The sequence below is a fragment of the Marinobacter sp. F4216 genome, assembly GCF_019931195.1.
Lineage (GTDB): Bacteria > Pseudomonadota > Gammaproteobacteria > Pseudomonadales > Oleiphilaceae > Marinobacter > Marinobacter suaedae.
In genome coordinates, this window is sequence record NZ_JAIOUO010000003.1 from 403,699 (window position 1) to 461,369 (window position 57,671).

Below are 57,671 nucleotides of genomic sequence, written 5' to 3' on the forward strand. Positions count from 1 at the left end.
GAAGGGGTCAGCCAACAGTTGACCTTCGGCCTTGAGGGCCGCCAGCACATCCAGCCAGACCTGCTCGTAGATGGCGCGGAGTTTCAGAACCTCCGCCTGGGAAGTTTCGGAGAGACTGCGCCATTCGTATACCAGCACCGCCATGGCTTCCCCGGTCTGACCATTGATCGATTCCAGCTCGGCGCGGATCAGCGCCCTCAGACGTGCCACACCGGTTTGCGCCCTTTCCACCGCCGTCTTTAACAAGGCGGTGTTCAGGTGAATGGTTTCGACCATCACGGCCTTGAGGATTTCTTCCTTGGTCCGGAAGTGGTGAAACAGACTACCCGACTGAATGCCGACGGCAGCGGCCAGATCCCGAACCGTGGTGCGCTCATAGCCCTTGTCCCGAAACAGGCGAGCGGCTTCTTTGAGCAGACGCCCGCGAGCGCCCTTCGGGTCAGAAACCAGATTATCGGCGATCAGGGCATTCAGAATTTCGGCTTGGTTCACAGGGGCTTCCCGGCAGTCATGTCAGGCCAACGATTCTACCTGACATTTCCGTGTTTACAAACCAAGCGCTTGCTTGGTATGTTCGTTTGCACTACTTAATTCAGTCGATTCACCTCGTTACTGAGACTGGCCCAAACCCAAAGGCGCCCATCTATGACTGACAACAGCTCTACCGACCGAAAGCCCGTGCGCATCGGCTGCTCCGCTGCCTTCTGGGGCGATACTGAAACCGCCGCCCGCCAGCTGGTCCGGCAGGGCAATATCGATTTCCTGGTGGCGGACTATCTGGCCGAGATCACCATGTCGATCATGGCCGGCCAGAAAATGAAGGATCCGACCCAGGGCTATGCGCGGGATTTCGTGCAGACGGTCATGGGCCCACTTCTGGGCGACATCAAGGAAAAAGGCATTCGTGTGCTGGCCAATGCCGGCGGCGTGAATCCCCCTGCCTGCCGGGATGCCCTGCAGGCCCTGTGTGATGAAGCGGGCGTGGACCTGAAGATCGCCCTGGTCCTCGGTGACGACTTGCTGATGCAGAAGAAAAAACTGGCGGAAACCGGCATCACCGAAATGTCCACCGGCCAGCCCATGCCGCCGATGATGGTCAGTCTGAACGCCTACCTGGGCGCACCCGGGCTGGTGGCCGCGCTGGATCAGGGCGCGGACATTGTGATTACCGGCCGGGTGGCGGACAGCGCGCTGGTACTGGCGCCACTGATCCACGAATTCGGCTGGGCCTGGGACGATTACGACAAGCTCGCCCAGGGCAGTCTGGCCGGTCACCTGTTGGAGTGCGGCGCCCAGGCCACCGGCGGCAACTTCACCGATTGGCAGGACGTGGCCGAAGGCTATGACAACATGGGTTTCCCCATCGCCGAGGTCAGCGCCAGCGGCGAGTTCATCATCACCAAACCCGGCGGCACCGGCGGCCAGGTCAGCCGGGGTACCGTTGGCGAGCAGCTGGTGTACGAGATCGGGGATCCGCGGGCCTACCTGCTGCCGGATGTGACCTGTGACTTTACCCGGGTGGAGCTCATCGAATCCGGCCCGGATCAGGTAACGGTTCAAGGCTCCCGGGGTCTGCCTCCCACCGATTCCTACAAGGTGTCCGGCACCTGGCCGGATGGCTTCAAATGTACCGTCACCTTCCTGCTGGCCGGGTTTGACGCCAAAACCAAGGCGCAAAGTGTCGCCGAGGCCATACTCAGCAAAACCTCCCGCATGTTCAGCGAACGGGACCTGCCAGATTACTCCGAAACCAGCATTGAACTCCTGGGCACCGAAGCCACCTATGGCCCTCATGGCAAAGCCGGCGGCTGCCGGGAGGTGGTGGTGAAGATCAGTACTGCCCACCCTAAGAAAGAGGCACTGGTATTGTTCTCCCGGGAAATCGCCCAGGCAGCAACCGGGATGGCCCCGGGTATCACCGGGATTGTGGGTGGCCGTCCCACCGTGTGGCCGAAGATCCGGCTTTTCTCCTGCCTGGTGCCAAAGACCGGGGTCAAGGTACGGGTGGATATGGCCGGCGAAAGCGCGGAGGTCGCCGTGGCGAATGACGGCGGCCTGAACACCAGCGATCTGAGCCCGGAACCGGCTCCACCGAAGATGAGCGCAGAACCCGACACCATCGTGCCCCTGATCGACCTGGCCTGGGCTCGCAGCGGCGACAAAGGCGATCACAGCAACATTGGGGTGCTCGCCCGCCATCCGGACTTCGTTCCCTACCTGGCGGCCGCCCTGACCGAAGACGCTGTTAAGGATTGGATGGCCCACATCCTGAATCCGGAAACCGGCAAGGTCAGTCGCTGGGCCCTGCCCGGCATTCATGGTTTTAACTTCCTGCTGGAGCACAGCCTTGGCGGGGGTGGCGTGGCCAGCCTGCGCATCGACCCGCAAGGCAAGGCGTTTGCCCAGCAGTTACTGGAATTCCCTGTGCCCATCAACCGGGCCATTCTGGAACAAGGACGCGATTCATGAGTTACCAATCCATCTTTCATCCCGGTTTGTTCAAGGACCAGACCTTCATCGTCACCGGCGGTGGTTCGGGTATCGGCCGCTGCACCGCCCACGAACTGGCGTCACTGGGCGCCCGTGTTGCCCTGGTAGGTCGGAAGGCGGAAAAGGTCGAAGCCGTGAAGGCAGAGATTGAGGAAGACGGTGGCGTGGCCTCTGCTCATGTGTGCGACATCCGGGAGGAAGAGCAGGTCAAAGCCACCATGAAGGCCATCCTTGAGCAACACGGCAGCCTGAACGGTCTGGTCAATAACGCCGGCGGTCAGTTCCCCGCCCCGCTGGCCGGCATCAACCAGAAAGGCTGGGAAACCGTGGTACGCACCAATCTGACCGGGGGCTTCCTGATGGCCCGCGAGGCCTATACACAAGCCCTGTCCAAAAACGGCGGCGCGATCGTCAACATCGTCGCCGACATGTGGGGCGGCATGCCCGGCATGGGCCATTCCGGGGCCGCCCGGGCCGGCATGGTGAACTTCACCCAGACCGCCGCCGTGGAATGGGCCGCCTCCGGTGTGCGTGTGAACGCAGTGGCGCCGGGCTGGATTGCCTCCAGCGGCATGGACAACTACCCCGAGCACATGAAGCAATGGATTCGCAGCCTGGGCGACAATGTGCCCATCAAACGCATGGGTACCGAGTCGGAAGTCAGTGCCGCCATCTGTTTCCTGCTCTCCCCAGGGGCGGCCTTCATCAACGGGGACTGCCTTCGCATCGACGGCGGTGCCTCCCAGGGCGGCCGGGTCTGGCCATTGCCGAAAGCCAAGAACAACGAGCCGTTCAACGGCTTCCACCGAGCGACCACGCCCAAAGTACTGGGCGAGGATTGAGGAGATCGCCATGGAGCCACTGACCACCAGCGTTAACCCACAGTCCGACGAATTCCGGGCCAACGTCGACGCCATGGAAACCCACATCCGGACCTTCCGGGACGTGGAGCAGAAAGTCCTGGACCTGGCCGAAGCCGCCCGGGAGAAATTCAACGGCCGCAGCAAGCTGCTGCCCCGGGATCGCATCAATCGCCTGCTGGACCGGGGCACACCGTTCCTGGAACTATGCTCCCTGGCCGGCTACAAGATGCACGACGACAAAGACGGCAGCATGGCCGGCGGCGGCATCATTGCCGGCATTGGCACCGTCAGCGGCATTCGCTGCCTGATTGTTGCGAGCAACAGTGCCATCAAGGGCGGCACCATTTCCCCGGCCGGTCTCGACAAGACACTGCGCCTGCAGCAGATCGCCAAAGAAAACAAACTGCCCATCGTGTCGCTGTCCGAAAGTGGCGGTGCCAACCTGAACTACGCCACCGACATCTTCGTGCAGGGCGCCCGTGGCTTTGCCAACCAGGCTCGCCTGTCGGCTGCGGGCATTCCCCAGGTCACCGTGGTTCACGGCAACGCCACCGCCGGCGGTGCCTACCAGCCGGGCCTGTCGGATTACGTGATCACGGTGCGCGGCAAGGCCAAGATGTTCCTCGCCGGCCCACCCCTGCTGAAGGCAGCCACGGGCGAAATTGCCAGCGATGAAGAACTGGGTGGCGCAGAGATGCACGCCCAGGTGGCCGGTACCGCCGAATACCTGGCCGAGGACGACGCCGACGGCATTCGCATCGCCCGAAATGTTATGAGCGCCCTGCCCTGGAACGAACAACTGCCCATTCAACGGAATCTGACGTGGGACGAGCCGCTTTACCCGATCGAGGAACTACTGGGCGTCATTCCTTCCGACGCCAAGAAGCCCTACGACGTGCGGGAGATCCTGGCGCGGATTGCCGACGGTTCCCGATTCATGGATTTCAAGAACGAGTTCGACGACCAGACCGTGTGCGGCACCATCCGCATCGAGGGGCATGCGGTGGGCATCATCGGCAACAACGGCCCGATCACGCCCGCAGGCAGTGCCAAGGCTGCCCAGTTCATTCAGTTGTGCGACCAGGCTGGCACCCCCTTGCTGTTCCTGCACAACACCACCGGTTTCATGGTGGGCACCCACTCCGAGCAGAACGGCATCATCAAGCACGGTTCAAAGATGCTGCAGGCGGTGGCCAATGCCCAGGTACCGAAGGTCGCAATTGTGGTTGGCGGCTCCTATGGTGCAGGGAACTACGCCATGTGCGGGCGGGGGCTGGATCCAAGATTCATTTTCGCCTGGCCGAACAGCCGCACCGCGGTCATGGGCCCAGCCCAGGCGGGCAAGGTGATGCGCATTGTGGCCGAGGAAAAGCAGCGCAAGAACGGCATCGAGCCAGACCCGAAGACCCTGGAATTCCTGGAGCAGGCCACGGCCAAGAAACTGGAAGAAGGCTCCACGGCGCTGTACGGCACCGCCCGACTCTGGGACGACGGACTGATTGACCCGCGGGACACCCGCCGGATTTTGTCGCTGGTGTTATCGGTGTGCCGGGAAGCCGAGGCCCGCCCGTTGCGCCCAAACAGCTTTGGCGTTGCCCGGCTCTGACAAAACCGGATCGCATCCAGAGATTTCTGACAAGGAGAACAACACCGTGAAATTCACCGCCGAACACGAAGCCCTCCGAAAGACGGTTCGGGATTTCGTTGAAAAAGAAATCAACCCCTACTGCGACGAATGGGAGGAAGCGGGCGAATTCCCCATCCACGACCTGTTCCGGAAGCTCGGAGCCCTTGGCCTTCTGGGCATTCAGAAGCCGGAAGAATATGGCGGCATGGGGCTGGATTACAGTTACAACCTGGTCGCCGCCGAAGAGCTTGGCATGGCCCATTGCGGTGGCGTGCCCCTGGCCATCGGCGTGCAAACCGACATGTGCACACCGGCCATCGCCCGATTCGGTTCCGACGAACTCAAGCGTACTTTCCTGACCCCGGCCATCACCGGGGAGATGGTGGGCTGTATTGGAGTGAGCGAAGTGGGCGCCGGGTCGGATGTCGCGGGCATGAAAACCACCGCCCGGAAAGACGGCGATGACTACATCATCAACGGCTCCAAGATGTGGATCACCAACAGCCCGAAAGCGGACTTCATCTGCCTGCTGGCCAACACCAGCGACGACAAACCCCACAAAAACAAGTCGCTGATTGTGGTGCCCATGAGCAGCCCCGGCATCTCGTTCAGCCCGCACCTCAACAAGCTGGGGATGCGTTCCTCGGAAACGGCGCAAATCTTCTTTGACGATGTGCGCGTCCCCCAACGCAACCGCATCGGGGCCGAAGGTACTGGCTTTATGATGCAGATGCTGCAGTTCCAGGAAGAACGTATGTGGGGCGCCGCCAACGTGATCAAGGCGCTGGAGAACTGCATCGACCAGACCATCGCCTACTGTCGCGAACGCAAAACTTTCGGCCAGCCGCTGATCGACAACCAGGTGATCCATTTCCGCCTGGCGGAACTGCAAACTGAAATCGAGGCGTTGCGTGCCCTCACCTATCAGGCCTGCGAACTGCATATCGAAGGCAAGGACGTTACCAAGTTGGCGTCCATGGCCAAGCTGAAGGCGGGCCGACTCGGTCGCGAAGTCACCGACAGCTGCCTGCAATACTGGGGGGGCATGGGCTACATGTGGGACAACCCGCTGTCCCGGGCTTTCCGGGATGTTCGGCTGGTGTCTATTGGTGGTGGCGCAGACGAAATCATGCTGGGAATTATCTGCAAGATGATGGGGACGTTGCCCGGTAAGAAACGCGATTAACAGACTGACCAACCTGTGGGGCCATCGGAGTCTGGAGGAGTGGCACCCCGATAGTTCCTGCCAGAACACGCCCGCGAGTACGTCCCTGTAGGGCTCGGTCGGGCCATCCATGGCCCTCCACGGTTCTGGCAGGAACTATCGGGCTACCGGCCCAGACCACATTCTTGGAGTCATTTTTGATGGAATCTTTACCGCATTGCGAAACATTGCTGCTGGAAAAACAGGGGCCGACCCTGTTCGTCACCATTAACCGACCGGACGTTCGCAACGCTATGAGTCTTCAGATGGTGGCGGAACTGTCCACGGTGTTTACCCAGATTGAATCCGACCTGCACATCCGGGCCGTGGTGATTCGTGGCGCCGGCGGGCATTTCTGTGCCGGCGGCGATATCAAAGACATGGCGGGTGCCCGGGGCCAGAAAGCTGGCGAGGGCGAGGCCGACCCGTTCTACCGACTGAACCGGGCCTTTGGCCAGATGATCCAGCAGGTGAATGAATCCTCCAAGGTGGTTATCGCCGTCACCGAAGGCGCCGTGATGGGTGGTGGATTCGGGCTGGCCTGCGTGTCCGATGTGGCCATCTCCGGGCCGACCGCCAAGTTCGGAATGCCGGAAACCACCCTCGGCATTATTCCGGCGCAGATCGCGCCATTCGTCGTCGAACGAATCGGCCTCACCCAGGCACGCCGGCTGGCACTACTCGGATTGCGAATTGATGCCGACGAAGCCTGCAGGCTGGGCATCGTTCATCAGGCGGCAGGTTCTGACGGGGAACTTGAGGAAATGGTTGGCTACGCCATTGAACGAGTGCGCCAGTGTGCACCGGTTGCCACCGCCGAGACCAAGGCCCTGTTGCACCGGGTTGGTCACGAAAACATGAGCGGCCTGCTCGACAATGCCGCGGAGAAGTTCGCCGAAGCCATCCGGGGCAGCGAAGGAACGGAAGGCACCATGGCCTTTATGCAGAAGCGCCCACCAGCGTGGGCAACCGAAGAATAGTTCGAGGGAGTGAGGGGCTGGGAAGCTGTTTTCAGGAAATGTCTGAGGCCAAGGATGGCCGAAGCCGAGCGCACATGGATGTGCTCGTAGCGTTTTCCTGAAAACAGCTTCCCAGTCGCTCACGGATAGGCATCAAACCCAAGAGACCGGCACAATGCTAAAAAAACTCCTGATCGCCAACCGCGGTGAAATCGCCGTCCGGGTCATCCGCACCGCCAAGGCAATCGGCTACCGGACGGTAGCGGTCTATTCCTACGCCGATGCCAGGGCGCTCCATGTCGAGCTGGCCGACGAAGCCGTTTGCATTGGGCCTGCCCAGGTATCCGCATCGTACCTGAACGCCGACGCCATCCTTGATGCCGCAAAAAGGACTGGCGCCGACTGCGTGCACCCCGGCTACGGATTCCTGTCCGAGAATGCCGCCTTCGCCGAAGCGTGCAAAGCACAGGGGCTGACCTTCGTTGGCCCACCCTCCGGCGCCATCGAACTGATGGGTAGCAAGCGCCGCTCCAAGATTGCCATGCAGGAAGCCGGTGTACCCGTGGTGCCCGGCTACGAGGGCAACAACGCCAGCGATGATGAACTGGTGGCTGCCGCCGGTGATATCGGCTACCCCTTGATGATCAAGGCCTCCGCCGGTGGTGGTGGCCGGGGCATGCGCCTGGTCGAGGCCGAAGCTGACCTGCTAAGCAACATCCAACGGGCTCGATCAGAAGCCAAACAGGCCTTTGGCGACGACGAACTGATCCTCGAAAAAGCCGTGATCGAACCCCGCCACGTGGAAATTCAGGTGTTTGCGGATCGCCATGGCAACGCCGTTTATCTGGGCGAACGGGATTGTTCCGTGCAACGGCGACACCAGAAGGTCGTGGAGGAAGCGCCCTCCCCGTTCGTCACCCCCGAGCTTCGGGGAGCCATGGGTGAAGCGGCGGTTCAGGCCGCCAAAGCCTGCGGTTACGAGGGCGCTGGCACCGTCGAATTTCTGGTGGACAAGGACCGCAATTTCTACTTCCTCGAAATGAATACCCGGCTTCAGGTGGAGCACCCGGTGACCGAACTGATCACCGGCCAGGACCTGGTGGCCTGGCAACTGATGGTGGCCGAAGGCCGGCCTCTGCCGCTGGCTCAGGAGCAGATTGAACTGAATGGACACGCCATTGAAGTCCGCCTGTATGCCGAGGACCCGGCCAACGGCTTCACACCGCAAACCGGCCCGCTTCTGGCTTTCGAGCCCGCACTGACCGAGGGTCTTCGTTTTGACTCGGGCGTGCGCCGTGGCGACACCATCACCCCACATTACGACCCCATGCTGGCCAAAGTCATCGCCTGGGGACCGACCCGGGATGATGCCCGCCGCCGACTGGTGAGGGCGCTGGAGGACACCACCGTATTCGGCGTGACCACCAACCGGCATTTCCTGAGCCGGATTATCGCCAATGACACCTTCGGTGCCGGCGAGGCGACCACGGCCTTCCTGCAACAGGCATTCAGCGACGATCCTTCGCTGAAGCCAGCGACGCCCGGCATCCGGGACCTGGCCATCGCGGCCTGCCTGCTCGACCACGACAGCAATGGCCAAAGCCCCTGGAGCAACGCCCCGGCCACCATGACACCGATCCTTCTTGAACATGATGGCCAACCGTTCCAGCTGCTGGTCAGCCGGAGCGACTCGGGGCTGAACGTCACTTTAGGCGAAGACCAGCATTCGCTGACCATTGACAGCCTGAACAACGGGCAGGCCTGCTTCATCGACAATGGCATTCGTCAGACCTGCCAATATCACCGGCAAGGCGATTCCCTATATTTCCAACTCGACGGACAAGCCTGGCAGGTTCGGGACATCACCCATCAGGCCGCTGCGGGAGCCCAGGGTGCTGGCACCGGCAAAGTTCAGGCCAGCATGGACGGGGCCATCGTTGATATCCTCGTCAAGCCCGATCAGCAGGTTCAGCAGGGGGACACCTTGCTGATACTGGAAGCCATGAAAATGGAACATCCCGTCAAGGCTGATCGGGACGGCACCATCACCGACGTGCTCGTCAGCAAAGGTGCTCAGGTTAAACGCAGCCAGCTACTGGCAGAAATTGCCGACAGCACGTCGGCGAAACAGGAAGTCGAAGCATGACCACACTGGAAAAGAAAACCATCTTTATCACCGGCGGCAGCCGGGGCATCGGCCGTGCCATTGCGCTGGCCTGCGCCAGACAGGGCGCCAACGTTGTCATCGCGGCCAAGACCGACACGCCACACCCGAAACTGCCGGGCACCATTCATACCGTGGCTGACGAGATCCGAGCCGCCGGCGGGCAGGCCCTGCCACTGGTGCTGGACGTTCGGGATGAAAACCTCGTTCGACAGCGCATGGACGAAGCCGCCGAGTATTTTGGCGGCCTGGATGCGCTGATCAACAACGCCGGCGCCATCCGCCTTTCCGGTGTGGAGAAGCTCAAGGTGAGCCGCTACGACCTGATGCATCAGGTAAATGCCCGGGCCACACTCGTTTGCAGTCAGGCCGCCCTGCCCCACCTGAAAGCCTCAGACCGGCCCCATATCCTGAGCCTCTCGCCGCCACTGAACCTGGACCCGAAGTGGTTTGCCCACTACGGCCCCTACACCAGCACCAAGTACGCCATGACCATGATGAGCATAGGCATGGCCCAGGAGTTCCGGCGCTACGGCATTGCCGTGAATACCCTGTGGCCCAAAACCCTGATCGCCACCGCCGCTGTCGAGTTTGAAGCCGGTGGACCACAGATGCTGGCCAAAGGCCGGAAGCCGGACATCATGGCGGATGCCGCCGTCAGCATCCTCAAGCGCCCGGCCAGCGAACTGACCGGCCAGAATCTCATAGACGAGGAGATACTTCGACAGGACGGCGTGACCGACTTCGAGGCCTACCGATACCAGCCAGGGGACAGTCCGCTGATGACAGACCTGTTTGTTGAATAGCCGGCAGCAAACACAAACCAGAATCCAGACAACAACACTCGCCATCACGGACCCGATCATGAGTAGCAACAACGTATCCGCACTGGACATCGCCCGGAGCCTTCCGGCCGTCCTGCGCCGTTTTCCGTCTATCGCCCGGGGTTATTACTACTACGCCGTCAAAAACGACAAAAAGGAGCTGACCCTCGGCACCCTGATTGAACGCAACGCGGAACGTTATGGCGAGCGCCCCGCCATTTATTTCGACGACACAACCATTACCTGGCGTGAATTCGACCGCTGGGCGAACCGAATCGCCCAGTATTTTATGCATCAGGGCCTCACCAAGGGTGACGCCATCGCGGTTTTTCTGGAGAACCGTCCGGAACTGCTCGCCGTGGTCGCCGGCGCGGCCAAACTCGGAATCGCCTGCGCCATGGTCAACACTTCCCAGCGTGGCAAGGTACTGGCGCACAGCATCAACCTGATCCAACCCCAGATGGTGGTTGTCGGGGAAGAACTTGTGGAGGCATTCGCGGACGTAAAAGACAGCGTCCAGACGCGGCACTCTCATCCGTTCCTGTTTATGGCGGACGCCAATACACTTGGCACCTTCGGTGATGCGCCGGACGGCTATATCAATCTGGCGGAAGCGGTGAGCCGCTTCAACAGCAACCGCCCCGAACTCACCAACCCGCCCCGGATGGGTGACACTGCCATCTACCTGTTCACCTCCGGCACCACTGGCCTGCCCAAGGCAGCGCCCGGTTCCCATCGCAAGTTCATCAAGGCCTATGGCGGCTTTGGCCACATGTCCCTTGCCATGAAACCCGAGGATGTTCTCTACTGCACCCTACCTCTGTATCACGGCACCGCTTTGCTGGTGTGCTGGGGTTCGGTGATGGCAGGTGGGTCGGCCATCGCCATCCGCCGGAAATTCTCCGCCAGCGCGTTCTGGGATGATGTACGGCGATACCACGCCACCACCTTCGGCTACGTGGGGGAACTCTGCCGCTATCTGCTCAATCAGCCGGCCAGCGACCAGGACCGCAACCACAGCCTGAAAAAAATGATTGGCAACGGCTTGCGTCCTTCCATCTGGCGGGAGTTCAAAGACCGCTTCGGTATCGAAACCGTGGCCGAGCTCTACGCCTCCAGCGAGGGCAACATCGGCTTCAGCAACTTCCTGAACCTGGACAACACGGTTGGCTTTTCCACAGCCCCGTACAAGCTGGTGAAATTCCACGACGGAACCCGCGATCCCGTGCGCAACAGCAAGGGCAGGCTGGAAGAAGTCACCAGGGGCGAGCCCGGCCTGCTGATCGGCGAAATCACCAAGAAGTGGTCCTTTGAGGGCTATACCCAAAAGGACGCTACGGAAAAATCCATTCTTCGGGATGCCTTCAAGAAGGGCGACGCCTGGTTCAATACCGGCGATGTCCTGCGGGAAATCGGGTGCGGCCACCTGCAGTTCGTTGATCGCATGGGGGACACCTACCGCTGGAAAGGGGAAAACGTGTCCACCAACGAAGTGGAGAACATCATCGACGGCTCCGGCATGGTGGAAGAGGCCATCGTCTACGGCGTGGAAATCCCCAACACCAATGGCAAGGCCGGCATGGTGACCCTGGTTCCCCGCAGTAATGGCCACCCGTTCGACATCAACAAACTACTCGGTTATCTGCAGTCTAACCTGCCCGCCTACGCCGTCCCGGTGTTTGTTCGTGTCACGAACGCCATCGAAAAAACCGGCACCTTCAAGTACCGCAAGGTCGACATCCAGAAACAGGCGTATTCAACCGACAAGCTGGAAGACGAAGTCTACGTCTGGCTGCCCAAGAGCACCGAGTACACACGCGTGACGCCTGAACTGGAACAGCAGATCAACGCGGGCGACGTGCGTTTCTGACAGAAAAAAGCGGGTGACCTTCCAGGCCTCCCGCTCGCTCTTCCTGTTCCCACCAATACTCCGAGAGGCGCGACGGTTATTCGGTCGCTAAAACCGACGGTCAGTCTTTTGCCACCCGCAAAACAATTTTCCCGGTGGCACGACGCTCGGTGAGGGTGTTGAGTGCCCGGGCATAGTCTTCAAACTCAAAGACTTCGCTGATTTTCGGGTCAATCTTGCCCTCTGCAAACAGCTGCATCAGGTCCATCATATTCCTGGCGCTGGCTTCCGGTTCGCGCTGGGTGAAGCTGCCCCAGAACACGCCAACCAATGAGCAGCCTTTCAGCAGCGTAAGGTTGGCCGGAACCTTGGGGATATCGCCGGCAGCGAAACCAATCACCAGATGACGGCCGTTCCAGCCCATAGCGCGCAGCGCCTGTTCGGTGAAATCACCACCCACCGGATCGTAGACCACATCCACACCTTTGCTGCGGGTCAGTTTTTTGACCGCGTCTTTGAGAGGTTCTTCGGTGTAATTGATCAGCTCATCGGCACCGGCCTCTTTGGCTACTGTAAGCTTTTCATCGGTGCTGGCCGCAGCAATCACCTTCGCACCCATGGCCTTGCCGAGTTCCACGGCGGCCAGACCCACGCCCCCGCTGGCGCCCAGCACCAGCAGACTCTCGCCCGGCTGGATGTTGGCGCGCTGCTTAAGCGCATAATATGAAGTCCCGTAAACCATCATGAAGGCCGCGGCTTTTTCATCCGACATGCTGTCGGGAACCGGCAACAGGTTCTGCTCGGGAACGATCACTTCCTCGGCAAAGGCGCCGTAACCGGTGAGTCCGGCGACCCGATCACCTGGTTTGTAGCGGGTCACCTTGTCGCCCACCTCGATTACTTCGCCTGCGAGTTCGCCACCCGGAGAAAACGGCAAGGACGGCTTGAGCTGGTACTTATCCTCGATAATCAGGGTGTCCGGGAAGTTCAGGCCGGCGGCCTTCACCCGAACCTTAACGCCGCGCCCTTTCACTTCCGGGCTGGCAATATCCTCGATGACCAGTTGTTCCGCAGGACCGTGTTCCTTGCAGAGGATGGCTTTCATGGCAACTCCTGTAGCAGCGATAATGATGGGAAAGCGAGCTTCCCTTCCAAGCAATGCCGGTCACGCTAAACCGAGTCAGGCCATGAAGCAACTGAAGCAAACTTATCTATCCCGATAAATGCTATTTATGGAGATTACAGACTGGCTCCGGTCGCAACGAGCCCACCAATGACACAGGCCGCCGCCAGGATCAGTCCGCCGATCATCGCCGGCGACAGGACGCGAGCTTGCGGCTGAGCCCTTGTCTCCGCCTCGTCGTGATTAACCAGTTTCTGGTCGCCCCTGGAGCTACGAATCAACTGGATCATCGCTTCGCACATGGATGCATCAAACGACGCCGGAGCAAACTCACGGAGCCCATATCGGTTCAGGAGTTGCTGGACGTCGGCGGACAAAGGAACGTACTTCATCGACCAGTCGGTGAATGTCGTTTTCTCCAGAGGCCCCTCAATCAACGTCACCACATCCCGGTGTCTGGGGTCCGCCTTGATCCGCTGGTAGAGCGCAAGCACTGCCTCCTTTTCACCTTCGAGATACTGGAAGAACCGGTTGTCGCCGTAATACAGCCCGCCCACGAGCTGCCTCTTCACATTGTTTCGGCGGGACTCCATCAGAATCCGGGCAACATGGGGCTCGATACCGCGCTTGACGGGCTCGGCCTTGAACGTGGCAGTGCTGGCGTAGGCCAGACGCATCAATGGCATGACAATCTCCTTACCGCTTAACAGGTAGACAAGCGCAGGTGTACGGAGACAACTGCGCCGGTGGATCACTGCACGCTGGGGTTCCGGAGGGCGGGTGAATCGGGCGCGGTTTTTCGCTATGCTTCGGCGCGCTTGCCTTACGGCGTTTGTCCCACTCCCCAGGTGAACGCGATGGTCGATATCATCTACCTGCTTGAAATGACTGGAATTGTGGCTTTTGCGATATCAGGCATGATTGTCGCGTGGGCAAAGAACATGGATCCGGTGGGCATCTTCACCATCGGGTTCGTGACCGCCCTCGGTGGCGGAACCCTGCGGGACCTGATGATGGACAACCATCCCCTGTACTGGATGAAGCATCAGGAACTGCCGATCCTGATCCTGTGCATAGCCGTCGTGTTCAGTTACTGGAACCGGGCCCACAGGATTCGAGAATCCCGCATTGTGTTACCGGACGCCATCGGGCTTGGCATTTTTTCGATTCTGGGCGCCCAGCTGGCCCTGGACCTGGGGCACTCGCTGTTCATTGCCTCCCTGCTGGGTGTGATGACCGGCACCTTCGGAGGTGCCCTGCGCGACACCCTGTGCAACGAGGTGCCCTATATCTTCCGGAAAGATCAGATCTACGCCTCCATTTCCTTTGCCGGCTGCTGGGTTTACTTTGCCTGCCACTGGCTACTGGACAGCGAGGTCACAGCGCTGACCGTCGGACTGCTTTTTATCGTCATCGTCCGGATGGCCGCCGTCCGTTTCGACATCCGCCTGCAGCGGGATCCATTCCAGAAGTGAGCAAACACTTTTTTACGAACACAGGCCAATCCTGACTTGGCCTGAGAGCCCTCAGCCGGTAAGATTACCGCCTTTTCATCTAAGCCGTTTTGTCCATCCAAAACACACGCTTCAATTCCAACCTTCAGCAATCCCAAGAGGCAGACACCCGTCATGCTTGAACGACTGTTCCAACTTCAGGCCCACGGCACTGATATTCGCAAAGAAGTGATCGCGGGCATCACCACCTTCCTGACCATGGCCTACATCATCGTGGTCAACCCGAGCATCCTGTCCGCCACCGGCATGGATTTCGGTGCCGTATTCGTGGCGACCTGTATCGCAGCCGCCATCGGCACCCTGATCATGGGCCTCTGGGCCAATTACCCGATTGCCCTGGCACCGGGCATGGGCCTGAATGCGTTTTTCTCGTTCACTGTGGTTGGCAGTATGGGCTACAGCTGGCAGGTGGCACTGGGTGCGGTATTCCTGTCTGGCTTGATCTTCTTCCTGCTGAGCATCTTCAAGGTCCGTGAGTGGATCATTAACAGCATCCCCATGTCCCTTCGCTTCGGCATCTCCGCCGGTATCGGTTTCTTCCTGGCGCTGATTGCCCTGAAGAACGCCGGTATCGTGGTTGATCATCCAGCTACCCTGGTGGGCCTGGGCGACATCAAAGTGGCTGAGAGCCTGCTGTTCTTCGGTGGCTTCGTACTGATCTGCGCGCTGTCGTTCCGCCAGATCACCGGTGCCGTCATGATCGGTATCATCGCGGTCACTGCCATTGCCATGATGCTCGGCATGGTGGAGTACAACGGATTCATGTCTGCTCCGCCGAGCCTGGCTCCGACCTTCATGGAACTGGACATTGCCGGTGCCCTGAACGTGGGCATGATCAGCGTTGTCTTTGCCTTCCTGTTTGTTGACCTGTTCGACACCTCCGGCACCCTGATTGGCGCAGCCCAGCGCGGCGGCCTGCTGGACAAAGACGGCAAACTGCCCCGCCTTGGCCGTGCCCTGATGTCAGACTCTGTCGCCACCATGTCTGGTGCCGCACTGGGTACGTCCACAACTACCAGTTACATTGAGTCTACCGCCGGTATCTCCGCCGGTGGCCGCACGGGATTAACGGCCGTGGTGGTTGCGGTGCTCTTCCTGGCGTGCCTGCTGCTGTCACCGATTGCCAGCATCATTCCGGCCTACGCTACCGCCCCCGCTTTGCTCTACGTTGCCGTGCTGATGACCGGTGGCCTTAAGCTCGTGGACTGGGATGACATCACGGATGCCGCGCCTGCGGTGGTGACCGCCCTGATGATGCCGCTGACCTTCTCCATCGCCAACGGCATCGCCTTCGGGTTTATCACCTACGCTATTGTGAAGGCGCTCAGCGGTCGCTGGTCCGACCTGAACCCGAGTGTCGTGATTATTGCCATTGTCTTTGTGCTGAAATTCATTTTCCTGGGCGGGGAATAAACCCCGTCCATTGAGTTAACCGGATCTGTCATGGACTATTTTTCGGAAAGCATTAAACAAGCCATCCGGACCGTTCCGGACTGGCCCAAACCCGGTGTTGCCTTTCGTGACATCACCACGGTTTTGCAGGACAAGACGGCATTCCGCAAGCTGATCGACGCCTTCGTCCACCGCTACCACGGCCAGAAAATCGATGCCGTCGCAGCGGTCGACGCCCGGGGCTTCATCATCGGCTCTGCCCTGGCCTATGAGCTGAATGCGTCTCTGGTTCTGGTCCGCAAGAAAGGCAAGCTGCCTTTCGACACCCTGGTGGAAGACTACGAACTTGAATACGGCACCGCCTCTGTCGAACTGCACAAGGATGCCTTCAAGTCCGGCGACAAAGTGGTCCTGGTGGATGACCTGATCGCCACCGGCGGCACCATGCTGGCAGCCACCCGGCTGATTCGCCGGATCGGCGCCGAAATCGTCGAAGTGGCTGCCATGATCGACCTGCCAGACCTCGGCGGCTCCAGCAAGCTTCAGGAAGAGGGACTTCAGGTATACACTGTCTGTTCATTTGAAGGGGAATAATTCCGGAACACACAGGAGGCGGCCATGCAGGATTATCAACACCACTGGAAGGATGGAACCCCGCTCCATCTGCCACTGGGTAAAATCGTCTGCATCGGCCGCAACTATGCCGAGCATGCCCGGGAGCTGAACAACCCCATCCCCGATGAACCGCTGCTGTTCATCAAACCCGCCACCGCGGCGGTTTACATTACCCGGCCCCTGGCCATCCCCCGCAACCAGGGCGAGGTTCATTACGAATCCGAACTGGCCGTGCTGATTGGTCGCCCGCTGACCAACGCATCCGAGAGTGAAGCGAAAGCCGCGATCCTGGGTTACGGACTCGCACTGGATCTGACACTTCGTGATCTGCAAAGTCAGCTGAAAGAAAAGGGCCATCCCTGGGAACGGGCCAAGAGTTTTGACGGCGCCTGCCCACTGTCTCCGTTCGTCGCTGCAGAAAAGTTTTCCAAAGACCACTTCACCTTCACCCTGGACATTGACCAGGAACTTCGGCAACGGGGCGACACCCGCGACATGCTGATGCCCATCCTGCCGCTGATAGCCCATATCAGCAGCCAGTTCTCACTGATGCCGGGCGATGTGGTGCTGACCGGCACGCCGAAGGGCGTGGGCCCCCTGGCCGAGGGGCAAACCCTGTCACTGGAATTGGACGATGTGCTGTTCGTTGAAACCAAAGTGGTTTAACGTCACACGCAGGTGATTCCTTTTTCAGCGGAAGACGTACATCAGGTATGGCAAAGAAACCCGTTACATCCCGCCGCGGACGCTTTTTAAAACTCGCCGGCATGACGGCCTCCGTGGCCGGACAGTATGCCGGACAACGTGCCCGCAAGGTCTTCCGGAAGGACGACGACGAGGCCGCCCGCAGCCAGAATTACACCCGGATGGCAGACCAGATTGCCGACACCCTGGGCGAACTCAAGGGCGCGGTGATGAAAGTCGGGCAGATTGCTTCACAGACTCAGGACTTCCTGCCCAAGGAGTTTTCAGACGCGCTGCAAAGACTTCAGAAGGAAGCCCCTCCGATGCCGTTTTCGGTCATCCAGAGGCAGATTGAGTCCGAACTGGGACAGCCCATCTCACAACTATTCGAATACCTGCAGGAAAAACCCTACGCCGCGGCCTCCATTGGCCAGGTGCATCGGGCCCGACTGCACGATGGCACCGACGTGATCGTGAAAGTGCAGTATCCGGGGGTGGACGAATCCTGCGATTCCGACCTCAAACAGCTGCGTATGGCCCTTAAGCTGGGCGGGCTGCTGAAAATGCCCAAGGAAACGGTGGACCAGCTCTTCGGCGAGATTCGGGAACGCCTGAAAGAGGAGTTGGACTACCTGAACGAGGCCAACAACCTCAAGCTGTTTCGCAAATTCCACGACAAGGACGAGTGGGTTCTGATTCCCGGCGTGATCGACAGCCACTCAACCAAACGCGTGCTGACCCTGGAGCTGGTGGAGGGCGACCACATCAACGAGGTCACACAGGATCGCTACGACCAGGACACCATCAACCTGATCGGCCACCGTATTTTCCGCACCATGGCCGACCAGCTGTTCAAGTTCCAGTGTATTCACGGCGATCCCCACGCCGGCAACTTTGCCTATCGGCCTGATGGCACCATCATCATGTATGACTTCGGCTGCGTGAAAAAGCTGAAGCCGGAGATTGTCGAGGCCTACCGTAACGTCCTGGTGTCCGCGCTGGATGAGGATTATCAGGCCGTCGACCGCTACCTGATCGACCTGGGCGCTCGCGTCAAGAGCCAGCCGGCGGTGGATGCGGCTTACTACGCCATGTGGCGCGACATCCTGATCGTGCCCTTTGACCAGCCCGAACCCTACGACTTTGCCGAATCCGACCTGCATACCCACGTGGCGTCCAAAACCAGTACGGTGTTCAAGTACCTGGACTATTTCAAGCCACCGGTGGAAAGCATCTTCATCGACCGCATGATTGCCGGGCATTACTGGATACTGAAGCGTCTTGGGGTTCAGGCGGCGTTCCGCTCCGATCTGGAACAGTATCTGGCCCCCGCCGGAGAGTCTGCGGATACTGTGCCCTGATTCGGGAACGTCTCTACCCTTGCATTACAGGGACTGAACCCACTCGGCGACGCCTTCGCAGGCACCCTTGCGGATAACACGAGCACGGGACACGGAAGCCGGCGCACCCGGATCAATCACGGTGATGGGAACACCATCGCCCACCTCGTACACCAATCCTGCCGCCGGATAGACCTGAAGCGACGTCCCGACAATGAGCAGGTGATCCGCGGTGCGAACCACCTCCGCGGCTTCTTCAAGCATCGGAACCTCTTCCCCGAACCAGACAATGTGCGGACGAAGCTGGGCGCCCCGTTCACAGGTATCACCCGGTTCAATGTCCCGGTAGCCGATATCGTAAACCAGACCTGGGTCTCGGGTACTGCGGGCCTTGGTCAGCTCCCCATGCAGGTGGATCACCTGGCTGGAACCCCCGCGCTCGTGAAGGTCATCCACGTTCTGGGTCACCACCGTCACGCGATAGGTGTTTTCAAGCTCGGCCAGCAGTTGGTGGGCCTGATTGGGCTGGGCGGACTGGAGCTGGCGACGGCGCTCGTTATAAAAAAGCAGCACCAGCTCCTGATTGCGGGCAAAGGCCTCGGGTGTGGCCACATCGTAGATACTGTGCTGCTCCCACAACCCACCGTTATCACGGAAGGTGGAAAGACCGCTTTCGGCACTGATGCCAGCACCAGTCAGTACGACGATGTGATCCGGCATCAGTCGAAGATCTTGCCGGGGTTCATAATACCGTTCGGATCGAACACCTGCTTGATGCTCCTCAGGTAGGCAATTTCCGTCTCGCTTCGCGTGTACTGCAGGTAGGGCTTTTTGGTCATGCCAACACCGTGCTCGGCGGACACACTGCCCTGGTAAAGTTCAACAATCTCGAACACCCACTTGTTCACCTGTTGGCACTTCTCGAAGAAGTCTTCGTTGGCCATGTCTTCGGGCTTGAGGATGTTCAGGTGCAGGTTGCCGTCGCCAATGTGTCCGAACCAGATGATCTCGAAATCCGGGTAATGGGTGGTGACGACGTCCTCAATTTCCTGCAGGAACCCGGGCACCTTGGACACCATCACGGAAATGTCGTTCTTGTAGGGCGTCCGTGGCGCAATGGACTCGGAAATACCCTCACGCAGCTGCCACAGGTTCTGGGCCTGGGTTTCGCTCTGGCTGATCACACCATCGAGCACCCAGCCGTTTTCCATGCACTGCTCGAACAGTTCCATGGCGTCGTCCATCACCTGATCGGACACCGCTTCGAACTCCAGCAAGGCATAGTAAGGCGCTTCGGTTTCAAACGGCGCCTGCACCTGCCCATGGGCCAGCACGTGCCCCATCGCCTGATGGGAGAAGAACTCGTAGGCCGTCAGGTCGATCTTCTTCTGGAACGTCTGCAGCACGTCCATAGTGTTGGTCAGGTCGTTCAGGCCGAGCACCAGCACGGTCAAATTATCCGGCTTCCGGGACAGCTTCATGGTCGCTTCGGTAATAAAGCCGAGCGTGCCTTCGGCACCGATAAACAGGTGGCGCAGGTCGTAGCCGGTGTTGTTCTTTTCCAGATCCTTGTTCAGATCCAGAATGTCACCCTTTCCAGTGACCACCTTCAGGCCCGCCACCCAGTCGCGGCTCATGCCATAACGGATCACCTTGATACCACCGGCGTTGGTGGACAGGTTCCCCCCTAGCTGGCTGGAGCCAGCCGAGGCGAAATCCACCGGATAGTAGAGGTCGTTCTCTTCGGCAAAGTTCTGCAGCTGCTCGGTAACAACCCCGGCCTGACACCGAACCACCCGATCGCTGGCGTTGAAATCCAGAATCTGGTTCATGTTGTCGAAGGCCACAACCACTTCGCCATTGGCGGCCACAGCACCGGCACTCAGGCCAGTCCGGCCACCGGAAGGCACCAGAGCCACCTGATTCTCGTTGGCAAATTTCACCAGTGCCTGCACCTGTTCCGTGGTTTTCGGCAGTACGATCGCAAGGGGTTTGGGCGGGTAGATCTTGGTCCAGTCCTTGCCGTAGTTCTCAAGATCGGCCGGATCGGTCAGCACCTTGCCCGGGGCATCGCCGGCGGCCATCAACTCTTTCAGGGAAGCAATAACTTGATCGGAATTCATTTGAGCATCAGTCTCTTAGCATGGTGCTGCCCGCCTGCAAACAATCGTTTAAAACAAGCCGATCAGCACACTGTGAAAACTTGCGTTTATGGTATCATACCGCCCCTGTTCTGTGAGCCAGCCCTTGCGTAAAGCTGGTAACAGGCCGTTTCACGTGACGAAAGGTTCGGAAGCATTTCTATGTCAAATACGTCTCTCGAAAAGAGCAAGATCCGGATTCTGCTGCTGGAAGGCGTGCATCAATCTGCGATTGATACCCTGAACGCTGCGGGTTACACCAACATCGAGTATCTGACTCACTCGCTGGCCGAAGAGGACCTGATTGAGAAGGTTGCCGATGCGCACTTCATTGGTATCCGGTCCCGTACCCAGCTGACTGAAAGAGTATTTGATGCCGCGAGCAAACTCGTCGCGGTGGGATGCTTCTGTATCGGCACCAACCAGGTTGACCTGCAGGCGGCCACCCGCCGCGGAATTGCGGTGTTCAACGCACCTTTCTCCAACACCCGGAGCGTTGCCGAGCTGGTTCTGGCCCAGGCTATTCTGCTGCTGCGCGGCGTTCCTGAGAAAAGTGCCAAGGCTCACCGTGGCGAGTGGCTGAAGTCTGCCAAGAACAGCTACGAAATCCGCGGCAAGAAGCTGGGCATCATCGGCTACGGCAACATTGGCACCCAGTTCAGCGTCCTCGCCGAAAGCCTGGGCATGGACGTGTACTTCTACGACGTGGTTTCCAAGCTGCCGATCGGCAATGCCACCCAGGTTGGCACCCTGCAGGAACTGCTGAACATTGCCGACGTGGTGAGCCTGCACGTGCCGGAAACACCGTCAACCAAGTACATGTTCAAGGCCGAGCAGTTTGCCCAGATGAAGCCCGGTTCCATTCTGATGAACGCCTCCCGAGGCACCGTGGTGGACATTGACGCGCTGGCTGAGGCACTGGGTAGCGGCAAACTGTTGGGTGCAGCCATCGACGTGTTCCCGGTCGAGCCGAAGTCCAACGACGAAGAATTCATCTCTCCGCTGCGGGAATTCGACAATGTTATCCTGACGCCACACGTGGGTGGCTCTACCATCGAAGCCCAGGAAAACATTGGCCGTGAAGTGGCAGAGAAACTGGCCATGTACAGCGACAACGGCACCTCCGTGTCTTCCGTGAACTTCCCGGAAGTGGCCTTGCCGTCCCACGCGAACCAGCACCGCCTGCTGCACATCCACGAGAACGTGCCGGGCGTGCTGTCCGAGATCAACCAGGTGTTCTCCGAAAACGACATCAACATCTGTGGCCAATACCTGCAGACCAACGAGAATGTGGGCTATGTGGTGATTGATGTGGACAAGGAGTACAGCGAACTGGCGCTGGACAAACTTCGCCACGTCAAGGGCACCATTCGCTGCCGGGTACTGTTCTAAGGCCTCACAGCAAGTCAAAAAAACCGGAGACACATCTCCGGTTTTTTATTGCCTGAAAAGCAGATTTTATACCTGCCCCGCCACTATCCGGTTACAAAACGTTCACCCCGCCGACCTTGATCTGTCATCGCGCGAACCCACTCTCTTACTGAGGCCGCTCCCACATTCCCATCCCGGCGGCCTGGATGACAGGAGGTTCTATGTCTCTGAAGGATTCGCTGATACAGAAACTGGAAACCCAGACAGAGCGCTGGAGTAAAGAAGTCGAAAGCCTGCGTGCCGATGCGGAGAAAAAGAAAGCATCTGCCCAGGATGAACAGGCTGAGGCGGAAATACAGAAAGAATTATCTGAGAAAATCCAGGGCGTTGAAGATCAGATCGCAACAGCGCGCTCGAAACTGGATGAACTAAAAGGCGCCAGCGAAAGCCAGCTGGAAAGCCTTAAGCAGCGCATAGAAAGCTGGCTGCCCGGCAGCAAATAATCAGTAAAACAGCCAGTACGGGACAAAAGAAAAGGCACCGCGGCCAAAGCTGTGGTGCCTTTTCTGAAACTCACTGACTGCGGATGCCGCTTACTGCATCGGTACCAGCGTCAGCTCTACCCGACGGTTCTGCTCACGACCGGCCGGGGTATCGTTAGAAGCAACGGGGTAACGCTCGCCGTAGCCAACCGCACGAGTGCGCTGCGGCTGAATACCGCGGTTCATCAGGAAGTCGCGCACGGAGGATGCACGACGCTCACTCAGCAGCTGGTTGTAGCTCTGGGAGCCGGAGCTGTCGGTATGGCCCGCGATCTGGATGCTGGTCTTGTCGAACTCCTGCAGAACGAGGCCAACGGAGTCCAGTGTGTCCACGAAGGACGGCTTGATGGAGGATTCGTTCAGATCGAAGGTGATGTTGCCCGGCATGATCAGTTCAATCTGATCGCCATTACGCACAACCCGCACACCGGAGCCTTCCAGCTTGCGGCGCAGTTCCGCTTCCTGCTTGTCCATGTAGTAACCGATGCCGCCACCGATGGCCGCACCACCGGCTGCGCCAATCAGCGCACCCTTACCACGATCGCTCTTGCTGGAGGTTGCCGCACCAATGGCTGCACCACCCAACGCACCAATAATACTGCCTGTTGTTGCGCTGGAGGTTTTCTCTTCACCGGTGTAAGGGTCGTAAGTCATACACCCACTCAACCCCAACGTCGCAACCGCAAATGCAAGAACCGTTTTTTTCACAGCAATCTCCTCTGAAATGTTTAAGCCCGACCCGATGCCGCTTCCGCCCTGGCGGTCGTTTCGCAAACAAAGGTGTCGATAATTGTATTGAAAACCGTTGACTGTAAATCCTGGGCTTCATTCACTAGATGATGACGCCCATCGCGGATTCTCAGTTCCTCAACCGCAGCAAATTTATTCCGGACGATGCGAAGGTTGTGCTGCCAATCCACCGTCAGGTCCTTTTCGCCCTGAATCACCGTTACCGGGAAATTTACCGGTCGCGCCGACTCAATCTTTGGAATCCATAGTCGCAACGCGCTGACCCAATCCACATGGACCGCGCGGGCCTGAAGCGGATCATGCTCCCGAAGAAACTTCAGGAACCGTGAGTTTCCGCTGTTGGTTGAGAACGCCCGCCGCCAACGCGTAATGAACGGCTTCATCACGCTGTGCAACACCTTGGCCCCCAACCACCCCATCGGTCTAACCAGAGGTGCCAGCAACACCACCTTTTTGAACGCCGAGGTCTCTTCCGTGTGATTATTGGACAGCAGGTAGTCAATCAGGATGGCGCCTCCGGTACTTTGCCCGACGGCAAACCAGGGCCCTGGCACTTTGTCCTGTACCTGCCCAAGAACCTTCATCAGAACGTCCTGATATTCAGCGAAGCTACCGATTGCCGCCGGCGTCCCGCTGGACAGTCCATGTCCGGGCTGGTCGTAGGCCAGAACATTCAAGCCCGCCCCAAGACAACGCTCGATCAACTGGCTGTAGAGGCCTACATGGTCGAAGTATCCATGGAAAATGAAAACCGTTCCCCGTGTGGGAGACGATTCCGGCAACCGGTAGTGATGAACCATGACCTGATGGGGCCCGGCCTCCACGTATCCCTGGCAGTAACTGACGTCCGGGTGTTCCACCCACAGATCCAGCCCGTAAAAACGGCAGTAAGCGATCATTTCATCGCTCAACACGTCCGCCACGCCCGGCTCGAAGGGCTCGAGCCTTTCGAGCAAGGACCCTCGGTCCCAATCCGGAATTTCTATGGTATCTGTTTTCCAGTACACGTAGAGTTAAACGCCTGTCATGATTGTTTATTCGCTTACCTAATGACAATCCTAACGTATAGCGAGGGTAGAACACAGATGTTGCAATACCTTCTTGAGACCGGCCTACGTCATACCATGAACCGACTTGTAAGGCCCATCCTTCACCCATCGTTGCCGGTGAATCTGCAGCGGACGCTGGTGGCTCAGGCTTTCCGCAGCTCCACGCCGCCGCGGGGCTGCAGCTTCACCGAGGAAACCCTTGGCGGTATGCCCATTACACGGGCTAATTGTGGCGGCAATAATAAAGGTGTCATTCTGTACCTGCACGGTGGGGGCTTTATCTTTGGCTCTCCCACGACTCATCGCGGCATTATCGGCCATCTAGCAAAAACCAGTGGCTGTCAGGTGATTGCTCCGGATTACCGGCTGGCACCGGAGCATCCGTTCCCGGCGGCGCTGGAAGACGCCGAGGCCGTCTACCAGGCGCTGCTTGATGATGGTGTCCAAGCCAGTCAGATTGCCCTTGCCGGAGATTCCGCCGGTGGCGGACTGTGTCTTTCCCTGGCCCTGAAGCTGCGGGACGGGAAACGGCCCCTGCCCTCTTCCATCACAGTCTTTTCCCCCCTTGTAGACCTGACCCACGAGCAGATGCACGTGCCGGAAACCGAACCCGTCCTGCAGGTTCGCTGGCTTGAGCGAAACGCCCACTACTATGGCGGACAGGAGCCACTGACCAATCCACTGATTTCACCGATCTTCGGCGACCTGAGCGGGCTTCCGCCACTACTGATTCAGGTAGGCAGTGAGGAAGTCCTGCTAAACGATTCAGAACGGCTGGCCAACAAGGCAAAGCGACAGGATGTCCAAACCACTCTGGAAGTGTTCAACAGCCTCTGGCACGTGTTCCAGTTCCACGCGGGCCAGCTGGCCCGGGCCAAAGCCGCCCTGCAGGGTGCAGGTGCCCACATCAAACGTCATCTGGCAGGGTAAGCTCGCCCCGGACCAGCGCTTCCTTTCTGGCCTTGGGCCATTGCTTGATGTGCCACTCCAGGCGGGAGGCTCGGCTCCGGTCCCCCGCCTCCGCCTGAAAGACCAGCTTTAACGGGCCCTTGCCGCGCAGGCTCCGTGCTCCTTTGGTTCCTGACTCATGCTCTGCCAGCCGACGCGCCACATCGGTGGTAATGCCGGTATACAGTGTGCCCTTGCCGGTGCGGACGATGTAAACACTCCACTCAGGACTCATGGACCAACCGCTGTTTCTGTGCGGACACCTTCCTTTGCTGAAGCCAGAGCCCACCCATAATCATCACCAGCCCGATGTACGTTGAGGGCAAAATCTCCTCGCCCAGGATGAAGTAGATAAACACCAGGGACAGAAACGGCGAAATAAAAATCAGGTTACTGACTTTGGAAGTATTCTCTGCCTTTTTCATTGCATAGGACCAGAGCACGAACGCGACGCCCATTTCAAAAACGCCGACGTAAACCGCAGCGCCCACCGAAGCCATCGGATGGAACTGAATGCCCTCTGTTAACCCACAAATAAGGGCGATAACGGGCAAGGCAAAGAGGAAATTCAGAAACAGACCGACCACCGGATCCCGCTGATCACGCGTCGCGAGGATCCAGTAGGACGCCCAGATCACGGTGCTGCCCAGCGCGAGCCCCACACCAAACGGGTTGGAAAAGCTTAGCGACGTCACCGCGCCCCGGGTGGCAATCACCACCACGCCGGCATAGCAGATGAGCCCCGCCACAATGTCGACGCGACGAAGCTTGTGCCCCAGAAATGGCACAGAAAGATACGTCAGCACCAGCGCCCAGGTGTAGTTGAGTGGCTGCGCTTCCTGGGCAGGCAATCGGTCAAACGCAGCAAACAGCACAAGATAGTACAGACAGGGGTTGATCAGCCCCATTCCGAACGACTGGAGGTACTGACGCTTCCGAAGTTTGAAAACCAGATGCCAACGGCCCTGTACCAGCAGTATGACGCCCAACACCAGCACCGACGATGCGCAGGCAATCAACAGCAACTGAACTGGCGCCAGATCCATCAACGCCAACTTGAACGCGGTCGCCACAGTCGACCACAACAACACCGTCCCAAGCCCGAACAGCATGGCCTGCTTCTGGTTGGTCATACAGTCTCCAAAACTCCTTCGGGCAGCATTATCCTGCCCTAATATGTTAGGTTAGCGCTCCCTTTCACTCACCCAGGCATTCGCCCAGATACCGGAGACCGGGACATGCGCCCTCTGGCACTTTGCTTATCGCTGCTCACCACCGTGATGCTGATCATCGCTGGCTGTTCTGAGAGCCAGGAACCATCAACCAGCGATGCCAACCCTGATGCAACTCCAGATGAGTACCCGGTAACCTGGCGCTTCGCGCTGGAAGAGATCGAGGGCAGTGTACAGCATGCCTATGCCAAGGCGTTAAAGGAGTTGGTCGAGACCCGCTCCGATGGCCGGGTCGAACTGGAGATATTCCCCTATGGTTCCCTTGGGACGTCCACCCAGCTGACGGAACTGGTACGTAACGGCTCGGTGAACCTCGCCTTCGCATCCCCGGGCCACCTGGCCAACCGAATTCCCGAAGTCGGAGTCTTCAACCTCCACTACCTGTTCCCGGACGACGAAAAGGCCATACGCAATCTGCTGACCAGCCCGGAACTGGTTACCCGGTTCGAGCCCGCCTACGAGAAGCGGAACCTGAAACTGCTGTCCTTCGTTCCCGAGGGCTGGATGGCATGGACCGCCAACAAGCCACTAAAATCGCCTGCCGATTTCCAGGGCATGCGCTTCCGGACCATGACCTCAGACCTGGCTGCGGAATCCTTCCGGGTGTACGGGGCTGAACCAAAACAGACACCGTTCTCGCAGGTCTACAACGATCTTCAGCTGCGCAAGACCGATGGCCAGACAAACCCGATCTTTGCCATTGAGGAAATGAATTTCTATGAGGTGCAGAGCACTCTGACACTGGGCCGGCCTGCCCAGTTCATCTCATCGGTGGTGACCAACCCGGAATGGTTGGCCTCACTTCCCGACAACCAGAAAGCCTTGCTTGAGGTGGCACTGCAAGACGTAGCCGTTATTGCATGGAATACCCAGAGGGAGCTGAACCAGTCACGCCTGGAACGGATGCTCGAAGCAACGCAAATCAAGGTGGTTCGACTCACCGATGAGGAACGTGCGGCCTTCGCAGAAGCGAGCCGCCCCGCTCGCCAGGCCTACATGGACTCCGCCGGCACGTTCGGAATGGAACTTCTGGATTGGCTGACCCAAAGCGGTAATACCTTCGAAAGCCACTCGGCGGCTTCATCCACCCGTAACGGGAGCTGACACGAAGCCGACGCCCGCCTCCGCCAGCACATCGGCGCCTCTGGCAGTCAGGTCGCTGATGTAACGGAACTGTTCCTGGGGTTCCAGCGGGTAGGCCTTCAGCCGGTAGAGCATTCCCCAGGGTTCGTTCTGCACTACCACCACGACCGGTTGCCAGGTTCGGGTGTACGGACTGGTGAAGGCTACGTCCCTGAGCAAATTCAGTACCTGCCGGACATCGTGGTTGGGTTCCAGATGGAACTTGGCCACGCACATCAGGTTGTCGGTACCGCCATTACCGTTAGCCAGCAGGGCATTCCAGAGCTTGTTGTGAGGAACCACCACCACCGAGTCATCCGGCGTGACTATCTCCGCCGCCCGGGCACCGATCGAGCGAACCTCGCCATAGTGGTCATCCACCTGAATCCAGTCACCCGGCCGGTAAGGCATCTCATACAGGATGACAATCCCGGCAAGCAGGCTGTTCACGTAATCCTTGAAGGCGAACCCCAGCACCAGCCCCAGCGCACCAAACATGGCGACCATGTTTTCGAAGGACGGCTCAATCAGGATGGGTACCACAATAATAATGGTTGCGACGATCACCAGCAGCCGAATCAGGGGCACCGAAGCCAAAAGATACAACCTCGGCTTACCACTCAGCCTGCCAGCCAGCGCCGGCAAAAGCTTCCGGGTCAGAATTATGATCGCAATCGCGACCATTACGACGACCAGTGCTTCCCCCAACGCCTGGGAACTAATCGTAGAGACGACCTCTTTCAGACCAAGATCTTCCATGCCAGTACCCCCTCAGAAACGATCCACGGGAAAACCCCAGCTGAGCAGATGACGCCGGGTGTTCGGGTAGGCCAGATCGGTCACATGCCAGCGGTTACCAGCATCGCTGTAGTGAATAATGTCGGCCCGCTTCAGAAGCGCCAGCGCATTCGCGGTGTCCTTTCTGGAAATACCCGCCACCAGGAACAGTGACTCCTCATCAAGTCCGTCGTGCAACAACAACGCGTGAAGAACAAACCCAATCGCACGGTCTTTGCTGGACGGCATGGCTGGCAGACTCAGCTTGTCCAGAGGAACCACCCAACAACAGCGTGAGCGGGACGATTCGGATTCGCCTGAATCCTCGGCGCCCTCTTCCGGGGCAGCCCGAAGGGCAGAGCGCCAGAGCGCCAAAGCAACCCCGTGATTGCCCCGGGAGGCAGCGGCCAGATCGCTCAGGAAACTGCTGCGCCTGATTTTATTGCCATCGAGCCGACCGCGCGCCGGCAGCACATAGAGGCCGTCGTGAGCCATACGAGCGACCAACGGGCCCGAACCTTCGTCGCCGGGCAAATACTCCAGCCATTGCCCAAGGTAGTCTGAATTAAGCGGCGCCGGGGTACAGGGTGCCGATGGCATATCCGGAACATAACTGGCCCAGAACTGCCAGCACCAACTCGAACAGCCTACAACCCCTTGCCCTGCCTTGCCGTCCGATATCCGGCGAAACAGCTCGCGAACTAGCGCCAGTCCGCGCATGTGCCGAAGCCAGAAGTCCGCCAGTTCCGGAATTACCCAGGGGCGGGACAGGTCCTGCTCATTCCACCACTGGGCAGCGTCCTCATCACTCATCAACAAGCTTTTGGGTGGCGCTATTATCCATTCGCTTCCATCGCCCTGGCCCTGCCCAATCGTCTTCCAGGAACACCGGACCAGCGCCTCGCGCATGCCTGAAAACGGTGGCGCCACAAGGAAAGAGACATCCTGCGGATTGGGAAGCTCACGCCTGCGCTGTTGAAGCTCATCGGCCAGCGTGGCCGCAAGAACGGAAAAATCGGGATCGGGAGCGATCAATTGGCGCTGCCGGGCAGACAGTTCAGGCAGGTCATCCAGACTCTGGAAAGGTTGATCTTTGCGAGACACTCCCTCTTTCAGCTGGACCGATATATGCCGCACCGCGTCCTTTACGGAGCGCCGGACCGACAACTCCGGAAACTCCCACTCATCCATAGGAATCAAGCCACCAGGCAAGCACGGGGTTTCGGGGGTTGAATCGTGCGTTTCGGTCAAGCGAACGACTCCTCAGTTGTCAGGTGCGCTGGCTACTCCGGGACCAGCCAATCCAGCCGGTGAGTAACGCCAAGCGCTTCGCGCCCACTCACGTCGTCCATCATGGCGGACAGACGCTCGGACAGGCCCCAGGGCGGATTGACCATCAACATGCCAGAACCGGTCATCCCCCGCTCAGGCGGATGGTCCAGGTGTACTTCGCTGCGCAGCACCTTCCGGACCGGACCCTGCTCAACGCCTTCCAGCAAGCCTTTTTCCAGGCCACTGGTGAGCACGGGATACCAGATAAGATAGACGCCATGACGGCATTTCTTCCACGCCTTCGCCAGCGCCGAGGCAACGGCCTGGTAGTCGGATTTGATTTCATAGGACGGGTCCATCAGCACCAGCAAACGGGGCTGACGCGGAGGAAGCAGCCTGAACATGCCTTTCAGGCCGTCCTCCTGCCGGACCTTAATCCCTCTGGCACTGGCCCACTCCTCAAGCCGGGCGCCTTCGGTGGGGTGCAACTCAAACGTGGTCAAGGTGTCATCGGCCCGAAGAAAGTGGGCAAACCATGCTGGTGATCCGGGGTATCGATTGAGATCATCCGAGGCCGGGTTCAATCCGGAGAGCACACTCAACATGGGTTGCCAGTCCGCTGATGCCAGACTGCCTCGGGCCGCCCAGACTTTCCGTATACCGTCATCGGCTTCGGCGGTTTTCCGTGCCCGGTCACTGTTCAGGTCATACACCGCACTTCCCGCATGTGTATCGATGCAAGCAATGCCGGAGGGTTTGGCCTGCATCATCGACATCGTCAGCGTCAACGCTGCGTGTTTCTGAACATCGGCGAAATTGCCGGCATGGAAGGCGTGCAGGTAACTCAGCATGGATAACTCCGGATAGCCGCGGGTAAGGAAGCGTTTGCGCATCGAAGGCTAGCACCGTCCCCTTACCCTGAACAGGCCGGATCATCCCGATGACGGTATAAACCCGCGGGCACGGTTGTTACCCTTAACAACTTACTCCCATCAGGACCAGCAGGAAGCGCACCTTGACCAAGCAGAACACCGATACCATCGACCAGCTCTACAGCCTGATTGCCAACGAGGAAGACGCCCGGGTGTGCAAGGACATTCCCGACGAAGCCTGCCGGGAAGTGCCCAGAAACTTCTTCCTGATCCTCGCCAGCAACGTACTGACCAAACTGGGGGACCTGCTGACGAGCCCCAAGACGGTATTGGCCTGGCTGATGAGTGCGGTGGGCGCGCCGGCCCTGGTGGCCTGGCTGGTGCCCATTCGCGAATCCGGCTCGATGCTGCCCCAGATGGTGATTGGTGCCTGGGTTCGTCGCAAGCCGGTGCGCAAATGGTTCTGGGTGATGGGCAGCTTTGGCCAAGCCGTCAGTGTGATGGCCATGGCCGCCAGCGTCTGGTTTCTGGAGGGGTACGCGGCCGGCGCGGGGATTGTTGCCGCATTGATCGCCTTTTCCCTGGCACGAGGCTTCTGCTCGGTGGCGATGAAGGACGTACAGGGAAAATGCATCCCCAAATCCCGCCGGGGCCGTCTGTCCGGCCTGGCCACCACGTTCGGCGGAACCCTGACCGTCGCCATGACGCTCCTTCTGTTCTGGGGGCAGGAAGATCCGAATGTGGCGTTTTATAGTCTGCTGCTGATGCTGGCCGCCGGGCTCTGGGTGATTGCAGGCTTTCTGTTCGCCGGTGTTCAGGAATACGAGGGCGAAACCAGTGGTGGAGGCAATGCGCTTGCAGAGGCGTTCAAGAGCCTGTCACTGTTGAAAGAGGATGCACCGTTTCGCCACTTCGTGATTACCCGGGCATTGCTGTTGTGTTCGGCCCTGGCGGCACCCTATTTCGTGGTGCTGGCCCAGCAGCAATCGGAGGGCAGCCTTCTTCTCGGTGTCTTTTTACTGGTAAGCAGTCTGGCCAGCTCCATCAGTGCCAGCGTCTGGGGCTGGATGGCGGACTCATCCAGCCGCAAAACCATGATTCGCGGCGCCGCCATTGCCAGCGGGGTTTGCCTGGTCGTGGCTGTTACCGCCATGGCCGCGGACGATGGAACACGGAGTTCCTGGTTCTACCCCGCAGCCTTTTTCGTGCTGCAGATTGCCCACTCGGGCGTCCGGCTGGGGCGGAAAACCTATCTGGTGGACATGGCCGGCGGCAACAAGCGCACCGACTACACGGCCGTCAGCAATTCAGTGATTGGCGTTCTGCTGCTGGTGACCGGCGCCCTGACCGCGGCGATATCGGCCATCTCGGAAATCGCTGTGATTCTGGTACTGGGCTTAATGGGCGCTGCCGGCATGGTCAGCGCGCTCCGGCTGAAGGAAGTATCCTGAGGCGCCCATTCGCTGAGGCCGGGAGGCCTCAGATGGTTTTTCCGTCATTCAGGGCCAGCGCCCCTTTGACAATGCGGTAGATCATCCAGATGGACACACCCAGCAGGATGAACCAGCCAATAATGAGTGCCGTGGTCAGCACCCCGATGACCGTCCAGAGCAGGCCAATCCAGAAGGTCCGGATCTGCCAGCGGAAGTGGCTTTCCACCCAGGTATTCTGGACGTCATCCAGTTTGACGTAGTTGATGATAACGCCCACCAGCGGCGCGATGCCTCCGGTAAAAAAATGCAGGGCCTGAAGGATATAGACCACCACCGCCAGGTTACGGGCGGGATCTGAGCGACGGGCTACGGGGTCCGAACCTGCGGGAATAAACTCCGGTTCAGTCAAGGTAAGTCTCCTTTTCCATACTTAGCCGAAGTCTACCACAGCCCCATTGCAGTATAGCCCGCTGCAGTCAGCGATTGGCCGGGAGTGCGCCGCCCGGCCTTCCTTGCAGCGCCACGGTCAGCGTTTGTCAGCTTTCTCTGCAGCTAACGCGACCGCTTTCTGCAGGCCCATTTCCAAGTGTCATTTGTCATTGTCCCGCTTTTGTTATAGAGGTGAAGGGGTGCAGAACGCCTTGCACATCCATAACCCAAGGCATGTCCAGCCGTCGCCTATCAGCTATTGGGGGCAACCATGCAACCAAAAGACATCGTGGCGCAGTTCATCTCCGACGTTCATGACCAGCGACTGGAAGAAGCCAAGGCTCTGCTGGCCGAAGAGGGCTTTGAGTATGTTGGCCCGAACATGCGCTTCCTGAATCGCGATGACATGCTCGCCTACCAGTTCGGCCTGGTCGCCATCCAGAAAGACCTGGTCACCCGTCAGCTCAGTGCCGACGGTGAGCACGTATTCGCCATTCTCGATTACCGGACACACTTCGAACCCATCGGCGATGTCCGGCTCGCGGTCTGGTTCCGTGTCCGGGACGACAAGATCCAGAGCGTCGAAACCTTCTACAATGCGGCCGTGGTAGAAAACATGCTTGGCGGCAACCTGCCTCCCCCCGGCATGGTCGGTTCCTGATTCGTTGTGAATTCGAAAGGTGTAAGGGCTCCGCAACGGGGCCCTTTTGTCATTGAAAGGAGAAGCTTCGTCGGTTGACTGGGTGGGTGGATATCAGTCTGTGCAGGCCCGGCAAACAACCGCCCCGGGCAGGGCGTGCCGGACCCGGGCTGAGGGGTTACTCCTCGGTCATATCCTCGTACCCTTCCTTCACAGCATCCGCAGCGTCATCTGCCGCCTCGCCCATTTCCTCAGCCGTATCAGAAACCGCATCCTTGGTGTCCTCATAGGCATCACCAGTAGCATCAGCTGCATCATCCGCCATGTCTTCAACGTTGTCTGCGGCCTGCTCCAGATCCACACCTTCTTCGCTTTCCTCAGAACTGCACGCAGTCAGTCCGAGCGTCAGTGTAAAAGCAACTGCTGCCAGAATTGGTTTATACATAACCACTCCCTCCATTGGTCCATAAAGTACCGCTATGACAGGTTAAGGGCACCGGACGCACCACACAACCGACGCCGGATTACCCTTTGGTTAGTTAGTAGGCTGACGGACAGAGCCGTTGGCCGTCCAGTGTGATGATATGGTCAATGCCAACCATCACGCGCCGCCCCAGCAACACGTAATCATGGCCTGCACGGCTATAGAGGTCCTTGATAATGTCATGAACGGTACAGACCTGACCGGAGCTGTCGCGATAAACAATCTCTGCAAGCTGACCGGAAGTGATGTAGCTACTCAGAATATCCAGAGCCGACCAAGGTACGACCGTATTCGGCGCTCCCCTCGATGGAATCATGCAGAAGCCATCCCCGTTTAAAGTTGTTCGATGGTTTGTGTGGTTTTTCTATTACAGGCAGGAGTCTGGTTCACAATCAGCGATTTCGCCAGTATCCGCCCGGCAAGGCCTGTCAGCTGTGCCAGCAGTTCTCAAGGGGTGGTTGGTAATTGCCCCCGGCGATCAGGCCGAGGGCTGAAGAAGGGATAGGAGCGGGGACCTTTCGGTCAGAACCACTCCGTTTTCATTTCCAGGCAAGTGTCATCCTGATTGCGCAGCAGCACCAGGTCCTGAGCCACCGTGGGCAGCTCCCAGTGAAAGAAATACTGGGCCGCCTGAAGCTTGCCGCGATAGAAGCTTTCCTCACTGCCTGCCGGCATCGCCATCAGCGCCTTCTCCGCGGCATTGGCCTGTCGCAGCCACATCCACGCCACCACAATGTGGCCGAACAGGTGCAGGTAACAGGACGCATTCGCCAGCGCCCGATCCGGGTTCTCCTGCATCAGGCTCTTGCCGAGGCTCTGGGTGACCTGAACCGCTTTCTGCAGGGTTTCGCTCAGGGACAGCGCCCACTGCTGGCAGCGGTCGGTTTTTGCTTCGGTCAGATCGATCTGCATTTGCTGCATCAGCAATTGCAGGCCGTGGCTCTGATCCTGCCAGACCTTGCGACCCAGAAGATCCAGCGCCTGGATGCCGTTGGTACCTTCGTGAATCGGGTTCAGTCGATTGTCCCGCCAGCACTGCTCAACCGGATATTCCCGGGTGTAACCCGCGCCGCCGTAAACCTGAATGGCCAGGTCGTTGGCCTTGGGGCCGTACTCCGAGGGCCACGCCTTGATCACCGGGGTTAGCAAGTCCAACAGCTTGCCCGCCTCAATACGCTTTTCCTCGTCCGGATGGGTATGCTGATCGTCCATCAGCCGGGCACCGTACAAACACAGCGCCAGCCCCCCTTCGCTGTAGGCTTTCTGGGCCAGCAGCATACGGCGAACGTCCGCGTGCTCGATGATGGGTACCTGCGGGGCTTCCGGGCTCTTCTCCGAGGGCTTGCGGCCCTGCAAACGGTCTTTCGCGTATTCCAGGCTGTGCATGTAGCCGCGATAACCGATGACTGCCGCGCCAAAGCCCACGCCAAGGCGGGCTTCGTTCATCATCTGGAACATGTACTTCAGGCCCTGGTGGGGCTCGCCCACCAGATAACCGTGGCAGGGCGCATCGTCACCGAAACTCAGTGCCGTGGAGGTGGTGCCCCGGTAACCCAGCTTGTGAATCAGGCCAGCAAGGCTGACCCCGTTGCGTTCGGTGCTGTTTCCGTCGCCACCCACCCGGAACTTGGGCACGATAAACAGGGAAATACCCCGCACACCACCCGGTGCACCTTTGATCTTGGCCAGCACCATGTGAACGATGTTTTCGGTGAGGGATTGTTCACCACCGGAGATGTAGATCTTGGCGCCTTTGATCAGGTAATGGCCATCGTCGGTTGGGGTGGCCGAGGTACGGATATCCGCCAGTGAGGAACCGGCGTGAGGTTCGGTCAACGCCATGGTGCCTGTAAAGCGACCTGACAGCATATGAGGCAGGAACGTCGCTTTCTGCTGCTCATCACCAAACACGCGAATCAGGTTTGCGGCGGCGGTGGTCAGAAACGGGTACCCGGCCGTGCCGGGGTTGGCCGCCGTGAAGAACCCATTGCAGGCCGCCATAACCGATTCAGGCAGTTGCATGCCACCCAACTCGTAGTCGTAACGTCCGGCCAGGAAACCAGCCTCCGCATAGGCATCAAAGGCCTCCTTGACGTCCGGAAGCATCTCCACCGCACCGTCCACAAAACGCGGTTCCTGCTTGTCTGCCGCACTGTTGTGGTTGGCAAATTTGTCCCGGGCCAGCCGATCGGCGGTTTCGATCACCGCATCAAAGGTGTCGCGACTGTGTTCTCTGAACCGTTCCCGGGTGGCCAGACTCTCGGTATCGAGGACTTCGTACAGCTGGAACGCCAGGTCACGGCGGTCAATCAGCGTATCACTCATGCTTGAATCTCCTATGTGCTTGCACACAGGGTGTCACAGGCCATTCGGATGATAAACCGGCATTTATGACATATTATTGGTCGATACTGCCTATCTAATCCCTAATGAACTGATTTAAGGGCAAACAACATGCTCCGTGTCGCTGTTATTGGCTTTGATGGTGCGTTGGCCAGCGCCATCACCGGCATCATTGACCTTTTTCGTCTGGCGGGCGTGTCGTGGGCACGCATCCACAGCGAGGAACCGGACCCACGCTTTCATACCCGGCTGCTGACCCGGGATGGAGGCCCGTGTCGCTGCATAAACGGGATGACTCTGATGGCCGATGGGCGCTGGGATACCGACGACCCGGCAGACGTCATCGTTATTCCCACCATTGGTGCCTTCATCCCGGATGTGCTCAAGCGCAACCAGGCCCTTATCGAGTGGTTACGCCAGCAGGACAGCAAGCAAACCCTGCTAGCCAGCAACTGCACAGGTGCCTTCCTGCTGGCCGAAGCCGGCTTGCTCGACGAAAAACAGGCAACCACCCACTGGGGCTTCAGTAACCAGTTCCGGCAGCGCTACCCCCGGGTTTACTGTCACCCGGAGAAGCTGGTCACCGTGGACGGCAACGTGGCCTGCGCCGGCGGTGGCATGGCGTGGTGGGATCTGGGCGTCTATCTGGTGGAGCGCTATGCAGGCACCGATGTCGCCCGACAGCTGGCAAAGGCATTCGTCATTGATGCCGGCCGAACCAGCCAGGCGCCCTACGGCGCGCTGCAAACCAAGCGATATCATGCGGACCGGACCATTCTGGAACTGCAGGACTGGCTTGACGCCAATTACACCAACCCCGTCACCCTGAGGGATCTTTGCCAGCAGACCGGGCTGAGCGAACGATCATTGTTCCGACGTTTCCGGGCAGCAACGGGCGACACGCCGACCACCTATCTGCAGCTTCTTCGCATTGAGCATGTCCGCCAGCGACTGGAGTCATCCCGCCAAGCCATTGAAGATATTATTCATTCAGCCGGCTACGAGGATGTAAGTTCGTTTTCCCGTCTGTTCAAGAAGCATACCGGCATGGCTCCAGGGGCCTACCGGGCCCGCTTTGCCCGATGAGGACTGTAACAATGGCACGAGGTATGCGTCAGAAAAAATAGAAGACCAAATTTTGGTGCAGTTCGTAAAGAATTTTGACACCAGTGTCTGAGTGGGAGGGCACCATGGACACACCATCACGGCCAAGTCAGGCCGACGTTCTGAACAAGCTGTATTGCATGAAGCAAAAGCAGCTGGCAAAAGCCTTAGAAAGTGGCAACAGCTTGCGAAGTCAAGTACTTGCGGCCGAAGCTGAAGCCATCTTCAATGCCATAAAAACCGCTCGCTAATCTTTTCTCTCACCTTTTCCGGGAGCCAGGCTTTTCTTCAGGCGACGGCTCCAGCGCTGTTTCGCGTAGCGGCGAAGGTTAGAGACATTGTCCGTCTCGTCCATGATCTCGGTGCCCAACAGCGTCTCCAGTATGTCCTCCAGCGTCACTATGCCCAGCCAGGTGCCGAGCTGATCGTACACCACCGCCAGATGTTGGCGCTCCCGCAACATGTCTGAAAACAGGAATTCAATATTGGTATTGCCCTTGACCCGCTTGACCTCGCGCATGTGGGACAGGAGATCTGCGTCCTCATCGAGATTGAGCAGATCGGCACGGTGCAGATAGCCAAGTGCCTCGCCCTCTTCGTCGATGACCGGGTAACGGGAAAAGGGCGAGTTCCGTACCTTGTCCCGGAACACCTCCACCGTCGTGCCCGGCTCGATGTACTTGCACACGGTTCTTGGGGTCATCACCGAATCCACTTTGATTTCATGAAATCTCAGTACGTTGTGGATGATTCGTTTTTCATCCTCATCAAGCGCCTGCTGATCCCGGCCTATTTCTGCCAGGGCACTGATTTCTCCCCGAATGTCCGTCTCCGGCTCACCGGATCCGATGCGGCGGGTCACCTGCTTGGACAACCAGATGAACGGCAGCAGCGCCTTGATCATAAACCCGAGGATGGCTGGCAAATATGGCGCCAGTCCCCGCCAGTACTTGGCGCCAATGGTCTTGGGAATGATCTCGGAGAAAATCAGAATGGCCAGGGTCATCGCTGCGGAGGCCACGCCTAGCCACGCCTCGCCAAACACAACGGCAACCTGGGCCCCGACCCCGGTTGCCCCGACCGTGTGGGCCACGGTGTTGAGCGTAAGAATGGCGGACAGCGGCTCTTCGACGTCGTCCTTCAGTTTCCGGAGGCCCTCAAACTGTTGCGGCCGCTCGTTTTTCAGGGAGGCAACATAGCTTGGCGTCACCGACAGCAGAGCCGCCTCCAGAATGGAACATAGGAACGAAAACCCGATCGAGATGATCGCGAACGCAATGAGTAAGGTCATAGCTTTATCGCAACTTCCGTTCCCTGTCGGAAGGCCCGTTTTGCGTCCAGCTCTTCGGCAACATCGGCACCGCCGATCAGGTGCGCCTTGACACCAGTGGCCTCCAGCTGATCGAAAAGTTCCCGGTAGGACTCCTGCCCGGCGCAAATGACCACGTTATCGACATCCAGCACGCGGGTTTCGGTTTCCTTGCCTTCCTTGTCCACCAGGGTAACGTGCAGACCATCGTCATCAATGCGGTCATATCGGCAGCCACGCAGCATTTCCACGTCCCGGTGTTTGAGGCTGTTTCGGTGCACCCAGCCGGAGGTCTTGCCCAGACCCGCGCCAACCTTGCCGGTCTTGCGCTGCATCAGGTAGATCTTGCGGGGCGACTCGGTGGGCTGACGCTCGGCCAGGCCACCCGGCCCTTCGTAGTCCGGAGCCACACCCCATTCTGCCTGCCAGGCATCAATGCTGATCTGCTCGCCTTCCGGTTGATGACTGAAGTCGTGGGTCAGAAACTCACTGACGTCGAACCCGATACCGCCGGCGCCAATCACCGCCACGGACTTGCCCACCGGCTTGTTATGACGCAACACATCCAGATACCCGAGCACTTTCGGGTGGTCAATACCGTCAATAGCAGGTGTTCTCGGTTTGACGCCGGTGGCGACAACCACGTCGTCAAAACCGGCCTTGGCCAGGAATTCCACATCCACCCGGGTATCCAGTTTCAGCTCGATGTCCAGCAGCTCGATCTGGCGCTGGAAATAACGCAGGGTTTCGTAGAACTCTTCCTTACCGGGAATCCGCTTGGCGTAATTGAACTGCCCACCAATCCGGTCGTCCGCTTCGAAAAGGGTGACCTTGTGCCCACGCTTGGCGGCAGTCGTCGCGGCGGCCAACCCGGCAGGCCCGGCGCCCACCACCGCCACACTCCGCACTACCGGCGCCACGGTCAGCACCAGCTCCGTTTCATGACAGGCGCGAGGGTTCACCAGACAGGACGCCCGCTTGGCCTGAAACGCGTGGTCCAGACAGGCCTGGTTGCAGGCAATACAGGTGTTGATTTCATCCGCCCGGCCCTGCTCGGCCTTGCGCACAAACTCGCTGTCCGCCAGTAGCGGACGAGCCATGGACACCATATCGGCTTTGCCGGCGGCCAGAATTTCCTCGCCCTTCTCGGGCGTGTTGATCCGGTTGGTGGTGCAGAGGGGAATATCCACTTCGCCATAAAACTTGGCGGTGACATCGGCAAATCCACCCCGGGGAACGGAGGTAACAATGGTCGGCACCCGTGCCTCGTGCCAGCCAATGCCGGTGTTGATAATGGTGGCACCGGCCTGCTCAATGGCCTTGCCCAGGGTGACGATCTGATCCCAGGTCTGGCCGCCTTCCACCAGATCCAGCATGGATAAGCGGTAGATGATGATGAATTCCGGACCAACTGCTTCGCGGATCCGGCGCACGATTTCCACCGGCAAACGCATCCGGTTTTCATAGGGCCCACCCCACTTATCCGTCCGCTTGTTGGTGCGCTCGCACAAGAATTGATTGATGAAGTAGCCCTCGGAACCCATCACTTCCACACCGTCGTAACCGGCAAACTTGGCCAGTTCCGCCGCGCGGACAAAGTCCTTGATCTGTCCTTCAACGCCACGGGTAGACAGGGCACGGGCCTTGAACGGAGTGATTGGTGCCTTGGTGGCGGACGCAGAGACGGTGAACGGATGATAACCATAGCGCCCGGCATGCAGTATTTGCAGGCAGATTTTGGCGCCAGCTTCGTGCACGGCGCTCGTGACGTGGCGGTGTAACAGGGCCGTTCCCTTGTTATTCATGGTGGAGGCAAGAGGCGCCAACTGACCGGCCAGGTTCGGCGAATAGCCGCCGGTCACCATGAGCCCTACCCCACCCTCGGCGCGCTCTGCAAAGTAACGGGCAAACTTGTGGATATTCCAGAACCGGTCTTCAAGCCCGGTATGCATGGAACCCATCAATACGCGGTTACGGAGTTCGGTGAATCCAAGATCGAGGGGGTTAAGTAGATTTGGGTAGGTTGAACTCATGATGTTGCCTCACGAAAAATTTATACCGAGTATACACTTGGTGAATGGCAAGGTGACTTGACCGACAGGACGGGCCACGTATCATCGGCAATCAAGTTTGACTGACGGAGCGACCATGACCTCAAGGTCTACTGGCTGCAAGTTCTCCACTGGCACGCCGATAACCGCAGACATCGCGCTGCATCGGGGGCGTTTGCCATACTTTCCTGATCCACCTGCCCGGGCCTGAGTGTTCATCATTATCCTGTCCGCTGGTCAGCACCGCTCTGACTGAAGGATGGAGCCGGAGACAAGAAACAATAACAGGCTTGTCTCTACGACTAACAAGGATCCGATAAGAGGTTGCGATGTCGCTACCGTTGGTTGTTCTACTGCCATTTCTGGGGGCCATAGCCGCACCCCTGTTTGCCCAGGGGGGACGCACGGCCATAGCCATTGCGTCGTCCGTGCCGGCGCTGATTGCCCTTGCGGCGCTATTCCCGCACTGGCAAACCCTCGCCGATGGCGGTGTTGTGCTTTACCACGCCGATTGGCTTCCTGCCCTGGGACTGGCCTTCAGTTTCCGCCTTGACGGGCTGTCACTGCTGTTCGCCCTGCTGATCCTCGTTATCGGTCTGCTGATTATCCTGTACGCCCGTTACTATCTGAAGGCACAGGAGAACGTCGGCAAGTTTTATGCCCTGCTACTGAGTTTCAAAGGCTCGATGCTGGGCATTGTGCTGTCCAACAACCTGCTTCTGATGATGATTTTCTGGGAGCTGACCAGCCTGACCTCCTTCCTGCTTATCAGTTTCTGGAACTACAAGCAGGACGCCCGCCGGGGTGCACGAATGGCACTGGCGGTCACCGGTGGTGGCGGGCTGGCGCTGCTGGCAGGGATCCTGATGATCGGTAACATTGTCGGCAGCTTCGAGCTGGACCAGGTTCTGGCCGCCGGCGACCAGATCAAGGCGCACTCGCTCTATCCAGTGGCCCTGACCCTGATCCTGCTGGGCGCCTTTACCAAGTCGGCCCAGTTCCCGTTCCACTTCTGGTTGCCCCACGCCATGCAGGCGCCGACGCCAGTCTCGGCCTATCTGCACTCAGCCACCATGGTCAAGGCCGGCATTTTCCTGATGGCCCGCTTGTACCCGGCTCTGGCGGGCACCGAACAGTGGTTCTATATGGTCAGCTTTACCGGCATGGCCACCTTGCTGATTGGCGCCTACGTGGCCATGTTCAAGCACGATCTGAAGGGTCTGCTGGCTCACTCCACAGTCAGCCACCTGGGCCTGATCACCCTGCTATTTGGCATGGGCACGGAGCTGGCTGCCGTGGCGGCAGTATTCCATGTCATTAACCACGCCACCTTCAAGGCATCACTGTTTATGGCCGCCGGTATCATCGACCACGAAACCGGCACCCGGGACATGCGGCGCATCAACGGGCTCTGGCGTTATATGCCTCACACCGCCACCCTGGCGATGGTCGCAGCCGCGTCCATGGCCGGCGTACCCTTGCTGAACGGCTTCCTGAGCAAGGAAATGTTCTTTGCCGAATCCCTGGAACTGAACCTTCCAGGCATCTGGGCATGGCTGCCGCCACTGGTGGCCACGCTGGCGGGGATTTTTGCGGTTGCCTATTCGGCTCGATTCATTCACGACGTGTTCTTCAACGGTCAGCCGGTGGATCTGCCCATTTATCCGCCCCACGAACCGCCTCGTTACATGAAGATACCCGTCGAGATTCTGGTATTTGCCTGCATCATGGTGGGTATGTTTCCGGCGATTTCTGTCGGTCCTCTACTCTACGCGGCGGCCGCGGCCACGCTTGGCGGAGAGGTGCCCGAGTACCACCTGACCATTGCCCACGGCTTCAACCTGCCCCTGCTGATGAGTTTCATCGCCTTCTTCGGCGGTTTGCTGATGTACACCCAGCGACAAAAATTCTTCGACTTCCACGCACGGTTTAAAGAAGTGGACGAGAAAGCAGTGTTCGAAGCCGCCATGTTGCGCGTCGAAGGCTTTGCCCGGGGCATCACCGAGCGCGTTGAAAATGGTTCGCTGCAGCGATATGTCTTTTTCCTCGCCGTCAGCGTCATTGCTGTGGCCGCCGCGCCGCTGATGGATCTTGGCATTTTTGTTGGCGAGTCTGGCCTGTCGCCCATCGACCTCCCGACCGCGCTGGCAGCCGGCGTGCTGATCATCTGCGCGTTCCTTACTGCAGCCCTGCACCGTTCCCGCTTCTATTCACTGACCCTGCTCAGCGTGGTCGGACTGGTGGTGGCACTGGCCTTTGCCCGCTTCTCGGCACCGGATCTGGCCATGACCCAGTTGTCGGTGGAAGTGGTCACCATTGTGTTGCTGATGCTGGCTCTCTATTACATGCCATCCTGGACACCACTTGAGACCTCCAAGCCTCGCCGCATTCGCGATGTCATCATTGCCCTGGTGGCGGGCACAGGCATGACGCTGGTGACCCTGGCCATGCTGACCCAGCCGTTCAACTCGATTTCCGACTTCTTCCTGGAAAACAGCAAATCCGGCGGCGGCGGAACCAATGTGGTAAACGTGATTCTGGTGGACTTCCGGGGCTTTGATACCCTTGGCGAAATCACCGTGCTGGCCATTGCCGCTCTGGGCATCTACGCCATGCTGAAAAACATGGCCCTGACCCCGCCCCCAAGCGATGGCCAAGGTCACGGCTGGACGCGGGATCTGCATCCCCTGATGCTGCGACTCGTCGCCCGACCGATGCTGCCACTGGCATTGATGGTATCCGTTTATATCTTCCTGCGCGGGCACAACCTGCCGGGTGGCGGCTTTATTGCCGGCCTGATCACCTCCATTGCCCTGATCCTGCAGTACGTGGCCAGCGGCATGGTCTGGACTCAGGATCGGGTGCCGTTCAAATACCACAATGTGATTGGTGTTGGCCTGCTATTCGCCGTTATCGCCGGTGCCGGCAGCCTCGCCTTCGGCTACCCGTTCCTGACCTCCACCTTCGGCTACATCACCTGGCCAGTGGTGGGTAAGTTCGAAGTAGCCTCGGCACTGATCTTTGACCTCGGGGTCTACCTGACGGTCATTGGCGCCACTCTGCTGGCAATTGTGAGCATTGGGAGAATCTCTCCGCATTCGGCCATCAAGAGTCCTAAGGAGGGCGCGTAATGGAACTTGTCTTTGCTCTGGTTATCGGCGCGCTGACCGCTTCCGGCGTCTACCTGATCCTGCGGGCCCGCACCTTCCCGGTGGTCGTTGGTTTGACGTTGCTGTCCTACGGCGTAAACCTTTTCCTATTCTCTAGCGGAAGACTGGCCACTGCCGGCCAGCCCATCCTGGGCTCGACGGAAGCCTACTCAGACCCTCTGCCTCAGGCACTGGTCCTTACGGCCATTGTGATCGGTTTTGCCATGACAGCGTTCGTCGTGGTGCTGTCCCTGCGCAGCCTCGCCGACCATGAAGATGACCATGTGGATGGCGAGCGCAATGCCCGGGCTGCGGATCGGGAACAGGAAAAACAGGAGGGTCAGCAATGACGCAGTGGCTGACCGCCCCCATTCTGATTCCACTGATCGGTGGCATTTTGCAGGTGTTCATGGGCTACGCGCCTATCAGCCTGCGCCGGACCCTGGCCCTGATCACTACTGTGCTAATGATGGTGTCGAGCATTGTGCTTCTGGCCATGGCCAGCGACGGTTCCTACCGGCTCTACGCCTTTGGTAACTGGCAGCCACCCTTTGGCATTGTGCTGGTACTGGACCGATTGGCCGCGCTGATGCTGGTGCTGACGTCGGTCCTCGCCCTGTTCTGCCATATTTTCTCGATCGGCGGTCAGGACGAGGGTAACCGCCAGTTCCACGGCCTGTTCCTGTTCCAGCTGCTGGGGCTGAACATCGCCTTCCTGACCGGCGACCTGTTTAACCTGTTCGTCGCTTTTGAGGTTCTGCTCATTGCCTCCTACGGCCTGTTAATGCATGGCGGCGGCCGAACCCGCACCGTGCCGGGCCTGCACTACGTGGTCCTGAACCTGGCCGGTTCGGCCATTTTCCTGATCAGTGTCGGCATGATCTATAGCGTCACCGGCACCCTGAACATGGCGCACCTGGCGGTGGAGATCCCCAAGGTCAGCGGCGAAGAACTGAACATCGTCAAGGCCGGCGGCATGATGCTGCTTGTAGTCTTCGCGCTCAAGGCAGCGCTGATTCCCCTGTGTTTCTGGTTGCCAAAAGCCTACGCCCGGGCAACCGCCCCCGTGGCAGGCCTATTTGCCGTGATGACCAAGGTGGGCATTTACGCCATCCTTCGAATCTACTTCCTGATCTTTGGCGACTCCGCCGGCGCACTGGCCAACCTGGGCATGGACTGGCTATTCCCGCTGGCCCTGATCACCCTCACCATGGGTGTGATTGGCGCACTGGGTGCGGATAACCTGAAAACCCTGGTGGCCTGGCAGGTGGTCATCTCTGTGGGCACCCTGCTGGCGCCCATTGCCCTGGGCTCCACCGAGGGCATTTCCGCTGGCCTGTTCTATCTCCTGAGCACCACCTGGACCGTCGCAGGCCTGTTCCTTGTCGCCGATCTGGTTTCAAACCAGCGCGGCTCAGCCAAGGACAAGATCGTCACAGCCCCACGCATGCACAACCGGACCTTCCTGAGTGTGCTGTTCATGGTGGGCGCCGTGGCTGCGGCCGGACTGCCCCCCCTGAGCGGTTTTTTCGCCAAAGTGCTGATTCTTCAATCTGCGCTGGATAGCTCTCAGATGGCATGGCTGTGGTCGGTCATCCTGATTGGCAGTTTCTTTACCGTGGTCGCTTACAGCCGGGCTGGAAGTATCGTGTTCTGGCGCACGGTGGATGGACACGTGGAAAACAAATCACCGCTGACCGGCACGGTATCGGTCAGTGCCGGCGCGCTGGTCGGCCTTAGCCTGATTATTGTGGCGCTGGCCGGGCCGATTGGTTCATACACCGACGCGACTGCCGCACAGCTGAACAACCCGCAGGCCTATATTGAGGTGCTCAACACGCCGATGGTGGGAGGAAATCCATAATGTTTGATCGCCTAAGTTTTTTTCCACAGCCCTGGTTGAGCGTATTGCTGTTTGCCACCTGGCAGCTTCTGAGCGATGGCATTTCTGGCGCAAGCCTAGTGATGGGTGTCCTGTTGGCCTGGGCCATTCCCCAGATGACTCACAGCTTCTGGCCAGACCCTCCTGCGTTCATCAGGGCCTGGCGCATGCCGCTCTATCTCCTGCGAGTCTTCAAGGACATCGTGATCGCCAGTATAGAAGTTGCCTGGCTGATTCTGAGCCCGCGTAAACCACGTCCGGCGTTTATCTCCTACCCACTGGAGCTGGAGCATCCTCTGGCCATCAGCATTCTGGCCAGCACCATATCCCTGACGCCGGGAACCGTGAGCGCAGACGTGAGTGACGACAACAAACTGCTGCTGATCCATGCCCTCGACGCGGAAAACGACCTGGAAGTCATCGACACGATCCGAAACCGTTACGAGAAACCTCTGCTGGAGATGTTCCATTGATGGTCGCAGCCCTATACATCACCATTGCCATGGTCACCCTGGCGGCACTGCTGAACGTGTTCCGTCTGATCAAGGGCCCGGATGCGCCTGACCGGGTTCTGGCACTGGACACCCTGTACGTCAACGCCATCGCCCTGATCATCCTGCTCGGCATCACGCTGGGCACCCGGATGTATCTGGAATCTGCGCTGCTGATTGCGGTGATGGGGTTTGTTGGCACCGTTGCCATGGCCAAATACCTCAAGCGCGGCAGCGTGATCGACTAACCACCGGCCCATAAAGGACACACGTTATGAGTGCGTTTCTTGAAATTATGATATCCATCCTTTTGCTGATTGGGGGCGCGTTTACCCTGATCGGCGCCATTGGACTGGTCCGGTTGCCGGACTTCTACACCAGACTGCACGGTCCCACCAAGGCAACCACACTGGGTGTGGGCGCCATTATGGTCAGCTCCGTGCTGTACTTCAGCCACCAGGGTGACCTGGGAATTTCAGAGATTCTGATTACCGTGTTCCTGTTCATGACCGCACCGGTCAGTGCCAACATTCTGGCCAAGGCCGCGATGCACATTGGCGTGAACACCGCCGAACACACCCGGGGCAACCCCTGGGACCAATAAGAACGGTTTAAACGGCACCTATCCGAGTATTTCCATTGGTTTCAGCCTAATCTCGTGTAAAGTAGGCGCCAAAATTCTTATAAGGAGACAGCGCACAATGCTGAAAGTGAATGAATATTTTGATGGCAACGCCAAGTCCATCAACTTCCAGACCTCAACTCTGCCGGCGACGGTAGGCGTGATCAGCCCGGGCGAATACGAGTTTGGAACCACCAAGAAAGAAACCATGACCATCATCAGCGGTGCACTGACCGTCATGCTGCCTGGTATGGATGACTGGCTGACCTACGGCGCGGGCGAAAGCTTCGAAGTGGCTGGCCAGGCCAGTTTCAAGGTCACGACAGACGTCGATACCGCTTACCTTTGCACCTATGAGTAAGCTCAAGCCCTGAGTCTGAACAAGCTACAAAAAAGCCCCGTGAGAGCTTCTGCCTTCACGGGGCTTTTTATTGCAGGGAGGCTTAAGGGATGTCGGCTAAACGTTTCTCCAACCCGATCAGTCAGCAGTGCCTGACTTGAGTTGTTTCAGGCGCCGCCACAATGTCGTCTGACTGATCCCAAGATACTCCGCTGTTCGGCTTTTATTGCCATTGAAACTCTCCAGCACCCGAAGAATTTCTTCCTGTTCCATAGCCTGCAAATGCCCAGAGTCCGTGGATGACTTTGATCCAGCCGGACGCTCAAACAACTCGGGTGCGAGAGTCGGAAGATTGCTGGCAAACTGGTTAACGGAGGTATACATGCTCGACGACACCAGCAACCGTTCCATTAGATTCTCGAGTTGTCGAACATTACCCGGCCAGTGGTACTCACGGAAAATCGGCACCAGCGCCTCCACCAACGCGGCCTCGTCCGTTTCTATGCCGTATTGCTTGCCCAGAGTCCGGACAAAATGGAGGGTCAGCGGTTCAATATCCTCGGGCCTATCCCGCAGGGGCGGCAGATTCACGATGAACACGTTAAGCCGGTAATAAAGATCTTCCCTGAAGCGACCCGCCTCAACCTCCTTGAGAAGATCATGGTTGCAGGCAGCCACAAATTTGATATTCAAGGCAATGGAGCGGCGTGCTCCGACAGGCCGCACCTCTTTTTCCTGCAACACTCTCAAGAGCTTGGCCTGCTGCGGCATGGGCAACGAGTTGATCTCGTCCATGAAAAAGGTGCCATTGTTGGCAGACTCCAGCAAGCCCGACTGCCCCCCACTTCGGGAATTGGTGAAGGCACCATCGGCATACCCGAAGATTTCGGATTCGAAGAGTTCGCCCGGGATGGCCGCGCAGTTAATCGCGACAAAGGGCCCGTTACGATTGGCGCTGGACTCGTGAACCGTTCGTGCTGCCAGTTCCTTACCGGTTCCGGTCTCTCCCCGGAGCAATACTGCCCCGGGCGTGGCACCATACACCTTAAGAAAATGACTTACTTCAATCATCTTCCTCGACTGAAACACCAGGGTGGAGGATGGTGCGTCGGCATCGGGAGCGCTGACTGGCGCCGCCTTGATGGAATACAGGTGGCCAACTCGCTGACCGTCTATTTCGAAAGATCGCTTGGCGACGCGGCAGAGTCGTTCACCAATCAGGATCCCATCGGCAACGGTTTCCGCCGTTTGAAGAAACCGCCCATCCAGGTAGCGGTCCACCCGCCGGTTCCGGCTCAAGCCGGCAATCAAGCTCCGGGCCGCGCCATTGAATCCAATGATCTGCTCATCCCGGTTGGTGACTACAGTCGCTTCAGTCGTACTATCCAGCAGAAACTGTGTGAATGCCCTCTGCTCGCTTTCCCGCTTGTATTCGCCGGCAACCGCGACAGCGCGTTGGATCATCTGCCGGCATGATTCGCGGGAATAGAGCATGACGAAGGGAATATTCGCGCTTTCGGCCAGATCGCAGGTGTAACTGGAGCCGATCACAACGCCAAAACCATCATCCCTGACACGATCGAAGACTTCTTTTGCCTCTTCCGCTGTCTGGTAGGTGCGATGGACGATTTCTGCACCCTCGACATACTCCAGAAAGCCCGTCCAGGCAGCTTGGTGCTCGTGTGTCAGCAACAGAATCTTGCGGTCCACCCGGCGAGCCTTGAGGACAGCTTCCACCAGATCGGATTGGCGAACCTCCAGCGGCACGACAGGAACCGGCAACGTATCCTTGAGGTAATAGGCGTTTGCCCCGGCGCTGATAAAGACATCGACTGCGTCGTGCTCCACAAGACGTCGGGCGGACATAAGGGCATCGTGAAAGACGTTGTCGATAATGACAATTTCGGCAATGGAGCTGAATTCCGGAACCAGCGAATGCACCATTTTGCTCAGCTTGGAGTTACCAATCAGGCAAACGGTGGCGCGACGACTCTCTGCGTTGTTGAATTCCAAAATTCCCCTCCGGAAATTACATCGTCAATCCTGAAACAGCCACGGCTCCAGTTTCTGGCGGTTCGTTTCATATTGACGCACGGACTCGGCGTATTCCAGTGTTCGGCCGATTTCATCCAACCCGCTCAACAGGTTTTCCCGACGCCCGCGGTCGACAACGAAGGCCCAGGTCCGCTCACCGGCCCGAATTTCAAATGCCTCAAGGTCGACTGTCACCTCCCGATCGGGCGATGTCTGCGCAAAATCCATGAGTTCATCAATGACGGCGTCATCCAGAATGACCGGCAACAGGCCATTGTTGAAACAGTTGTTGAAAAAGATGTCACCGAAGCTCTTTGCCAGCACAACACGGACACCAAAGTCCCGGAGTGCCCACACCGCGTGCTCACGGGAGGATCCGCAGCCGAAATTGGCCCCGGCCACCAGAATGGTTGCCAGGCAATACGGAGACCGGTTGAGGATAAATTCAGGGTTGGCTCGCCGTTCGGCAATCGGGGTATCCACATCCCCGGGATCCAGATAACGCTCATCGTCGAACAGAAAATCCCCGAAACCGGTCTTTTCCAGCATTTTCAGGTACTGCTTTGGCAGAATGGCATCGGTGTCGACATTGTCCCGGTCAAACGGCACGAGGGTGCCGGTGTGCTGGGTGAATGGTTCCATGTTACAACTCCCTGACGTCGGTAAGTTCACCGGTTAAAGCAGCGGCAGCTGCCATGACGGGACTGGCCAGGTGCGTACGACCACCTTTGCCTTGCCGGCCTTCAAAATTACGGTTTGAAGTAGAAACACAACGTTCGCCGCTGGCAAGGCGGTCATCGTTCATACCCAGGCACATGGAACAGCCGGCCGATCGCCACTCGAACCCCGCTTTTCTGAAAATGGTGTCCAACCCTTCGCGCTCGGCCTGAAGCCCGACCAGCCCCGAGCCCGGCACAATCAAGGCCTGCTTGATGGAGTGGTGAACCTTCTGCCCCCGGACCAGGTTCGCCACACTGCGCAGGTCTTCTATGCGCGCGTTGGTGCAGGAGCCGATAAACACCTTGTCGACGGGTACGCCTTTCAGAGCCTGCCCGGGCGTAAGGTCCATGTACTCGAGCGCACGTTGCAGGGAGTTACGCTCAGCCGGGCTGGCCAGGCTCTCGGGCACAGGCACGTGGCCATCAATGCCGGTGACCATCTCAGGGGAGGTGCCCCAGGTAACCTGAGGGACCAGTTTGCCAAGATCAAAACTCTCCTCGCGGTCAAATACCGCGTCATCATCCGTGTGGAGACTGCGCCAATACGCCAGTGCAGCTTCCAGATCCGCCCCCTCTGGCGCATGCGGTCGACCGCACACAAACGCCTCGGTCACAGAATCAAAGGCCACCATTCCTGCGCGCGCGCCCGCCTCGATACTCATATTGCAGATGGTCATTCGCCCTTCCATCGATAGATCCCTTATGGCATCCCCCGAGTACTCGATGGCATATCCGGTGCCACCGGCCGTGCCAATGCGCCCGATCAGAGCCAGGATCATATCTTTGGGCGTAACGCCCAGCCCCATTGGCCCATCGAATCGGACCCGCATATTCTTCTGCTTCTGGGTTCTCAGGGTTTGTGTCGCCAGCACGTGCTCGACTTCACTGGTACCGATGCCCATTGCCAGCGTGGCGAAGGCGCCGTGGGTCGCAGTATGGGAATCGCCACAGACGATGGTCATTCCCGGCAAGGTCAATCCCTGCTCGGGCCCGACCACATGAACAATGCCCTGCCGTGCATCCTCCAGTTCAATCAGCGGGATGCCGAAGTGCCGGCAGTTTTCCGTCAGCGTCTCAACCTGCCGCCTGGCCACACGGTCAGCGATACCGGTCACGCCCAGCTCCCGGTTGCGGGTCGGTACCGCATGGTCTGGCACTGCAATGTTAGCCCCTATGCGCCAGGGCTGGCGGTTGTTGTTCTTCAGGCCAGAAAAAGCCTGGGGAGAAGTCACTTCGTGCAACAGATGCCGATCGATATAAATGAGCGACGAACCATCGTCCAGTTCATCGACAAAATGTCGGCTCCAAAGCTTGTCGTACAGCGTTTGACCAGCCATCTTGATATCCTCAGTTTTGGCTAGATAGCAGCTCCCGGACTTCGGGATAACTCAGCCATTGGTAGAGTTCCTCGCCTTCATCGGCGTCAATCCTGAATCCACACCAGCTATCCAGTTGGCCATTCTGCAAAGGCTCAATGATGCAGTAAGGGCGGGCACAATCGCTGCCCGAAAGCCCCTCTCTATGCAGCAGGCTGCGGCTCTCATCCAGTTTTGCCTTTGCGGTCGCCCCAGCCACCCGATCCTCATCCGCGAGTGCACTGACGTTTTCCCGAAAGCCTGCCACATAGACCTCCCGGTAACTGCGGCACACCGCCGGCTCTGCAGCGAGACGGGCAATAAACGCCTGCCGGTTGTCGCCGTCGATAGTCTCGGTAGGCAACGAACCGCAGGCGCTCAGGGCAAGCGCCAGTCCCACGGACACGTATCGCTCAAAACACATGGTTCAGCGTTTCTTCCAAAGACAACACATCCACATACTTGGTATTGAGATCTTTCAGGTTGGCGGCATGGGCATCCATATCCCGATCACCGCATGCCTCCCGGACCACGACCGTCCGATACTCATGCTGCAGGCAGCCCAGGGCCGTTGCCCGCACACAACCACTGGTGGTCAGACCCGTCACCACCGCACCGTCGACACCCGAATTCTGCAACTGCTGGTGCAAATCGGTGCGAAAGAAGCCACTGGGCCATTGTTTGGTAATCAGGACTTCGTCGTCCCGCCGTTCCAGCCTTGGATCGATCGTCTCAAGCCCTGAACCAGCCTGCAGCACCTCGAGATCGGGCAGTTTCTCCCGGAAAATCCGGGCCTGCCCGGGAGAGCTGTAGGCAACGGTAGTAAACAGGACAGGCAATCCCCTGGCACGGAAGCCTTCAAGCAGTACGCGGTTGGCCTTGATGACCTCCCCGCACTCCGCAGCCAGAGGGCTGCGGGTGGGGTCAGTGAATCCAAGACTCATATCAACCACAATCAGGGCGTACTTGTTGGCCTTTGCCAGGACACGAGTGTCCAGACTCATGCTACACCCCCGGCACCTTTGTTCCATATGGGTGTCGCAGGAGCGGGAAGGCCGGTTTCAGCCTCACAACGAGCCTTGATTTCGTCCAGTGTTCCGCCACGGGAGAACAGATCCGGCTCATCGCGATCCTCGGCCATGCTGGCTCGCAACTCGGTTGTGGCGGCCTCATCAACCGTTCCGTCCGCGGTCAAAACAACCCCGTATCTCCGGGCGCCTTCCACACTGACAAGTCCCTTGCGGACGTCCGCTGCCACCTGGTCAGTCGCTCGCTGCAGTGGGTCACCCCAGCCACCGCCACCCCAGGTGTCGAAGATCACCAGATCACCCTTTTCGACCTTCACATGGTCGCACTTGGAAGGCAGGATACGTCGCTCACCGTTGACCTTGATCAGTTCCTTGCGGCTGCGCTGTCCGGGCGCACCGCCATTTACCCCCCACGGGTAGGTCAGCCAGCGATCATCGTGTATCGAGATCTCACCGTCTGCCAGCAGGCGATAACCCACGCGGATACCGTTACCCCCGCGATGAAGCCCGGCACCACCAGAGTCGGTGATGGTCTCGTAGGTTTCGATGCGCAGCGGGAAATAGGCCTCAACAAACTCGTTTGGCACGTTAGTAAAGCCCGGCCACAGGGAATGACCGTCAGGACCATCACCCACCGGGCGACCCGGGATTCCGCCGAAGCCGATCTGGAACAACTGGAACCACTCGTTGTTTTCGTCGTACCCGGAATACATGAAGTGGGGTGAGTCCGAGAACCCGGCACCGCTCATGGCATCCGGCGTACCCTGCCCGAGCAGGCCGCCCATGACGTCAAAGATGCGTCCCAGCAGGTGAGTCCGGCAAGACAGCGCGGCCGGGAAGTTCGGCTTGAGAATGGACCCTTGGGGAATATTCACTTCAACGAGGTCGTAGAAGCCATCGTTGAACAGGATCGAGGGATCAAACAGGTTGATGGTGAACGCCCCGAAGAACATCTTGAACATCTCCTCGTTGAGGTAGAAGTTCACTGAAGACGGAGCCTGCGGGTCGGTTCCCTCAAAATCGAAGATGGCCTTGTCGCCCTCGCGCCACATGGTGCAGCGAATGGTGTAGGGACCCAACCCCGCACCATCGTCACAGATATAGTCCTCGAAGGAACGTTTCTCTTCCGGAACCACATTGCGAATGATTTCGCGCATCGCTATGTAGTTACGTTCAAGCATCATGCCCAGTGCACTGCTGAACACGTCGTCACCGAAACGTTCTGCCAGTTCGACACAGCGACGTCCGGCAGTACGACAGGACGCCACAATGGCGTTGAAGTCAGACTTGTTCCAGCGCGGCATCCGCACGTTATGAAGGATCAGATCCAGAACGTCTTCGTTCAGCTCCCCCTTCTTGTAGATCTTCACCGGGGGAATCCGGATACCTTCCTCAAAAATGGTTTGCGCATCGGTCGGCAGGCTGCCCGGAACCTTGCCGCCCACATCGGACATATGACCGAACATGGCCGCCCAGTTAATGAGCCGGCCATCCTTGAAGATGGGCACCAGCACCAGCCAGTCCGGCAGGTGACTCACCGCCCCGTCGCACATGTACGGGTCATTGGTCAGGAAGATATCACCTTCCTCGATGCCGCCCTGGTAGGACTGGGTGAACCCGGTAATGAACGAACCGAATTGGCCAACCACCATTTTACCCTCGTGATTGGCGATCATCGGGAAGGCATCACCCTGCTCGCGAATACCCGGCGACATGGCGGTGCGGAAGAGCACGGCGTCCATCTCGTTGCGGGCGTTGGCCATGGCATTCTCGATAATATCGAGGGTGACCGTATCCACTTCTACGCGTTCAAGTGGTTTGCTGTTGGGTTGAACGATATTCGCAGGCATACGATTACTCCTTCCCCTTGTGATCCACGGGCTCGATCAGCAGGTTGCCCACCTGGTCGACCTTCGCGTGATACCCCGGAAAAACCACGGTAGTTGAATCCATCTCGGTAACAATGGCAGGACCAGGAACCACATGCCCGGGCCAGAGCTTCTCACGGTCATACAGAACCGCAGTCTGATCCTGACCGTCAAAGTAGATGGGGCTTTCACCCGTGACCGCCGCGCTCAGGTCCTGCGCTTTTTCCGCCCATTCTTTCTCATTGATGTTCGGGCGCGGTGCCCGCGCGATGGCACGCAGGTTAACCAGCTCATGCTCTTCATCCAGCGAGAAGCTGAACAGCTGCTCGTGCTCCGCGTCGAACGCATCCTGCAACACGCTCAGGCCATTGCTGCGCAGATCCTCCGGCTCAACAGTCTGGGTCAGCAGAAGTGCCTGTCCCTGGTAGCGCACATCCGCCTCCCAGGTGATGGTCTGCTGGTCGCCTGGAATGTCCTGTGTCTCCAGTGAATCGCTTACCTGCTTGGTGAGGACCTCGAGAATATCCACCACCTGGCTCTTATCGATATTGGAGAAGCCTTTGATCAGGGAACGGGACGCCTCGTCTTTGACCCGCGTGGTGGCATCACCGTAGGCACAGAGCACCCCGGGTGACGGCGGGACAATTACCGGCCAGGCATCCATCAGAATGCCCAGGGCATTGGCGTGCAGAGGCCCGGCACCACCAAAGCCACACAGCGCGAATTCGCGGGGGTCGTAGCCCTGCTCGACCGAGATCAGTCGCAGCGCACCGAACATATGCTCGTTGGCAATCCGCACAATGCCTTCCGCGGCCTCTTTCAGAGGCACACCCATGGCATCCGCCACCTTCTGAACGGCTGCTTCGGCCAAGTCCTTGCGGATTTCCATGTCCCCACCGAGCCGCTGGTTGGCCGGCAAGTACCCGAGTACCACGTTGGCATCGGTGACCGTCGGCTGATCGCCACCCTTGTTATAGGCCGCCGGTCCGGGCTCAGCACCGGCACTGTCCGGCCCGACCCGCAACGCCTTGGTCAGCTCGGGCACAAACGCGATGGAGCCACCGCCGGCGCCCACCGTCCGGACGTCCACCGAGGGCGCACGGACGGCCACATCACCGACACGGGTTTCCCGCCGCAATCGCGCACTGTTGTTCTCAATCAGCGCCACGTCGGTGGATGTTCCACCCACGTCGAACGTGAGCACCTTGTCGAAGCCGCCCCGGGAACAGAACCAGATGGCGCCCGCGACGCCCCCGGCCGGACCGGACAACAGCAGATTGACCGGTGTGTAGGACGCCGAATCGCAGGTGGCCAGTCCGCCATCCGAACGCAGGATGGACAACTGGACGTCATCCGCCAGCCGGGACTTGATCTCGTGTTCCAGGTGATCCAGGTAGCTGGAGACTTCCGGTCGAACAAAGCTGTTCACCACCGTTGTCTCAGTCCGCTCGTACTCCTGCATTTCCGGAACCACCCGGGAGGAGAGTGATACCGGAATATCCGGCATCACTTCTGCGGCGATGGCCGAGATCTTTTCCTCATGGGCGCCACTGGCGTAGGCATTGATGAGGGAGACCGTCAGGGCCTCTATGCCGGAGTCGCGCAGCGATTCGAGCTTCGACCGGATGTCTGACTCGTCCAGCTCCTGGACGATCTCACCCTTGGCGCTGACCCGCTCGACCGCCTCGACCGTGTCTTCCAGGGACGCCAGCAGTGGCTGCTTGTTGAAAATCACCCAGCCACCCAGGCCGCCCGGCACGAAGGACCGCGCAATGTGCAGAACCTGCCGGTAACCCTGGGTAGTGACCAGACCAACCCTGGCGCCCTTCTGGGTCAGGATCGCGTTGGTCGCCACGGTGGTACCGTGCATGACCGAGCGAATCTGCTTCGGGTCAATCCCCGAGGTGCGGCAGATCTTCTCGATCCCGTTGAGCACCCCTTGGGACGAATCGGAGGGTGTCGAAGGCACCTTGGCGGTATACGTGGCGCCGGTATCATCGTTGATGAGCAGTAAGTCCGTAAACGTGCCGCCCACATCAACCCCTAGTCGAAAGCTCATACTTCCTCCTGACAAACGTTTTGGTTGCGGATGGGCATCAGCGCGCTGCTGCCTGCTCCAGCTCTCTCAGACTGATGGAATCACCGTCCACCCCGTCGGTGTTCAGTTTTGCGTTATCTGCCAGCACGAAGATGGTGGCATGGCGACGCTGGTAATCGATGGTGAACCCGGCGTTGGACACAATGCCACGGTCGCCGTCCTCGGTTTCGATCGTCTTCAGGTTGTAGTTCATCCACTTCCAGAACTCCCCTTTGCGATCATACACATCGGCCATGTAGAAACGCGGGAACTGAGTATCCATATACATCACTTTCTTGCTGTACGGATGCTCGGGCGGAGCCACGGCTTCAATTACCCACACTTCACGGGGCTCCCACTGATCGGTCGGATTCCAGTACGGCTCGCTGTCCAGGTCCACGATCGGGAATTCCGCGTCGCCACTGGCGTCCTGGTTCCAGGCAGTGGACTGGCTGTTGGCGACTACCAGAATCTTGCGCTTGCCCAGAAGCTTGTATTCCGGATACCAGGTCGGATGGGCGTTAAAGATCTCGATGTCGTCGTTCAGCTGATCGGTGCCGCCGATGGGGTCCATCCAGGTACCACCGGAAAGACGGCGGGTACGACGCACGGACTTGATGTAAGCCCAGCTGTCGTCCAGTTTCGGGCTGTCATAACGAACGGTGAACAGACCAAGCCCCCGGATATCCGCCGGATAAGTGGCGTACAGCAGCTGCTTCCACAGCACATCGCCATCACCCTCGACGGTCTGTTCCTCACCTAGGCGCCCCTTCATGTAGTAACGGCGCAGCACCCACTCCTGGGTACGCTCCAGGCCCCGATCATCATCGACAAACAGGTAGGCAAATTCGGGGTAGTCCTGGAAGTTCTTGGTCGGCTGCGCAACGTGGTGATTCCAGATCAGCTTTTCCGCTGCGTGCGGTGTGTTTTCATCCACCTCCGGGAAAGGCATACCGGCTTTCCAGCCTTCCATCATCCGTGTATCGGGATTAAAGGTTGCGGAGCTGGCGTACTGCTCGGTTGCGGCCAGATAATCGTCACCGAGGGTGATGGGCTCGGGTGCCTTAAGCGTAATGACCAGACCTTCCTCACGAATCAGCCGCTTCTGCAGGTCGGTCAGCAGGGAATCGATGCTATCCCCGTCAAAGGTATCGGACAGACGCTGATCAAGGTTGCCCGCATTGATTACATCACCCGACTGAAGCTCCGCAGCCGCCAGATAGCTGGCGCCTGCCATAAGACTTACAGCCAGAGTCAGGTTCTTCAGGTTTGTTGTGATTGTCATGAGTATCTCCTCAGAACTGGTAAGTCAGACGTGCGGTCAACTGATCGTTGCCCGAGAAGTAGCCGAACAGGTTGGTATCGTTGAAGCCCTCGAGGGGACGATCCTGATCGGTTTCGTGCCAGAAAATATCGGCTTCCAGGCGTACCCGGATGTGGTCGCCATAGGCCATTTCCACTGCGGGAATCACGAACCCTCCGCCGTAGGTCAGATCGGAACCAACCGCCAGGGACGGATTGATCTGGTCGTTGGCGTAGTTGGTTGCCAGCACCGCAGTGATGATGCTGCTGAACTCCTTGGTTTCACC

55 protein-coding genes (2 of these 55 only partly in view) are annotated in these 57,671 nt (G+C 58.8%); 28 read left to right on the forward strand and 27 right to left on the reverse strand.

The features are described from left to right. Positions 1–492: the 5' portion of a TetR/AcrR family transcriptional regulator gene (locus tag K8I84_RS07260; protein WP_223794073.1), read on the reverse strand. 126 nt of this gene lie to the left of the window's left edge; 492 of the gene's 618 nt are visible here — the first part of the coding sequence; it begins with the start codon at positions 490–492; its stop codon lies beyond the left edge, outside the window. 153 nt (positions 493–645) lie between these two features. On the opposite strand from K8I84_RS07260, the gene K8I84_RS07265 reads away from it, so the two are divergent. The 8 genes from K8I84_RS07265 (at position 646) to K8I84_RS07300 (ending at position 12,001) form a co-directional block, all read left to right on the forward strand. Further along, a complete protein-coding gene (locus K8I84_RS07265; protein WP_223794074.1) occupies positions 646–2,469 on the forward strand; it encodes an acyclic terpene utilization AtuA family protein in 1,824 nt (607 codons plus the stop codon). Beyond that, positions 2,466–3,332 (forward strand): SDR family oxidoreductase, encoded by an 867-nt coding sequence (locus tag K8I84_RS07270; RefSeq protein WP_223794075.1) that lies wholly within the window; start codon positions 2,466–2,468, stop codon positions 3,330–3,332. Before K8I84_RS07265 ends, K8I84_RS07270 begins: the two co-directional genes overlap by 4 nt. A 10-nt stretch (positions 3,333–3,342) precedes the next feature. Further along, complete coding sequence (locus K8I84_RS07275) at positions 3,343–4,959, forward strand: acyl-CoA carboxylase subunit beta (RefSeq protein WP_223794076.1); 1,617 nt, start codon at positions 3,343–3,345, stop codon at positions 4,957–4,959. Positions 4,960–5,005: 46 nt separating this feature from the next. Continuing rightward, positions 5,006–6,166 (forward strand): citronellyl-CoA dehydrogenase, encoded by a 1,161-nt coding sequence (gene atuD / locus K8I84_RS07280; protein WP_223794077.1) that lies wholly within the window; start codon positions 5,006–5,008, stop codon positions 6,164–6,166. Positions 6,167–6,345: 179 nt separating this feature from the next. Beyond that, positions 6,346–7,164 (forward strand): enoyl-CoA hydratase/isomerase family protein, encoded by an 819-nt coding sequence (locus tag K8I84_RS07285; RefSeq protein WP_223794078.1) that lies wholly within the window; start codon positions 6,346–6,348, stop codon positions 7,162–7,164. 154 nt (positions 7,165–7,318) lie between these two features. After that, positions 7,319–9,289 (forward strand): acetyl/propionyl/methylcrotonyl-CoA carboxylase subunit alpha, encoded by a 1,971-nt coding sequence (locus tag K8I84_RS07290; RefSeq protein WP_223794079.1) that lies wholly within the window; start codon positions 7,319–7,321, stop codon positions 9,287–9,289. Further along, complete coding sequence (locus tag K8I84_RS07295; RefSeq protein ID WP_223794080.1) at positions 9,286–10,113, forward strand: SDR family oxidoreductase; 828 nt, start codon at positions 9,286–9,288, stop codon at positions 10,111–10,113. The genes K8I84_RS07290 and K8I84_RS07295 overlap by 4 nt, the downstream gene beginning before the upstream one ends. A gap of 58 nt (positions 10,114–10,171) precedes the next feature. Beyond that, on the forward strand, positions 10,172–12,001 hold the full coding sequence (locus tag K8I84_RS07300; protein ID WP_223794081.1) for a long-chain-acyl-CoA synthetase: 1,830 nt from the start codon (positions 10,172–10,174) through the stop codon (positions 11,999–12,001). 100 nt (positions 12,002–12,101) lie between these two features. Here the strand turns inward: K8I84_RS07300 and K8I84_RS07305 are convergent, their stop codons facing one another. Continuing rightward, the gene (locus K8I84_RS07305) at positions 12,102–13,085 is read right to left on the reverse strand and encodes an NADPH:quinone oxidoreductase family protein (protein WP_223794082.1); all 984 of its coding nucleotides are present in this window, start codon (positions 13,083–13,085) and stop codon (positions 12,102–12,104) included. 134 nt (positions 13,086–13,219) lie between these two features. After that, positions 13,220–13,789: a BLUF domain-containing protein gene (locus K8I84_RS07310; RefSeq protein ID WP_223794083.1), complete on the reverse strand. Its 570-nt coding sequence runs from the start codon at positions 13,787–13,789 to the stop codon at positions 13,220–13,222. Positions 13,790–13,960: 171 nt separating this feature from the next. On the opposite strand from K8I84_RS07310, the gene K8I84_RS07315 reads away from it, so the two are divergent. From K8I84_RS07315 to K8I84_RS07335, 5 genes are all read left to right on the forward strand, one after another. After that, positions 13,961–14,578: a trimeric intracellular cation channel family protein gene (locus K8I84_RS07315; protein WP_223794084.1), complete on the forward strand. Its 618-nt coding sequence runs from the start codon at positions 13,961–13,963 to the stop codon at positions 14,576–14,578. Positions 14,579–14,731: 153 nt separating this feature from the next. Then, positions 14,732–16,030 (forward strand): NCS2 family permease, encoded by a 1,299-nt coding sequence (locus K8I84_RS07320; RefSeq protein WP_223794085.1) that lies wholly within the window; start codon positions 14,732–14,734, stop codon positions 16,028–16,030. A 30-nt stretch (positions 16,031–16,060) separates the two neighbouring features. Continuing rightward, a complete protein-coding gene (locus K8I84_RS07325) occupies positions 16,061–16,603 on the forward strand; it encodes an adenine phosphoribosyltransferase (protein ID WP_223794086.1) in 543 nt (180 codons plus the stop codon). Positions 16,604–16,627: 24 nt separating this feature from the next. Next, positions 16,628–17,290: a fumarylacetoacetate hydrolase family protein gene (locus tag K8I84_RS07330; RefSeq protein WP_223794087.1), complete on the forward strand. Its 663-nt coding sequence runs from the start codon at positions 16,628–16,630 to the stop codon at positions 17,288–17,290. Positions 17,291–17,337: 47 nt separating this feature from the next. Next, positions 17,338–18,669: an ABC1 kinase family protein gene (locus K8I84_RS07335; protein WP_223794088.1), complete on the forward strand. Its 1,332-nt coding sequence runs from the start codon at positions 17,338–17,340 to the stop codon at positions 18,667–18,669. A gap of 24 nt (positions 18,670–18,693) precedes the next feature. On the opposite strand, the gene K8I84_RS07340 is transcribed toward K8I84_RS07335, so the two are convergent. Next, positions 18,694–19,368 (reverse strand): SIR2 family NAD-dependent protein deacylase, encoded by a 675-nt coding sequence (locus K8I84_RS07340; RefSeq protein WP_223794089.1) that lies wholly within the window; start codon positions 19,366–19,368, stop codon positions 18,694–18,696. Continuing rightward, positions 19,368–20,771 (reverse strand): FAD-binding oxidoreductase, encoded by a 1,404-nt coding sequence (locus tag K8I84_RS07345; RefSeq protein ID WP_223794090.1) that lies wholly within the window; start codon positions 20,769–20,771, stop codon positions 19,368–19,370. Before K8I84_RS07345 ends, K8I84_RS07340 begins: the two co-directional genes overlap by 1 nt. Positions 20,772–20,951: 180 nt before the next feature. Here K8I84_RS07345 and serA point away from each other — a divergent pair, with 180 nt between their 5' ends. Further along, the gene (serA, locus tag K8I84_RS07350; RefSeq protein ID WP_223794091.1) at positions 20,952–22,181 is read left to right on the forward strand and encodes a phosphoglycerate dehydrogenase; all 1,230 of its coding nucleotides are present in this window, start codon (positions 20,952–20,954) and stop codon (positions 22,179–22,181) included. 200 nt (positions 22,182–22,381) lie between these two features. Beyond that, positions 22,382–22,663, forward strand: a complete 282-nt coding sequence (locus K8I84_RS07355; RefSeq protein ID WP_223794092.1) for a hypothetical protein — start codon at positions 22,382–22,384, stop codon at positions 22,661–22,663. A 90-nt stretch (positions 22,664–22,753) separates the two neighbouring features. On the opposite strand, the gene K8I84_RS07360 is transcribed toward K8I84_RS07355, so the two are convergent. Further along, positions 22,754–23,410 carry an OmpA family protein gene (locus K8I84_RS07360; RefSeq protein WP_223794093.1) on the reverse strand — a complete coding sequence of 219 codons (657 nt, stop codon included), beginning with the start codon at positions 23,408–23,410 and terminating at the stop codon, positions 22,754–22,756. A 20-nt stretch (positions 23,411–23,430) separates the two neighbouring features. After that, positions 23,431–24,459, reverse strand: a complete 1,029-nt coding sequence (locus tag K8I84_RS07365; RefSeq protein WP_223794094.1) for an alpha/beta hydrolase — start codon at positions 24,457–24,459, stop codon at positions 23,431–23,433. A gap of 117 nt (positions 24,460–24,576) precedes the next feature. Here K8I84_RS07365 and K8I84_RS07370 point away from each other — a divergent pair, with 117 nt between their 5' ends. After that, the gene (locus tag K8I84_RS07370; RefSeq protein ID WP_223794095.1) at positions 24,577–25,431 is read left to right on the forward strand and encodes an alpha/beta hydrolase; all 855 of its coding nucleotides are present in this window, start codon (positions 24,577–24,579) and stop codon (positions 25,429–25,431) included. Here the strand turns inward: K8I84_RS07370 and K8I84_RS07375 are convergent. Continuing rightward, on the reverse strand, positions 25,409–25,684 hold the full coding sequence (locus K8I84_RS07375; protein ID WP_223794096.1) for a GIY-YIG nuclease family protein: 276 nt from the start codon (positions 25,682–25,684) through the stop codon (positions 25,409–25,411). The genes K8I84_RS07370 and K8I84_RS07375 overlap by 23 nt on opposite strands. Further along, a complete protein-coding gene (locus tag K8I84_RS07380; protein WP_223794097.1) occupies positions 25,674–26,582 on the reverse strand; it encodes a DMT family transporter in 909 nt (302 codons plus the stop codon). The genes K8I84_RS07375 and K8I84_RS07380 overlap by 11 nt, the downstream gene beginning before the upstream one ends. Before the next feature lie 105 nt (positions 26,583–26,687). Here K8I84_RS07380 and dctP point away from each other — a divergent pair, with 105 nt between their 5' ends. Further along, positions 26,688–27,785 (forward strand): TRAP transporter substrate-binding protein DctP, encoded by a 1,098-nt coding sequence (gene dctP, locus K8I84_RS07385; protein WP_223794098.1) that lies wholly within the window; start codon positions 26,688–26,690, stop codon positions 27,783–27,785. Here the strand turns inward: dctP and K8I84_RS07390 are convergent. From K8I84_RS07390 to K8I84_RS07400, 3 genes are read right to left on the reverse strand one after another with little or no spacing between them, the layout of a single operon-like run. Continuing rightward, entirely contained in the window at positions 27,762–28,562 is an 801-nt protein-coding gene (locus K8I84_RS07390; protein ID WP_223794099.1) for a mechanosensitive ion channel family protein, read from the reverse strand. The two genes, dctP and K8I84_RS07390, sit on opposite strands and share 24 nt — an antisense overlap. Positions 28,563–28,574: 12 nt before the next feature. Beyond that, positions 28,575–29,831, reverse strand: a complete 1,257-nt coding sequence (locus K8I84_RS07395) for a hypothetical protein (RefSeq protein WP_223794100.1) — start codon at positions 29,829–29,831, stop codon at positions 28,575–28,577. Between the two features lie 32 nt (positions 29,832–29,863). After that, a complete protein-coding gene (locus K8I84_RS07400) occupies positions 29,864–30,703 on the reverse strand; it encodes a 23S rRNA (adenine(2030)-N(6))-methyltransferase RlmJ (protein ID WP_223794502.1) in 840 nt (279 codons plus the stop codon). Between the two features lie 164 nt (positions 30,704–30,867). Between K8I84_RS07400 and K8I84_RS07405 the strand changes: the two genes are divergently transcribed. Beyond that, positions 30,868–32,175, forward strand: coding sequence for an MFS transporter (locus tag K8I84_RS07405; RefSeq protein ID WP_223794101.1), 1,308 nt, complete (start codon positions 30,868–30,870; stop codon positions 32,173–32,175). Between the two features lie 28 nt (positions 32,176–32,203). On the opposite strand, the gene K8I84_RS07410 is transcribed toward K8I84_RS07405, so the two are convergent. Continuing rightward, a complete protein-coding gene (locus tag K8I84_RS07410) occupies positions 32,204–32,566 on the reverse strand; it encodes a DUF4870 family protein (protein ID WP_223794102.1) in 363 nt (120 codons plus the stop codon). Between the two features lie 291 nt (positions 32,567–32,857). Between K8I84_RS07410 and K8I84_RS07415 the strand changes: the two genes are divergently transcribed. Further along, positions 32,858–33,247: a nuclear transport factor 2 family protein gene (locus K8I84_RS07415; protein ID WP_223794103.1), complete on the forward strand. Its 390-nt coding sequence runs from the start codon at positions 32,858–32,860 to the stop codon at positions 33,245–33,247. Between the two features lie 157 nt (positions 33,248–33,404). On the opposite strand, the gene K8I84_RS07420 is transcribed toward K8I84_RS07415, so the two are convergent. The 3 genes from K8I84_RS07420 to K8I84_RS07430 all read right to left on the reverse strand — a co-directional run bounded on the left by K8I84_RS07420 (position 33,405) and on the right by K8I84_RS07430 (position 36,035). Beyond that, on the reverse strand, positions 33,405–33,671 hold the full coding sequence (locus tag K8I84_RS07420; protein WP_223794104.1) for a hypothetical protein: 267 nt from the start codon (positions 33,669–33,671) through the stop codon (positions 33,405–33,407). Positions 33,672–33,765: 94 nt separating this feature from the next. Further along, positions 33,766–34,026 carry a hypothetical protein gene (locus K8I84_RS07425; RefSeq protein ID WP_223794105.1) on the reverse strand — a complete coding sequence of 87 codons (261 nt, stop codon included), beginning with the start codon at positions 34,024–34,026 and terminating at the stop codon, positions 33,766–33,768. A gap of 206 nt (positions 34,027–34,232) precedes the next feature. Continuing rightward, positions 34,233–36,035 (reverse strand): acyl-CoA dehydrogenase, encoded by a 1,803-nt coding sequence (locus tag K8I84_RS07430; protein ID WP_223794106.1) that lies wholly within the window; start codon positions 36,033–36,035, stop codon positions 34,233–34,235. Between the two features lie 129 nt (positions 36,036–36,164). On the opposite strand from K8I84_RS07430, the gene K8I84_RS07435 reads away from it, so the two are divergent. Together K8I84_RS07435 and K8I84_RS07440 are read left to right on the forward strand one after the other, a co-directional pair. Beyond that, entirely contained in the window at positions 36,165–37,139 is a 975-nt protein-coding gene (locus K8I84_RS07435) for a GlxA family transcriptional regulator (protein WP_223794107.1), read from the forward strand. Positions 37,140–37,243: 104 nt separating this feature from the next. Then, entirely contained in the window at positions 37,244–37,408 is a 165-nt protein-coding gene (locus K8I84_RS07440; RefSeq protein ID WP_223794108.1) for a hypothetical protein, read from the forward strand. Here the strand turns inward: K8I84_RS07440 and K8I84_RS07445 are convergent. Together K8I84_RS07445 and K8I84_RS07450 are read right to left on the reverse strand one after the other, a co-directional pair. Next, entirely contained in the window at positions 37,405–38,448 is a 1,044-nt protein-coding gene (locus K8I84_RS07445; protein WP_223794109.1) for a CNNM domain-containing protein, read from the reverse strand. The two genes, K8I84_RS07440 and K8I84_RS07445, sit on opposite strands and share 4 nt — an antisense overlap. After that, positions 38,445–40,499 carry an NADPH-dependent 2,4-dienoyl-CoA reductase gene (locus K8I84_RS07450; RefSeq protein ID WP_223794110.1) on the reverse strand — a complete coding sequence of 685 codons (2,055 nt, stop codon included), beginning with the start codon at positions 40,497–40,499 and terminating at the stop codon, positions 38,445–38,447. Before K8I84_RS07450 ends, K8I84_RS07445 begins: the two co-directional genes overlap by 4 nt. A 347-nt stretch (positions 40,500–40,846) precedes the next feature. On the opposite strand from K8I84_RS07450, the gene K8I84_RS07455 reads away from it, so the two are divergent. The 7 genes from K8I84_RS07455 to K8I84_RS07485 all read left to right on the forward strand — a co-directional run bounded on the left by K8I84_RS07455 (position 40,847) and on the right by K8I84_RS07485 (position 47,022). Continuing rightward, on the forward strand, positions 40,847–43,648 hold the full coding sequence (locus K8I84_RS07455) for a monovalent cation/H+ antiporter subunit A (protein ID WP_223794111.1): 2,802 nt from the start codon (positions 40,847–40,849) through the stop codon (positions 43,646–43,648). Continuing rightward, a complete protein-coding gene (locus tag K8I84_RS07460; protein WP_223794112.1) occupies positions 43,648–44,016 on the forward strand; it encodes a Na+/H+ antiporter subunit C in 369 nt (122 codons plus the stop codon). Before K8I84_RS07455 ends, K8I84_RS07460 begins: the two co-directional genes overlap by 1 nt. Next, entirely contained in the window at positions 44,013–45,530 is a 1,518-nt protein-coding gene (locus tag K8I84_RS07465; protein ID WP_223794113.1) for a monovalent cation/H+ antiporter subunit D, read from the forward strand. Before K8I84_RS07460 ends, K8I84_RS07465 begins: the two co-directional genes overlap by 4 nt. Further along, a complete protein-coding gene (locus K8I84_RS07470; protein ID WP_223794114.1) occupies positions 45,530–46,021 on the forward strand; it encodes a Na+/H+ antiporter subunit E in 492 nt (163 codons plus the stop codon). The genes K8I84_RS07465 and K8I84_RS07470 overlap by 1 nt, the downstream gene beginning before the upstream one ends. Continuing rightward, positions 46,018–46,287, forward strand: coding sequence for a K+/H+ antiporter subunit F (locus K8I84_RS07475; protein ID WP_411722662.1), 270 nt, complete (start codon positions 46,018–46,020; stop codon positions 46,285–46,287). Before K8I84_RS07470 ends, K8I84_RS07475 begins: the two co-directional genes overlap by 4 nt. 26 nt (positions 46,288–46,313) lie before the next feature. Further along, positions 46,314–46,643, forward strand: a complete 330-nt coding sequence (locus K8I84_RS07480; RefSeq protein WP_223794116.1) for a Na+/H+ antiporter subunit G — start codon at positions 46,314–46,316, stop codon at positions 46,641–46,643. Positions 46,644–46,740: 97 nt separating this feature from the next. After that, positions 46,741–47,022: a pyrimidine/purine nucleoside phosphorylase gene (locus K8I84_RS07485; protein ID WP_223794117.1), complete on the forward strand. Its 282-nt coding sequence runs from the start codon at positions 46,741–46,743 to the stop codon at positions 47,020–47,022. Between the two features lie 117 nt (positions 47,023–47,139). Here K8I84_RS07485 and K8I84_RS07490 read toward each other — a convergent pair whose 3' ends face one another. The 9 genes in view from K8I84_RS07490 to K8I84_RS07530 are tightly spaced (at most 37 nt apart) and all read right to left on the reverse strand, a layout consistent with a single transcriptional unit that may run on beyond the window. Then, positions 47,140–49,014: a sigma 54-interacting transcriptional regulator gene (locus tag K8I84_RS07490; protein ID WP_223794118.1), complete on the reverse strand. Its 1,875-nt coding sequence runs from the start codon at positions 49,012–49,014 to the stop codon at positions 47,140–47,142. Positions 49,015–49,038: 24 nt separating this feature from the next. Then, positions 49,039–49,677: a 3-isopropylmalate dehydratase small subunit gene (leuD, locus tag K8I84_RS07495; RefSeq protein ID WP_223794119.1), complete on the reverse strand. Its 639-nt coding sequence runs from the start codon at positions 49,675–49,677 to the stop codon at positions 49,039–49,041. Between the two features lies 1 nt (position 49,678). Further along, positions 49,679–51,091, reverse strand: a complete 1,413-nt coding sequence (gene leuC / locus K8I84_RS07500; protein WP_223794120.1) for a 3-isopropylmalate dehydratase large subunit — start codon at positions 51,089–51,091, stop codon at positions 49,679–49,681. Positions 51,092–51,101: 10 nt separating this feature from the next. Next, positions 51,102–51,533 carry an isopropylmalate isomerase gene (locus tag K8I84_RS07505; RefSeq protein WP_223794121.1) on the reverse strand — a complete coding sequence of 144 codons (432 nt, stop codon included), beginning with the start codon at positions 51,531–51,533 and terminating at the stop codon, positions 51,102–51,104. Further along, on the reverse strand, positions 51,523–52,113 hold the full coding sequence (locus K8I84_RS07510) for an isochorismatase family protein (RefSeq protein ID WP_223794122.1): 591 nt from the start codon (positions 52,111–52,113) through the stop codon (positions 51,523–51,525). The genes K8I84_RS07505 and K8I84_RS07510 overlap by 11 nt, the downstream gene beginning before the upstream one ends. Further along, positions 52,110–53,987: a hydantoinase B/oxoprolinase family protein gene (locus tag K8I84_RS07515; protein ID WP_223794123.1), complete on the reverse strand. Its 1,878-nt coding sequence runs from the start codon at positions 53,985–53,987 to the stop codon at positions 52,110–52,112. Before K8I84_RS07515 ends, K8I84_RS07510 begins: the two co-directional genes overlap by 4 nt. A gap of 4 nt (positions 53,988–53,991) precedes the next feature. Then, positions 53,992–56,064, reverse strand: a complete 2,073-nt coding sequence (locus K8I84_RS07520) for a hydantoinase/oxoprolinase family protein (protein ID WP_223794124.1) — start codon at positions 56,062–56,064, stop codon at positions 53,992–53,994. Between the two features lie 37 nt (positions 56,065–56,101). Beyond that, positions 56,102–57,367, reverse strand: coding sequence for a DUF1329 domain-containing protein (locus K8I84_RS07525; protein ID WP_223794125.1), 1,266 nt, complete (start codon positions 57,365–57,367; stop codon positions 56,102–56,104). A 10-nt stretch (positions 57,368–57,377) separates the two neighbouring features. Then, positions 57,378–57,671 carry the end of a DUF1302 family protein gene (locus tag K8I84_RS07530; protein WP_223794126.1) on the reverse strand. 1,386 nt of this gene lie beyond the right edge of the window, so 294 of the gene's 1,680 nt are visible here — the last part of the coding sequence; its start codon lies off the right edge, out of view — the gene reads right to left on this strand; the stop codon is at positions 57,378–57,380.

Coding starts and splice junctions, on each gene's coding strand:
- K8I84_RS07265 (WP_223794074.1), top strand. CDS start 646: ATGACTGACAACAGCTCTACCGACCGAAAGCCCGTGCGCATCGGCTGC.
- K8I84_RS07270 (WP_223794075.1), top strand. CDS start 2,466: ATGAGTTACCAATCCATCTTTCATCCCGGTTTGTTCAAGGACCAGACC.
- K8I84_RS07275 (WP_223794076.1), top strand. CDS start 3,343: ATGGAGCCACTGACCACCAGCGTTAACCCACAGTCCGACGAATTCCGG.
- K8I84_RS07285 (WP_223794078.1), top strand. CDS start 6,346: ATGGAATCTTTACCGCATTGCGAAACATTGCTGCTGGAAAAACAGGGG.
- K8I84_RS07290 (WP_223794079.1), top strand. CDS start 7,319: ATGCTAAAAAAACTCCTGATCGCCAACCGCGGTGAAATCGCCGTCCGG.
- K8I84_RS07295 (WP_223794080.1), top strand. CDS start 9,286: ATGACCACACTGGAAAAGAAAACCATCTTTATCACCGGCGGCAGCCGG.
- K8I84_RS07300 (WP_223794081.1), top strand. CDS start 10,172: ATGAGTAGCAACAACGTATCCGCACTGGACATCGCCCGGAGCCTTCCG.
- K8I84_RS07305 (WP_223794082.1), bottom strand. CDS start 13,085: ATGAAAGCCATCCTCTGCAAGGAACACGGTCCTGCGGAACAACTGGTC.
- K8I84_RS07310 (WP_223794083.1), bottom strand. CDS start 13,789: ATGCCATTGATGCGTCTGGCCTACGCCAGCACTGCCACGTTCAAGGCC.
- K8I84_RS07315 (WP_223794084.1), top strand. CDS start 13,961: ATGGTCGATATCATCTACCTGCTTGAAATGACTGGAATTGTGGCTTTT.
- K8I84_RS07320 (WP_223794085.1), top strand. CDS start 14,732: ATGCTTGAACGACTGTTCCAACTTCAGGCCCACGGCACTGATATTCGC.
- K8I84_RS07325 (WP_223794086.1), top strand. CDS start 16,061: ATGGACTATTTTTCGGAAAGCATTAAACAAGCCATCCGGACCGTTCCG.
- K8I84_RS07330 (WP_223794087.1), top strand. CDS start 16,628: ATGCAGGATTATCAACACCACTGGAAGGATGGAACCCCGCTCCATCTG.
- K8I84_RS07335 (WP_223794088.1), top strand. CDS start 17,338: ATGGCAAAGAAACCCGTTACATCCCGCCGCGGACGCTTTTTAAAACTC.
- K8I84_RS07340 (WP_223794089.1), bottom strand. CDS start 19,368: ATGCCGGATCACATCGTCGTACTGACTGGTGCTGGCATCAGTGCCGAA.
- K8I84_RS07345 (WP_223794090.1), bottom strand. CDS start 20,771: ATGAATTCCGATCAAGTTATTGCTTCCCTGAAAGAGTTGATGGCCGCC.
- serA (WP_223794091.1), top strand. CDS start 20,952: ATGTCAAATACGTCTCTCGAAAAGAGCAAGATCCGGATTCTGCTGCTG.
- K8I84_RS07355 (WP_223794092.1), top strand. CDS start 22,382: ATGTCTCTGAAGGATTCGCTGATACAGAAACTGGAAACCCAGACAGAG.
- K8I84_RS07370 (WP_223794095.1), top strand. CDS start 24,577: ATGAACCGACTTGTAAGGCCCATCCTTCACCCATCGTTGCCGGTGAAT.
- K8I84_RS07375 (WP_223794096.1), bottom strand. CDS start 25,684: ATGAGTCCTGAGTGGAGTGTTTACATCGTCCGCACCGGCAAGGGCACA.
- K8I84_RS07380 (WP_223794097.1), bottom strand. CDS start 26,582: ATGACCAACCAGAAGCAGGCCATGCTGTTCGGGCTTGGGACGGTGTTG.
- dctP (WP_223794098.1), top strand. CDS start 26,688: ATGCGCCCTCTGGCACTTTGCTTATCGCTGCTCACCACCGTGATGCTG.
- K8I84_RS07390 (WP_223794099.1), bottom strand. CDS start 28,562: ATGGAAGATCTTGGTCTGAAAGAGGTCGTCTCTACGATTAGTTCCCAG.
- K8I84_RS07400 (WP_223794502.1), bottom strand. CDS start 30,703: ATGCTGAGTTACCTGCACGCCTTCCATGCCGGCAATTTCGCCGATGTT.
- K8I84_RS07415 (WP_223794103.1), top strand. CDS start 32,858: ATGCAACCAAAAGACATCGTGGCGCAGTTCATCTCCGACGTTCATGAC.
- K8I84_RS07420 (WP_223794104.1), bottom strand. CDS start 33,671: ATGTATAAACCAATTCTGGCAGCAGTTGCTTTTACACTGACGCTCGGA.
- K8I84_RS07425 (WP_223794105.1), bottom strand. CDS start 34,026: ATGATTCCATCGAGGGGAGCGCCGAATACGGTCGTACCTTGGTCGGCT.
- K8I84_RS07430 (WP_223794106.1), bottom strand. CDS start 36,035: ATGAGTGATACGCTGATTGACCGCCGTGACCTGGCGTTCCAGCTGTAC.
- K8I84_RS07435 (WP_223794107.1), top strand. CDS start 36,165: ATGCTCCGTGTCGCTGTTATTGGCTTTGATGGTGCGTTGGCCAGCGCC.
- K8I84_RS07440 (WP_223794108.1), top strand. CDS start 37,244: ATGGACACACCATCACGGCCAAGTCAGGCCGACGTTCTGAACAAGCTG.
- K8I84_RS07445 (WP_223794109.1), bottom strand. CDS start 38,448: ATGACCTTACTCATTGCGTTCGCGATCATCTCGATCGGGTTTTCGTTC.
- K8I84_RS07450 (WP_223794110.1), bottom strand. CDS start 40,499: ATGAGTTCAACCTACCCAAATCTACTTAACCCCCTCGATCTTGGATTC.
- K8I84_RS07455 (WP_223794111.1), top strand. CDS start 40,847: ATGTCGCTACCGTTGGTTGTTCTACTGCCATTTCTGGGGGCCATAGCC.
- K8I84_RS07460 (WP_223794112.1), top strand. CDS start 43,648: ATGGAACTTGTCTTTGCTCTGGTTATCGGCGCGCTGACCGCTTCCGGC.
- K8I84_RS07465 (WP_223794113.1), top strand. CDS start 44,013: ATGACGCAGTGGCTGACCGCCCCCATTCTGATTCCACTGATCGGTGGC.
- K8I84_RS07470 (WP_223794114.1), top strand. CDS start 45,530: ATGTTTGATCGCCTAAGTTTTTTTCCACAGCCCTGGTTGAGCGTATTG.
- K8I84_RS07480 (WP_223794116.1), top strand. CDS start 46,314: ATGAGTGCGTTTCTTGAAATTATGATATCCATCCTTTTGCTGATTGGG.
- K8I84_RS07485 (WP_223794117.1), top strand. CDS start 46,741: ATGCTGAAAGTGAATGAATATTTTGATGGCAACGCCAAGTCCATCAAC.
- leuD (WP_223794119.1), bottom strand. CDS start 49,677: ATGGAACCATTCACCCAGCACACCGGCACCCTCGTGCCGTTTGACCGG.
- leuC (WP_223794120.1), bottom strand. CDS start 51,091: ATGGCTGGTCAAACGCTGTACGACAAGCTTTGGAGCCGACATTTTGTC.
- K8I84_RS07505 (WP_223794121.1), bottom strand. CDS start 51,533: ATGTGTTTTGAGCGATACGTGTCCGTGGGACTGGCGCTTGCCCTGAGC.
- K8I84_RS07510 (WP_223794122.1), bottom strand. CDS start 52,113: ATGAGTCTGGACACTCGTGTCCTGGCAAAGGCCAACAAGTACGCCCTG.
- K8I84_RS07515 (WP_223794123.1), bottom strand. CDS start 53,987: ATGCCTGCGAATATCGTTCAACCCAACAGCAAACCACTTGAACGCGTA.
- K8I84_RS07520 (WP_223794124.1), bottom strand. CDS start 56,064: ATGAGCTTTCGACTAGGGGTTGATGTGGGCGGCACGTTTACGGACTTA.
- K8I84_RS07525 (WP_223794125.1), bottom strand. CDS start 57,367: ATGACAATCACAACAAACCTGAAGAACCTGACTCTGGCTGTAAGTCTT.